Consider the following 42,190-nt stretch of genomic DNA (forward strand, 5'->3'; position numbering starts at 1 on the left):
GGCCGTGTCGAGCTGCTCGCGCAAAATCGCCGCTTCGCGACGCAAGGCCTCCAGCTCGGCAGCATCCTCGCTGGAGAATCCCTGCGGGTTCTCCCCCGAACGCTCTGACTCACTCATGCTGCGCTCCATTCCCCGCACCGAAAGTTGGTGCGGTAACAACTTCAACGCTACCGGCGATTCAGACTTTGTGTGCGGTGTAGGAATTCGACACACCAGCAACACTGTTAGCCTCTGATCAAGAGGCGGGCCGACTGAAAGGACAGCCGTGAACCTGAAATCCCTCGCCACCGGTGTGGCAACCGCTGCCGGAGCGGTCGCCATCGTCGGCGCCGCGGCGGCAGGTGTGACTTCCCTTGCAACCGTGACGAACGCCACAGCTCCGCAGGCCAACCTGCTGTCGTGGGACGTCCCGATGCCGCAGGTGCCCGCACCTGAGCTGGCGGCTCCGCTGACCCAGACCCTCAACGCGCTCGCCACCGGCGGCTCGTTCAGTGGCAACAAGGCCGCATACATCGAGGGCGGCGTCGGCCGCATCGAGGGCATCACCGCCGATCGTGCGTTCACCAATGCGCAGGCCAAGGGCCTGTTCCCGTTGACCTTCAACGTGGTGGACATCGATCTCAACGGCCCGGTGGCCACCGCGAACGTCACCGCCACCGCCGCCAACGGCGTGAGCACCACCCGCCCGGTCACCTTCATCGCCGGCAAGAGCCCTACCGGCTGGCTGGTGCAGAAGGGTTCGGCACTGTCGCTGCTCGCCTCGGCGGGCTGACCCTGATCCGAAACGCAGTCCTGAGCGCCGCCACGATTCTCGTGGCGGCGTTCGGGCTGTTGGGGTGTAGTGACAACACCGCTGCGCCACCCTCATCGCCGCCGCCGCCCGTGACGTCCTCGGCCGTCGCACCGCAGGAGTCGCCTCAGCCCGCGGCGCTACTGGACGTTCTCACCCGGATCTCCGATCCCGCCGTACCGGGTCGCGACAAGCTGAACCTGGTCGAGGGCGCCACCGGCGCCGACGCGACCGCCCTGGACGCCTTCACCACCGCGCTGCGCGACAACCAACTCGCCCCGCTGACCTTTTCGGTGACCGGCATCGTGGCCTCCGACCGTGAGCCGGGCCTGGTGAACGCCGACGTCACGATCACCGCGGCCGACCCGGAGGCGGCACCGTTCTCGTTCCCGATGGAGTTCCGGGGGGTGGACAACACCTGGCAGCTGTCGCGCCGGACCGCAGACATGCTCCTGGCGTACGGACGGTAGGGCCTGGCATGTGGATCGGTTGGCTCGAGTTCGACATCCTGCTCGGCGATGTGCATTCGCTGAAGGAGAAACGCGCGCTGGTGCGCCCCATCGTCGCCGAACTCCGCCGCCGTTTCGCCGTCTCGGCCGCCGAGACGGGCTCCGTCGATCTCCATCGGCGCACGGTGATCGGAATCGCCGCCGTCGCCGGCGATCGTGCTCATGTGGTCGAGGTGCTGGACAACGCCGAACGTCTGGTGGCCGCCCGCCCGGAGATCGAGCTGCTGTCCGTCCGGCGCGGACTGTCGCGCAGCGAAGACCAGTTCTAGCCGCGCTCTACGACGGGCTGCCCCCGAGGCGGCGGCCGACGATCAGACCTGCTGCTTGCGGCGTTTGAGCGGTGTCGGGGTGATGGTGCCCGGAGCCAGCCGCCGTGCGGAGATCAGGAACGCGGTGTGCCCGCGCATGTTGTGCTGCGGTCGCACGGCCAGGCCCACGACGTTCCAGCCGCGTTGCATGGTCTCCCATGACCGCGGCTCGGTCCAGCACTGCTGCTCGCGCAGCGCCTCGACCGTCTTCGACAGCTGGGTGACGGTGGCGACGTAGACCATCAGCACACCGCCGGGTACCAGCGCCTCGGACACGGCGTGGAGCACCTCCCACGGCGACAGCATGTCGAGCACCGCGCGATCCACCTGCGGGCCGGTGTATTCGGCCAGGTCACCGATCACCAGATTCCAGTTGGGCGGACGCTCCCCGAAGAAGGTCTCGACATTACGGATGGCGTGCACGGCGTGGTCGTCGCGCACCTCGTAGGACGTCACCTGGCCGGTCGGGCCGACCGCACGCAACAGCGAGCAGGTCAGCGCGCCGGAGCCCGCGCCCGCCTCGAGCACGTGCGCGCCCGGGAAGATGTCCCCCTCGTGCACGATCTGCGCCGCGTCCTTGGGATAGATGACCTGCGCACCGCGCGGCATCGACAGCACATAGTCGATGAGCAGCGGGCGCAGCACCAGGAACTGATCACCGTTGGTGGACTTGACCACGCTGCCCTCGGGTACGCCGATCACCGAGTCGTGCGGGATCGCGCCGCGGTGGGTGTGGAACTCGGCGCCCGGCGCCAACACCATCGTGTAGTGCCTGCCCTTGGCGTCGGTGAGCTGCACGCGGTCACCTTCGGTGAACGGTCCCGTCAACGACACAGTGCGCCCTCTTCCACAACCACCGAACAACCCTGCCAAATATGTCTGAGCCCGTGCATAAGCTGCCAAGTATGGCCGAGACAGTCCCCGGGGTGCCCGAACGGGTGGCATCTCGACCTGCCCTGTCGCCGTCACGGGCCGCCGACTTCAAGCAGTGCCCCTTGCTGTACCGGTTCCGGGCCATCGACCGGCTGCCCGAGCCGTCGTCACCCGCGCAGTTACGCGGCTCGGTGGTGCACGCCGCCCTCGAACAGCTCTACAGCCTGCCCGCCGCCCAACGCGGTCAGGACACCGCCCTGGGGCTGCTGGCGCCGGCCTGGAACCGGATTGCCGCCGAGGAGCCGGGCCTTGCCGAACAGGTGGCTCCCGAACAGCGGGAGCAGTTGCTCGCCGAGGCGGCCAAGCTGCTGTCGGGCTACTACCGGCTCGAGGACCCCACCGGCTTCGACCCCCAGAGCTGCGAACAGCGCGTGGAAGTGGAGCTCGCCGACGGCACACTGCTGCGGGGTTTCGTCGACCGCATCGACGTCGCGGCCACCGGTGAGGTGCGGGTGGTGGACTACAAGACCGGCAAGGCACCGCCGGAGGCGCGGGCCCTGGCCGAATTCAAGGCGCTGTTCCAGATGAAGTTCTACGCGGTGGCCCTGCTGCGCTCACGGGGAATCCTGCCCACGCGGCTGCGGCTGATCTACCTCGCCGATGGTCAGCTGCTGGATTACGCACCAGACCTCGAGGAACTCGAGCGCTTCGAGAAGACGCTGGTGGCCATCTGGCGGGCCATCCAATCTGCGGGCGCCACAGGCGATTTCCGCACCAATCGAAGCCCCCTGTGCAACTGGTGCGCCCATCAGAGTCTGTGCCCGGAGTTCGGCGGTACCCCACCGCCGTATCCGGGTTGGCCGCAGCATCCGGCAGGCTCAGCAGCGTGACGGATTGTTATTACCGGCGGTTGCCCGGAGATGTGTACGACTCGACGGACCTGACCCGCAGCAACTGGACACCGGAAATCCAGCACGGTTCGCCACCGCTGGCGCTACTCACCAAGCTCATCGAAGAGCAGCTGGACCCGGCGGCGCTGCGTATCGGCCGGCTCAGCTTGGACATCCTCGGCGCCATTCCGGTGGCGCCGCTGCGGGTACGGACGTGGGTGGAGCGGCCGGGACGGCGGATCTCGCTGCTGGCCGCGGAGATGACACCGGTCGACGACACACGCCCGGTCGCCCGGGTCTCGGCGTGGGCCCTGGCGGTCAGCGACACCGCCGACGCGGTCACCGACAGGCATCCTCCGCTGGTCGAGGGTCCGCTGGTGCCGCTGCCCGACGGCTGGTGGAACGCCGCCGGTTATCTCGAGTCCGTCGATTTCCGCCGCCAGCAGGACGATTCGGGCTCGCGGGTGTTCTGGCTGACGCCGAAGGTTTCGTTGGTCGATGACGAGCCCACGACGGCACTGCAGCGGCTGACCATGGTGGTGGACTCCGCCAACGGGGTGGGCTCGGCGCTGGATCCGCGGCAGTACGTGTTTATGAACACCGACACAGTGGTGCACCTGCATCGACTGCCCACCGGGGACGACTTCGCCTTACGGGCTCGAGGATCCATCGGGCCCGACGGAGTCGGGGTCACCACCGCCGAGGTGTACGACCGCGGCGGCTTCCTCGGGACCTCCGCGCAGACCCTGCTGGTGCAGCGCCAGTGAGCGTTCTGCTCGAGCAGTTCGATCTCGTGTGGGCGCTGGCGCAGTTGCATCTCGACGCGCTCGTCGAGGACGACTTCCTGTGGGAGCCGGCTGGCGTGGTGTGGACGGTGCACCGCGGAGGCGACGGTTTGTGGCGCCCCGATTTCTCCGAGGCCGAGCTCGATCCCGTTCCGGTGCCCACCGTCGCCTGGCTCACCTGGCACATCGACTGGTGGTGGACAACGGCGTTGGCGCACGCTTCCGGTGAGGTGGTTCCCGGCCGCGCCGAGGTGTTCTGGGCGGGAACCGGAGTTGCTGCTGTGGCGCGGCTGCGTGAGCTGGCCGCCGCCTGGCGGTCGGTGCTGAGCGACGCCGATCTGAGCCGGTCGGTGCCTTACCCGTGGGATCCGCCGAAGACGCTGGCGCACACCGCGTCCTGGTTGAATGTCGAGCTGACGAAGAATGTCGCCGAACTGGGCCAGTTACGCCTGATCCGGGCCGCGGGCTGAGCTCACCGGGAAGTCGCTGCGCGCCACACCCATTCCGCGAGTTCGGTGCAGTACTGGTCGTCGATCGCTTCGCCGGTGAACAGCACGCGCATGTTGATGGGCGCGAAGAGCATTTCCAGGGCCATCCGCACTTCGATGTCGTCGGACACTTCACCGCGACGGCGAGCCCGCTCGAAGATCTCACTGAGAGCACGGGTCCCGAACGACCAGGCGTCCTGGCGGATCGATGTTCTCGGGTAGTCGAGGTTGGTGATGACATGGGCCCGCAGCAGTCGACGCCCGTGGTCGGTCGCCAGGTAAGCAGCCATCTCGGACGCCAGCTGAGCCAGATCGTCGCGCAGCGCACCGGTATCGGGTAACGAGATGGCCCTGGTGGGTGCGTGCAGGAGAGCTTCCAGAACGACGCTTTCTTCGTCATCCCAGTACCGCCACACCACTTCTCGGGCGATACCGTGCCGGTCCGCCATGGCGGCGAGGTTGAAACGATCGATCCCCCAGCGGCTCAACTCGTCATGTGCCGCAGCGAGTATGCGCTTTCGCTCGCCGTCAGTGTCGTCGTCAGTGTCGTCGTCGATGTCGTCGTCGATGTCGTCGTCATTGCCGTCTGCTGGCATCGGAACCCCCCAGTCCGTCCCCTTCGCCGTCATGGTAACGGCAGTTGGTTGCGACTGGAACCACTTTGCCAGGACTGCTATGCCAGCGGTTTCATCTCCTCCAACATGGTCGGCACCAGCTCGCTGACCGTCGGGTGAATGTGCACGGTGTGGGTCAGCGTGGTGTACGGCGCCTTGGCGGACATGGTGTCGAGGATGCCGTGGATCACCTCGTCACCGCCGACACCCAGAATGGCCGCGCCCAGAATCTCTTTGGTCTCCGCGTCGACGACCACCTTCATGAAGCCCTGCGTCTCGCCCTTTTCCACCGCGCGTCCCACCCGCGTCATGGGACGCTTGCCCACCAGAGCTTTTCGGCCGGACTCGCGCACCTGCGCGACCGTCATCCCGGCCCGGCCCAGCGGCGGGTCGATGTACAGCGCGTAGGTGGGAATGCGGTCGCTGACGCGCCGTGGCTCGTTGTCCAGCAGGTTGGCCGCGACGATCTCGAAATCGTTGTACGAAGTGTGGGTGAAGGCGCCTTTGCCGTTGCAGTCCCCCATCGCCCAGATGTGTTCGACGCTGGTGCGCAGCTGGTCATCGACCACGATGTAACCGTGGCCGTCGGTGTCCACCCCGGCCGCCTCCAGTCCGAGGTCGTCGGTGTTGGGCGTGCGACCGGTCGCCACGAGAAGGTGTGACCCCGTGACCGTGGGGCCGTCGGCACTGGTGTGCACCGAGATGTTCTGGCCGTCCGCGCTGACCCGGATGTCATCGGCACCCAGATGGATTGTGATGCCGTCCTTTTCGAGGATCTCCTTGATGGCGGCGCAGACGTCGTCGTCCTCGCGGGAAGCCAGCCGCCGGCCGCGTTCGATGACGGTGACCTCGGCGCCGAAGCGGCGGTACATCTGCGCGAACTCCAGCCCGATGTAGCTGCCGCCGATGATGACCAGGTGCTCGGGCACCGAATCCAGTTCCAGGACACCGACATTGGTCATGTAGTCCACGTCGTCGAGGCCTGGGATCGCGGGGGCCACCGCGCGGCCGCCGACGTTGAGGAATATCCGGTCGGCGGAGAGCACCTGATCGTCGACCTGCAGGGTGTGCGAGTCGATGAACCGGGCGTGGCCGCGGATCAGCGTGCAGCCCGGCATGCCTTCGAGCCAGCCTTCGACACCCTCACGGTCACCCCGGACAATGCCGTCCTTGCGGGCCTTGACCTTGGTCATGTCGACGGTGACGTCGCCGGTGCCGATCCCGTAATCGGCGCTGCGCCGCGCGATGTGGGCCGCGTGCGCACTGGCGACCAGCGTCTTGGTGGGAATGCAGCCGTAGTTGACACAGGTACCGCCGACGAGCTTGCGCTCGATCACCGCGACGGTCTGACCTGCCGCGGTCAGGCGCCCGGCAAGCGGCGGGCCGGCCTGTCCCGCACCGACCACGATGGCGTCGAAATGTGTTGTCATGGCTCTACAGAACCGATGCCAGCGCCACGATGCCGAAGCCGCCGACGACGGCCACGACGTCTTCGACGAGTGCTGCGGGAAGGTCCTTGCCCGCCTTACCGGCCAGCCAGCCGCGGGCCGCCGCGCCGCCCAGGGTGCCCAGCACGGCGCCGACCACGCCGGCGCCGAGACCACCGAAGGTGTACCCCCACGCGGTACCGATGACGGCACCCGCGAACCCACCACTGATCAGCCGCGCGGCGAACTGCGGCGGCACTTTGCGGCTGGGAGTCTTGGGCAGCTGGTCGGTGATCAGCTCACCCACCAGCAGCAGCGTGAAGACACCGACGGTGATCGGGTGTGCCACCCACTGCGCCCACGTGCCGTCGAGGTTGATCCACCCCAGGAACCCGCCCCAGGCCACCACGGCGGGCGGGGTGAGAGCGCGCAGACCGGCGATGACACCGATCAACAGCGCAACCAGCAGAACGAGAACGTGCGTCATACGACCCTCCCGACCGGTGTCACGACCCCCGGACGCTAACACGGCAAACCGGGCCGCACCGGCCGAAACCGGCGGCAACGCGGCCGGGTGGGCTCAGAAGCGGCAGAACCGGATGTCGGAGGCCAGGATTGCCTTGGCGCCGATGGCCGCGAGTTCGTCCATGATGGCGTTGACGTCGCGGCGCGGGACCAGGGCGCGCACGGCCACCCAGTCCGGATCGGCCAGCGGTGCGATGGTGGGTGACTCCAGACCCGGGGTGACCGCGGTGGCCTGGTCGATCAGCGCACGCGGGCAGTCGTAGTCGAGCATCAGGTACTGCTGGCCGAACACCACCCCCTGCACTCGGGCGGCCAGCTGGTCGCGGGCCCGATCGGATTCGGGTCCCGCCCGCTCGATCAGCACCGCCTCGGAATCACACAGCGGTTCACCGAACGCAACCAGGCCGTGCTGGCGCAGGGTACGTCCCGAACCCACCACATCGGCGATGGCATCCGCGACGCCGAGCTGGATCGAGATCTCCACCGCCCCGTCGAGGCGGATCACGGTCGCCTCGATGCCCTTGTCGGCCAGATCTTTACGGACCAGGTTGGGGTAGGCGGTGGCGATGCGTTTGCCCGCGAGATCGGTCACCGACCACTCGCTGCCCGCCGGAGCGGCGTAACGGAACGTCGAAGACCCGAAACCGAGCGCCAGGCGCTCCTGCACCGGAGCGTCGGACTCGCGGGCCAGGTCACGGCCGGTGATTCCGAAATCCAGCTGCCCGGACCCCACATAGATGGCGATGTCCTTGGGGCGCAGGAAGAAGAACTCGACATTGTTCACCGGGTCGATGACCGTCAGGTCCTTCGGATCGGTGCGCCGCCGGTAACCGGCCTCGGACAGGATCTCGGCGGCCGATTCACTGAGTGCGCCCTTGTTGGGAACCGCCACCCGAAGCATGCCGTTCACAGCTTTCCGTACACGTCGTCGAGCGACAGGCCACGCTTGACCATGAGCACCTGCGCCCAGTAGAACAGCTGGCTGAGCTCTTCGGCCAGCGCATCATCGGGTTCGTGCTCGGCGGCCAGCCACACTTCTCCGGCCTCTTCGAGGATCTTCTTGCCGATGCTGTGCACGCCGGCGTCCAGTGCAGCGACGGTGCCACTACCTGCGGGCCGGGTGCGTGCGCGTTCACCGAGTTCGGCGAACAGTTCCTCGAAGGTCTTCACGGCCTGCGATTCTTTCACGGGGTCGCAGGCCGGCGAAAACGAGTATCAGGTGGCTGCCGGTTTCGTGTCGTGGAGCACCTCGGCGTGCATGTCCTCCAGCGAGACGCCCTTGGTCTCCATGACCCACTTCCAGACGAAGACGCCGGACAGCACCGCGCAGAGGCCGTAGAAGCCGTACGCGAGGCCCAGGTGTTCACGCAGGCCGGGGAAGGTCACGGTGATCAGCCAGTTGGCCGCCCACTGCCCCGCGGCGGCCAGGCCCAGCGCGGCAGCGCGGATGCGGTTGGGGAACATCTCGCCGAGCAGCACCCAGACCACCGGGCCCCACGACATACCGAACGCCACCACGAACAGGTTCGCGGCGATCAACGCGATCACCCCGGAGGCACCGGGCAGGCTCGGAGTGCCGTCCGGGCCCACCGCGGCGTTGGCAAAGATCACCGCCATGGTGATCAGCGTGACCGCCATGCCCGTGGAACCGATCAGCAGCAGCGGCTTGCGGCCGATCTTGTCGATCAGCGCGATCGCGATGAGCGTCGTCAACACATTGATGACGGAGGTGATCACCGTGTAGACGGCGGACTCGTCGGCGCTGAACCCGACGGCCTGCCACAACACGTTGGAGTAATAGAAGATGACGTTGATGCCGACGAACTGCTGGAAGATCGACAGCCCCAGGCCCACCCAGACGATGCCGTAGATGCCGCCGGTGGGTTTGCGCAGATCCTTCCAGGACGGCTTGTCCTCGCGCTCCAGCGTCTCCTGGATGCGGTGGATGGTGATCTCCAGGTTCTTCTGCCCGAGCAATGTGCTCAGCACCCGGCGGGCCTCCGGGATCTTGTGGCTGGCAACCAGATAGCGCGGCGATTCCGGGATGGTGAACGCCAGAGCGCCGTAGAGCACCGCGGGCACCGCCATGGCCAGGAACATCCAGCGCCAGGCGTCGAGTCCCAGCCACAGTGGTTCGTTCGGCCCACCGGCGGCCCACTGCAGCAGCCAGTTGACGGCGAAGGACAAGAAGATGCCGGACACGATGGCCAGCTGTTGTAGTGACCCCAGCCGGCCGCGGATGGACGGCGGCGACGTCTCGGCGATGTACGCCGGCGCGATGACCGAGGCCACGCCGACACCGATACCGCCGACGATCCGGAACACCACCACAGTCCAGACTTCGTGCGCGAAACCGGTACCGAAGGCGCTGATCAAGAACAGCACGGCGGCGATTTTCATCACCGAGATACGGCCGATCTTGTCAGCGAGCCGGCCGGCGGTCATGGCGCCGGCGGCAGCGCCGAGCAGGGCCGAGGCGACAGCGAAGCCGAGTTCGGTGTTGCCGATGCCGAAGTCTTCCTGGATGGAGTCCACCGCGCCGTTGATGACGGCACTGTCATAACCGAACAACAGGCCACCCAGGGCAGCGACAGACGCTATTCGGACAGCGGTCTTGCCCGACGAGAAGTCCGCGTCGGTGATGGCCGACGGAGTGTTGTCTATGGGACCGCCGTGACCAGCCATGACACAACCTTCTTTCCGCAACGCTGCGCAACGTGTGTTACCACACGATGGCACAGTCAAACCGCGAAATTGGGCGTATCGGCCAGCGGAGTTCGGCGCTCAGGCGGTGCGTTCGCCGAGTTGGGTCTCCAGCTGTTCGTGCACGGCGCGTAACCCGCCGACACCCAGGTCTTTCAGCGAACTCACGTGCTTGCGCCGCGGGCTCAGGGGAACCTCGACCTCATTGGGTACCACCAGCACCGGGCATCCCGCCGTCTCGGCGGACAGCGTTCCCGTCACCGAGTCCTCGACCGCCAGGCACTCTCGGGTGTCGAACCCGAGCAGTTCGGCCGCCCGCATGTAGATATCGGGGGCCGGTTTGCCGTGCGGAACTTCGTCGCCACACACCGTGACCGTAAAGAACTGGCGGCCAATGCTGTTCAACGCCTTCTCGGCCAGGTCGCGATAGGTGTTGGTCACCAAGGCCATCGGCACGTCGGCAGCCCGCAGTTCCTCGAGCAGCTCGCGGGCACCGTCGCGCCACGGCAGGCCGGAGGCGAACAGCTCACCGGTGTAGTTGAACAGCCAGTCCATGGATTCCGTCATGGCGGCCGGGTCGGGCTCGAGTCCCAGATCGTCGTAGACGATGCGGATGACGCCCGCTCCGGAACCACCGATGGTCGACTCGCGCACCTCGGGGGTCAGCACCCCGCCCATCCGCTCGTAGAGCGCGTGCATCGAGATGTCCCAGAGCTTTTCGGAGTCGACCAGTGTGCCATCCATGTCCCAGAGCACTGCACGCATGGCCACCATTGTTTCATTGCCGGACCGGTGACGACCGTGGTGTCATCGCCGTTCCGGTGACCGGGGCCACAGGCAACATCGTCACGCGCGTTCGTCGACCATCTGATCACGTTGGGCGCCAACGACATCCGTCCTCCCTCCGGCAACCCGGCCGGGGCCGCGCCTCCGGATTTGTGACAGGTCTCACCGGCAGCCGTGCGAACCGGATCGAGTGTCACTCCAAGGCGGGATCCGGTCGAATTTCCCGCCCTGGTGTGACACTCGATTGCGATCAGTCCTCCGGGTTGTAGCCGAGATTGGGCGCGAGCCAGCGCTCGGCTTCGGTCAGCGTCCAGCCCTTGCGCTTGGCATAGTCGGCCACCTGGTCCTGCGCCAACCGGCCCACCACGAAGTACTGCGACTGCGGATGCGAGAAGTACCAGCCGCTGACGGCAGCACCAGGCCACATCGCCATCGACTCGGTCAGCTCGATACCGGTGCGCTCCTTGACGTCCATCAACTCCCAGAGCGTCGTCTTCTCGGTGTGCTCCGGGCAGGCCGGGTAACCCGGCGCTGGGCGGATTCCCCGGTATTTCTCATCGATCAGCGCCTGGTTGTCCAGCTGCTCGTCGGGCTGATACCCCCAGAACTCCTTGCGGACCCGTTGGTGCATCCGTTCGGCGAACGCCTCGGCCAGCCGGTCGGCGAGCGACTCCAGCAGGATCGCGTTGTAGTCGTCGTTGTCCGCCTTGAACTCGGCGATCTTCTCACCGCTGCCGAGCCCCGTGGTGACGGCGAACGCGCCGACGTAGTCGGCCAGACCCGTGTCCTTGGGCGCGATGAAATCACCCAGTGACCGGTTCGGGATGCCGTCGCGGTGCTCGCCCTGCTGGCGCAGGTTGTGCAGCGTGGTCAGCACCTCGGTGCGGGTCTCGTCGGTGTAGACCTCGACATCGTCGCCGACCGCGTTGGCGGGGAAGAATCCGATCACCCCGTTGGCGGTCAGCCACTTCTCCTTGATCAGGGTGTCGAGCATCTCCTGGGCGTCGTCGTACAGCTTGCGGGCGGCCTCGCCCGAGACCGGGTTGTTGAGGATGTCCGGGAAGCGGCCTTTCATCTCCCAGGCGTTGAAGAACGGCTGCCAGTCGATGAACTCGCGCAGCTCGGCGAGGTCGTAGTCGGAGAACTCCCGCACGCCGAGGCCTTGGGCGGGCACCGGCGGGGTGTAGCCGTCCCACTCGATCGGCGTGCGGTTGGCGCGGGCCTTCTCCAACGTCAGCATCGGCCGCTCGTTCTTCTGGGCGTGCCGTTCGCGCAGGGCCGCGTAATCCTTCTCGGTGGCCTCCAGCAGGGCCGGCCGCTGCTTGTCGTCGAGCAGTGCGGCGGCCACCGGCACCGAACGGGAGGCGTCCTTGACCCAGACCACCGGACCAGACCGACGCGGCGACACCTTCACCGCGGTGTGGGCGCGCGAGGTGGTGGCGCCACCGATCAGCAGCGGGATCTGCAGCCCCTCGCGTTCCATCTCGACGGCGAAGTTGACCATCTCGTCCAGCGACGGGGTGATCAGGCCGGACAGCCCGATGATGTCAGCGTTGTGCTCCTTGGCCGCGTCCAGGATCTTGCTCGCGGGCACCATCACACCGAGGTCGATCACTTCGTAGTTGTTGCACTGCAGGACAACCCCGACGATGTTCTTGCCGATGTCGTGGACGTCGCCCTTGACGGTCGCCATGATGATGGTGCCGTTGGTGTCCTTGGAGTCGGCTGTGCCGTTCTCCGCCTTCTCGGCTTCGATGAACGGCAGCAGGTACGCGACGGCCTTCTTCATCACCCGGGCAGACTTCACGACCTGCGGCAGGAACATCTTGCCCGAACCGAACAGGTCGCCGACGACGTTCATCCCGTCCATCAGCGGGCCCTCGATCACCTCGATCGGGCGGCCGCCGGCGCCCTCGATCTCGGCCCGCAGTTCCTCGGTGTCGTCATCGACGTGCGCGTCGATGCCCTTGACCAGCGCGTGCGTGATCCGTTCGCGGACCGGCAGGCTGCGCCATTCCTGGACAACCGCGTCGTCGGCCTTGTCCTTGCTGTTGAACCGCTCCGCGATCTCCAGGAGCCGCTCGGCGGCGTCCTCGCGACGGTTCAGGACGACGTCCTCGATGCGGTCGCGCAGCTCGGGGTCGATCGAGTCGTACGGCACCAGCGCACCCGCGTTGACGATGCCCATGTCCAGGCCGGCCTTGATGGCGTGGAACAGGAACACCGCGTGCATGGCCTCGCGGACCGGGTTGTTGCCGCGGAACGAGAACGACACGTTCGAGATGCCACCGGAGATGTGCACTCCCGGCAGGTTCTCCTTGATCCAGGCGCACGCCTCGATGAAGTCGATCCCGTACGTCGCGTGCTCCTCGATGCCGGTGGCCAGCGCGAAGCAGTTCGGGTCGAAGATGATGTCCTCGGGCGGGAAGCCGACCTCTTCGGTCAGGATCCGATAGGCCCGCCCGCAGATCTCCTTGCGGCGCTCCAGGTTGTCGGCCTGGCCCTGCTCGTCGAAGGCCATCACCACGACGGCGGCGCCGTACTTGCGGCACAGCCGGGCCTCGCGGATGAACTTCTCCTCGCCCTCCTTCATGGAGATCGAGTTGACGATCGGCTTGCCCTGCACGTTCTTCAGGCCCGCCTCGATGACCTCCCATTTGGAGGAGTCGATCATCACCGGGACACGGCTGATGTCCGGTTCGGCCGCGATCAGCTTGGTGAACCGGTCCATCGCGGCGACGCCGTCGATCATGCCTTCGTCCATGTTGATGTCGATGACCTGCGCACCGACCTCCACCTGCTGCAACGCGACCGACAGCGCGGTGTCGTAGTCCTCGGCCTTGATCAGGTTGCGGAACCGGGCGGAGCCGGTGATGTTGGTGCGCTCACCGATGTTGACGAACAGCGAGTCGTCGGTGATGTTGAGCGGCTCCAGACCGGAGAGCCGGGTGGCCACGGGGATCTCCGGCAGCTCGCGAGGCGGTTTGCCGTCGACGACCTTGGCGATCTCGGCGATGTGCGGCGGCGCCGTGCCGCAGCACCCGCCGACCAGGTTCACCAGGCCGGCCTCGGCGAACTCGGCGATATAGCCGGCCTGAGCCTCCGGGGACTCGTCGTACTCGCCGAAGGCGTTGGGCAGCCCGGCGTTCGGGTAGCAGGAGACGAATGTGTCGGCGATCCGCGCCACTTCGGCGATGTAAGGCCTCATCTCCGGCGCGCCCAGGGCGCAGTTGAGGCCCACGGCGAGCGGCCTGGCATGCCTGATCGCGTTCCAGAATGCCTCGGTGACCTGACCGGACAGCGTCCGGCCGGACGCGTCGGTGATGGTGCCCGAGATGATCAGCGGCCAGCGGCGGCCGCGCTGCTCGAACAGCGTCTCGATGGCGAACACCGCCGCCTTGGCGTTCAGCGAGTCGAAGATCGTCTCGATGATGAGCAGGTCGGCACCACCGTCGACCAGGCCGTTGGCCGCTTCCAGGTAGGCGGCGACCAGCTGGTCGTAGGAGACGTTGCGGGCTCCGGGGTCGTTGACGTCCGGTGAGATCGACGCGGTCCGTGTCGTCGGTCCGATGGCGCCGGCGACGTAGCGGGGTTTGTCCGGGGTGCTGAATTCGTCGGCCGCCGCCCGTGCCAGGGCGGCGCCGGCGTAGTTCAGCTCGTAGGCCAGCTCGTGCATGTCGTAATCCGACAGCGAGACCGCATTCGCGTTGAACGTGTTGGTCTCGAGGATGTCCGCGCCCGCTTCGAGGTACTCGCGGTGGATTCCCTCGATGATCTGCGGCTGCGTCAGGTTGAGCAGGTCGTTGTTGCCCTGCAGGGCGGTCGGCCACTCGGTGAACCGCTCGCCGCGGTAGCCGGCCTCATCCGGGCGGTCCCGCTGGATCGCCGTGCCCATCGCGCCGTCGATCACCATGATTCGCTCGCGCAGCGCGGCCGTCAGCTCCACCGTGCAGTCCGGGCGGATGTTCGGCACAAAGGTGTCTGACACAGAGGTGTCCGACTTGACGGCGTTCACGTGCGCACTCCTTCCGTAGCGGAAGGCGTCCTTGACTCTGCCGAGCGTGGCGGATACCAGGGGGGACCTGGAACCGTTGCAACGCCTCTCGACCTCGATGAGTCTACGACGTCACCCGTTCGACGTCTGGACGCCCAGCTCATCGCTGCGATGGACCCCGGCGGCGACGTCGTCGCCACCCTGGTTAACCAGATTGCAGCTGAACGTATTTCGCCGCACCGTCACCCACACGCTGGGACAACATGTCCAGCAGGTCGGTGCCGTAGCGGATCTTGTCAGATGCAGGCACCCGCTCAGAATAATCGCTCGATGGTGCACACCTGCGTCGCGCCTGGTGGCCCTTCCGTGCGTCGCAGGCCTTACGCTGAATTGGTGACACCCGCGGATCCGCGCAGAACCGATCTGCCCAAACTGCACAACACCATCGTGGTGGCTGCCTTCGAGGGCTGGAATGACGCTGGCGACGCGGCCAGTGACGCGCTGGAACACCTGGACGCCATCTGGGAAGCGGAGACCATCGTCGAGATCGACGACGAGTCGTACTACGACTACCAGGTGAATCGGCCGGTGATCCGGCAGATCGACGGCGTCACGCGCGAACTCGCCTGGCCGTCCATGCGGATTTCGCACTGCCGCCCGCCCGGCAGCGACCGCGACATCGTGCTGATGCACGGTGTGGAGCCGAACATGCGCTGGCGGACGTTCTGTGCCGAACTGCTGGCCATCGCCGACAAGCTGAATGTCGACACCGTCGTCATCCTGGGCGCGTTACTGGCCGACACGCCGCACACGCGCCCGGTTCCGGTCTCGGGCGCGGCGTACTCCCCCGAATCAGCGAAGTTCTTCGGTCTCGAGGAGACCCGCTACGAAGGGCCGACCGGAATCGCCGGCGTCTTCCAGGACGCGTGCGTGACGGCGGGGATCCCGGCGGTGACGTTCTGGGCGGCGGTGCCGCACTACGTGTCCCAACCACCCAACCCGAAGGCCACCGTCGCGCTGCTGCGCCGCGTCGAGGACGTGCTGGACATCGAGGTGCCCCTGGCAGACTTGCCGACGCAGGCTGAGGAGTGGGAAGAGGCGGTCACGGAGATGACCGCCGAGGACGAAGAGATCGCCGAGTACGTCGCCTCCCTCGAGCAGCGCGGCGACGCCGAGGTGGACATGAACGAAGTGATCGGCAAGATCGACGGTGACGCGCTGGCCGCGGAGTTCGAGCGCTACCTGCGCAGACGCGGGCCCGGCTTCCGGGGCTAGCTCACCTTTTCCGGCTTGGGCGCCTGCCAGGTGCCGTTGAGCGCGTCCGGTTTGGGCCAGTACAACCGCAGCACGAGTCGGAACGGCCCCTCCGGCGCAGGCAGCCAATTGGCCTCCCGCTCCCGGCCGGGCGATTCGTGCTGCAGGTACAGCGTGTATCCACCGTCGGGGTCGGCGACCAGACTGGGCAGCGTCTGCGAGTTCACCAGGAACCGCTGGATCGGGTTGTCCACCAGCAGGCTCTGCGGCAGTTGGTACATGGTCAGCGACCAGAACGCGTTGACCGGCGGCAGCTGATTGGGGGCGAATCGGTAGGTGTAGCGGTCGGCACCGGTCAGGGGCGCGCCGGTGGCGTCGACGTCGGTGGTCGGGTAGATCGCCTCGTCCTTGGAATTGCCGTAGATGCCGAAGGCGGCCCCGGCCATCCGGTAGAGGTAGTTGTCCCCGATCTGCTCCGGGCTGCCGAACAGGTCGGCCGAACTCAGCTTGCCGGTCTCGACCTGCTCCTTTTGCAGAGTCTGCAGCTCCGACCAGGCGTCGGCCATGCCGCCCTCGACAGCCGCGCGCAATTCCGGTGTCAGCTTGTCGGCGGCGAAGTCGCCGTCCGGTCCGATGCCGAGGCTGGCGAACCGGCTGAGCATGTCCTCCTCGCCGGGTCGCCCCGAGGCGAACTGCATCGCGAAATCCAGGATCTCGAAGAACTGCGGTGAGGTCTTCTGCTGTTCGGGACTCAGCGGGGGCACGAAGTCGATGGGCGGCGCCGGTGTGGGCGGCGGCTGGTCCAGGTAGGCCGACAGCGGCTCGACCAGATAGCCGGCTTGGATCTTCTCCACCTCGGCGAGATCCGACGGCCCGAACAGCTGGGTGCGGTAGATGACGCCGGCCAGCTCGGTGTCGGAGCGGATCACCTCGTTGATGCCTTCGGGGGTGTCGCCCTGCCAGTTGGGGCCGGCCAGCAGGTACTTGCCGCCGCCGTTGCCGGTGGTGCGGCTGCCGACATAGGCGATGTTGTAGGTGTAGCCGTCGATGAACTGCAGCGAGTAGTAGCGGTCCTGGGCGATCGGCGGCACGGTCAGCACCAGGGGTTCCGTGCGCAGGTCGGCGCCGAGCATCGAGTACGGCGTGTCGGAGTTGGGGGTCTGGATCGCCTTGTCCTCGGGGGTGAAGACGCGGGCCGTGCTGTGGATCTGGTTCCAGACGCCCTTGTACTCGGGGTCCTGCTCGTCGACGAAGTAGGAGTACTGGATGCGGTAGTTGTCGACGATCGGGAACCCGTAGATGTACGCCTCTTTGGCGATCGCGCGGGCGTCGCTGGGGCTGATCGATGTCGGCGGCGGTGGCGACGGCGGCGCTGTGGAGGTCCGGTCGGTGGTGCTTTCGGTGGCGCAGCCCGCGAGCAGCAGTACGACGGCGCAGAGCGCGAGCCAGATCCTCATTCAAGCAGCGTGGCACGCGAACGAGCGCGCGTTCTTGTACGGCGTCCCCGGCGTGTCGCCGTACAGACGCGCGCGCTCGCGCTTGGGGGGTGGTGGGTGTTCAGCGGGGTGTTCAGAGTTTGATGCCGAGCAGGGCGTCGACGGCGGTGGCGACCAGCCGTGGCGCCTCCGCGTCGTGCCCGCCGTACTGCAGCGCGTCGGTGCTCCAACCATCGAGGGCGGCAAGCGCTTTCGGGGTGTCGAGATCGTCGGCGAGGTAGCGGCGCACGCGGGCGATCACGTCCGAGGCGTCCGGCCCTGCGGGCAGTGCGGTGGCCTCACGCCACCGGGCCAGCCTGGCCTGCGCCTCGGCGAGCACCTCGGGGCTCCAGAACCGGTCCTCCCGGTAGTGACCGGCGAACAGGCCCAGGCGAATGGCCCCGGGATCCACCCCGTCGGCGCGCAACCGGGACACCAGCACCAGATTGCCGCGGCTCTTGGACATCTTGTGTCCGTCCCAGCCGATCATGCCGGCATGCACGTAGTGCCGGGCGAAGCGCCGCTCCCCCGTCACCGATTCGGCGTGCGCGGCCGAGAACTCGTGATGCGGGAACATCAGGTCGCTGCCACCGCCCTGGACGTCGAGGCCGGAACCTATGCGGCTCAACGCGATTGCCGCGCACTCGATGTGCCAGCCCGGCCGGCCCGGCCCGAACGGCGACGGCCACGCCGGCTCACCGGCGCGTTCGGCGCGCCACATCAGCGCATCCAGCGGATCGGCCTTGCCCGGGCGGTCGGGGTCACCACCACGTTCGGTGAACAACGTCAGCATGGTGTCGCGGTCATACCCCGACTCGTAGCCGAATTGCTCGGTGGCATCGGCGTGGAAGTACACGTCGGGGTAGGTCGGGTCGTCGACCACATAGGCCGCACCCGAGGCCAGCATCTTCTCCACGAGCTCGATGACCTCGGCGATGGCCTCGGTGGCCGCGATGTAGTCCCGGGGCGGCAGGACCCGCAGCGCGGCCATATCGTCTCGGAACAACTGGGTTTCGCGGTCGCCGAGCTCGCGCCAGCCGATCCCGTCCCGGTCCGCCCGCTCGAACAGCGGGTCGTCGATGTCGGTGATGTTCTGCACGTAGTGCACCCCGTGGCCGGCGTCGAGCCACAACCGGTGCACCAGATCGAAGGTCAGGTAGGTCGCGGCGTGACCGAGATGGGTGGCGTCATAAGGGGTGATGCCGCACACGTACATCGTTGCCGTCTCGCCGGGCGACACCGGGCGCACCTGCCGGTCGGCGGTGTCGAAAAGCCGTAGACCCGGACCCCGTCCAGGCAGTTCCGGAACCTCGCCGGCCGACCACGATCGCATAGCTCGACTCTAGGGGGTCGTCAGCCGGCCAACCGCATGGCACCCAGCAGCACGTCGGCGAGCTCGGGGCGGCAGAACAACAGATCGGGCAGGTACGGGTCGGGGCGGTTGTACAACATGGGTGACCCGTCGATGCGCGAGGCGTGCAGACCGGCCGCCAGCACCACGCCCGCGGGCGCGGCGGAATCCCATTCCCACTGGCCACCAGCGTGGATGTAGGCGTCGACGTCGCCGCGCACCACCGCCATCGCCTTGGCGCCGGCCGAACCGATCTGCACCATCTCGAAGTCCACCTGTTCGGCGATCCGGTACAGCACCCTCGGTGGACGACTGGCACTCGCGGTGATTCGAATGGGCCCGGAATGCGCCCGCGGCCCAGCGGCCACCGTGTCGGTGCGGTACACCTCGCCACGCGCGGGCAACGACACCGCCGCATCGGTGATCCGGCCGTCGGGGCCGCCGGTGCGCTGCCACAACGCCACGTGCACCGCCCAGTCCGCGCGGCCGGGCAGCGAATACTCCCGGGTGCCGTCGACGGGGTCGATGATCCACACCCGGTCGGCGCTCAAGCGGCGGCCGATATCGTCGTGAGCTTCCTCACTGAGCACCGCATCACCTGGCCGTTCGGCGCGCAACCGGCGCAGCAGCAGCTTGTTGGCGCGGCTGTCCCCTTCGTCGCCGAGCGACCACGGATAGTCGAAACCCACCTCGTCGCGCAGCGCCAGCAGGAGTTTGCCCGCGTCCTCGGCCAGATCGGCCGCCAGCGCTGCGTCGGTCTGAGGTGTCACCGTCCCAGTATCCGGGGCCTGGCGGCCGAAGGTCTGAGCGGGGCGGTCAGCGCAGGTAGATTGCGTGCTGACACGACGGTCGGCGTCGGGCCACTCAGCAGAACAGCGAGATCAGATGGTCGGGTTCGGATCGGGACCGTATCGAGTGTGGATTCCCGCGGCGGCGGTTGTAGCGGCCCTCGGGTCGCTGACCGGCTGCAGCACCGAGCCCGAGCCGCGTTCGCTGGTGGGCACCAGCTGGGAACTGGTGCAGATCGAGTCGATGAACGACGCCCAGGGCGTCACCCCGGTTCCCGACCAAGCAACATTCACGGTGGCCTTCGGCGAGGACGGCCGCGCGGCGTTCCAGCTCGACTGCAATTCCGGCAGCGGCACCTTCGAGGCGGCGCCCACCGGGGACGGCACCACCGGCTCGCTGACATTCGGCCCGATCGCGACAACGCTGATGGGCTGCCCCGCCCCGTCCCTGGACCAGGAGGTGTCCGCGGCCCTGCCGCATGTGCGTGGCTACATCTTCAAGGGTGAGCAATTGCACATGTCCCTGATGCTGGACGGGGGCATCCTCAGCTGGCGGCCGGTCTAGAACGCCGGCCAGGGAATGGGCCTGCGCCGGTCCGGGGTGGGCATGACCGGGTTGTCGAGCATCTCGCTGGCCCGCACTGCCAGTGCCACCACTTCCATCGGCGTGATGTGCTCGGCCAACTGCTCACCGAGGTCGCCGTCGAGCGCGTCGACCAGCCGCGACACCGACTCGCACGTGTCGTCCTCGATGGGCTTGCCTGCCCAGCCCCACAACACGGTGCGCAGCTTGTCGTCGACGTGCAGGCACAGCCCGTGGTCGACGCCGTAGACGCGGCCGTCGACGCCGTGCAGGATGTGCCCGCCCTTGCGGTCGGCGTTGTTGACCAGGACGTCGAACACCGCGACCAGTCGCAGCCGGGCGTCGTCGGCGTGGATCAGCAGCACCTCGTCGCCCGCGTAGTCCTGAGCGCGTAACACCGGCAGGTAACCGGGGGGCAGGTGCTCGACCGGGCACAGGTCCACCAGATCGAGGGTGGTGGGAGCCTCGGCGGCATCGGCGTCGCCGGGCTGGTCCACCCACAGCTGACACATTCCCGGGCCGGCCGGCCCCTCGCGAATGATGGTGTGCGGCACGATGTTCCAGCCCAAGAACGCGGACACCAGATAGGTGGCGCGCTCCCGGCCGGCCAGGGTGCCGTCCGGGAAATCCCAGAGCGGCTGCTCACCGGCGACGGGCTTGTACACACAATGGACGGCGGTGTCGCCGTCGAGGGAGGCTTCGCACAGGAAGGTGGCGTTGCTGGCGGAACGGATACGTCCCAGCACCGTCAGCTCACCCTGTTCGAGTAAACCTTCGGCGTCAGGGTGTGGGGTCATCGTCTGACCCGAACAGCTCCGCACGGCGGTATCCGTTGGTGCGCACGCAGATATGCCCCTCGGGATCCAGCGGTTCCTCGCACAGGGGGCAGGGCGGCCGTCCCGCGGAGATCACCCGGTTGGACCGGTTGGCGAACTGTCGCGCCGACTCGGGCGTGAGAAACACCCGCACCGCATCGGGGCCGTCCTCGGCATCGTCGAGCACCACGGAGGCATCGAACTCGGTGTCGGTGACCGCGAGCAGCTCGACCACCACGGTCTGCGCTTCGGAGTCCCAGCCCAGCCCCATGGTGCCGACCCGGAATTCCGCGTCGACGGGGGTGACAAGGGGGCTGAGGTCCTCCACAGCGGAGGTCTCAGGAGGAAGCGGAGTGCCGAACCGCCGGTTCACTTCGACCAGCAGCGCGCCGATGCGCTCAGCGAGCACCGCAACCTGCTGCTTCTCCAGCATGACGGACACGACCCGCGAGTCGTGCACGGCCTGCAGGTAGAACGTGCGGTTTCCGGGCTGCCCGACAGTCCCGGCGACGAAGCGGTCGGGTGTTCGGAAGACGTGAATTGCGCGCGCCATGACTCCTCCAAAATACCGGGTGAACGACGTCGGCAGTAATCGGGCGAAGCTCCCCTCACGGAGTTCAGTCGGTGGATCCGCCGACAACTGCGTCGGAGGAGTCGGTTTCGGTCTTCTCGGGCGGCGGGGCCGTGAGCACCGACGCCAGTCCGGCGCCGGTGTGGTTGACGTGAATCACGAACGGCCGCAGCGGGGTGTACCGGATGACGCTCATCGACGCCGGGTCGGCGGTGATGCGCTGGAAGCTGTCCAGGTGAGTGCCCAACGCATCGGCCAACACACTCTTGATGACGTCGCCGTGGGTGCAGGCCACCCACAGGGTGTCACCACCGTGTTCCTCGGCGAGCCGCTTGTCGTGTTCACGCACCGCGGCCACGGCGCGAGCCTGCACCTGCGCCAGGCCTTCGCCGTCGGGAAACACTGCCGCACTGGGCTGTTGCTGCACCACCGCCCACAGGGGTTCCTTGACCAGCTCGCCGATCTTGCGGCCGGTCCACGCGCCGTAGTCCACTTCGGCGAGCCGATCCTCGACCACCGGCTCCAGACCCAGTTTGGCGGCCAGCGGCTCAAGCGTTCGCTCACAGCGCAACAGCGGACTTCGCACCAGCGCCTTGATCGGCAGGTCGCCCACCCGCTCCACCACACCGCTGGCTTGTTCGCGGCCTTTGTCGTCGAGGTCGACGCCGGCGGATCGGCCCGCCAGCGTGTGCGCGGTGTTCGACGTGGAACGCCCGTGGCGCAACAAGATCACCGTCATGTGGCTGCCACCACACCGGTGCCGAGCAGGATCAGCACCACCGCACCGAGCACCACGCGGTACCCGACGAACCAGTACATCCCGTGCTTGACCAAGAACTTGAGGAACCAGGCGATGGCCGCGTAGCCCACGACGAAGGCGATCAGGATCGACACCAGCAGCTGGGCGCCGCTGGCGCTCATACCGCTGGTGACCGGCGCGAACGCGTCGGGCAGCGAGAACAGGCCGGAGGCCAGCACCGCGGGGATCGCCAGATAGAAGCCGAATCGGGCGGCCAGCTCACGCTCCATGCCGAGGAACAGCCCGGCGCTGATGGTCGCGCCGGAACGCGACACGCCGGGCACCAGCGCCAGGCACTGCGCGAAGCCGACGATAACGGCGTCGCGCCAGGTGAGTTGCTCCACCTTGCGAGTCTGCCTGCCCACGTATTCGGCGGCCGCGATGACGAACGCGAAGACGATGAGTGCTCCTGCGACGAGCCAGAGATTGCGCGCGCCGCTGCGGATCTGGTCTTTGAACAACAGGCCCAGCACACAGATCGGGATGGTGCCGATGATCACCCACCAGCCCAGCCAGTAGTCGGCGTTGCGGCGGGCTGCGTCACGCAGACCGGCAAACCAGGCCACCAGGATGCGGCCGATGTCCTTGGCGAAATAGACGAGCACCGCGGCTTCGGTGCCCAGCTGCGTCACGGCCGTGAACGACGCTCCGGCGTCGTCGTCGAAGAACACCCGCGACACGATGGCCAGGTGTCCCGATGAGGACACCGGAAGGAACTCGGTGAGTCCCTGAACGATGGCCAGAACGATTACCTGCAGCCACGACATCGCCGAAACTGCACTGTCCAACGCTTGGGCTCCTCCCCGTCGGCTACCTCACGCCGAACTGCTGCACCGACCGTACCGTGGGCAGCGTCTGGGCGCCGAGCCGTGTCAGCGTGGAACCGGTTGCGCGGCGGACACCGCATCGCGCACGGCGGCAGCAATGCTGCGCTCATCGGTGACATCGATGTCCACCAGCCCCCTGCTGGCGGTCGCCACCACGTCCTCGGCGTGCGGCACCGGGCCGGACAGCCGGGGGCGGTACACCTCGACGACGAGCATCTGCCGCTCTACGTGGAACGAGAAACTGCGGCCGTCGCCGACTTCACCGAACCCACTGGCATGGATCCCCGGGGTGATGTCTTCGAAGAAGAAACCACCTCTGACGTCTCTCTCGGGGGCCAAAGTCATGGATTGACCATACCGTCAATACGCAACTGTGCGTAGCGTTTCCTAGAATTACTCGTCCAGGAGAAGTTCATCAGCACGCGCGAGAGTTACCCGTAGGCCATTTCATTGAAACGTATTAGAACCCTGTCTGTCGCTTTACGGCTAGCGATGCTGACGATGTTCGCTTTTGCGACCGTGTCGTGTTCGTCGAACCCCGTCGACACTGCGCCACCGACAATCGAGCCGGCCCGTCCGGCCGCCTCTCCCCCCGCCGCCGTACCGCCGGCCGGCACCGTCCGGCCCCTGCCGGGCCTGCCCACGGCGGCCGTCTTCGACAGCGGCGTCTCCGCTCTGGTGGTGCTGACCTCGACTGACGCGGCCAGTGCGCTGACCGTGCTGGGGGCGTCGTCTCGCACCGTGGCACTGCCGGCGCGCGCAACCGCCCTGACCACCGATGACGACGGCACGGCATACGTGTCCACCCGCGGCGGTTATCTGCGTGTCGATCTGGCAACCGGTACCTCGGAACGCGTCGACGTGAGCGACTCGCCCGAGGTGGACTTCACCGCCATCGCGCTGCGGCAGAACGGCGGGGTGGTGCTGGGCAGCGCCGACGGCGCGGTCTTCTTGCTGGCGCCCGACGGCGCACCCACCGTGGAGCACCGTGTGGAGATCTTCGCCCGGGTGGACTCGCTGGCCACCGTCGGTGACACCACGGTGGTGCTCGACCGCGGGCAGACCTCGGTGACCAGTGTCGACACCGAAGGCCGGGCGCAGCAGGCGCTGCGGGCCGGCGACGGCGCCACCACCATCGCCGCGGACCCGGAGGGCCGGCTGCTGGTGACCGACACCCGCGGTGACGAGTTGCTGGTCTTCGGGGTGGACCCGCTGATCATGCGCCAGCGGTACCCGGTGCCGGCCGCCCCGTACGGCCTGACCGGATCTTCGGACCTGGCTTGGGTGTCACAGACCGCGACGAACCTCGTCGTTGGATACGATCTGGCGACTGGAATACCTGTGGAGAAGGTGCGTTACCCAACTGTGCAGCAACCCGACTTCTTGGCTTTCGACGACACCACCGGCACCCTGTTCGTGGTGTCGGGCTCGGGTGCCGGGGTCCAGGCGATCGAATCTGCGGCAGGTGCGCCGTGACGGCCGCGCGGCGCGGCCGGATGCCGATCGGCTGGGATGTGGACCTGTCCGACGACTACGAGTGGGTGCCGCTGCGGCTGCCACCGGACGTCACCCGGCTCACCGCGTCCACCCGGTTGTCCATCGAAGCCGAATACCGCGGCTGGGAACTGACCAAAGTCCGGCTGTACACCGACGGCACCCGACGAGTGTTGTTGCGGCGCAAGAAGTCCCGCGTGCAGAACCCCAACGCCGACGATCTGCCGGAGCTGTAGTGCTGTACGGCGCGCTGCGCCGGGCGATGTTCGTACTGCCGCCCGAGCGCATTCACACGATCGCCTTCGCCGCGCTGCGCGGCGCCACCGCCCCGGCCCCGGTGCGACGGCGACTGCAGCGCGCGCTGTCGCCGGCCGACCCGGTGCTGGCCAGCACCGTCTTCGGGGTGCACTTCCCCGGGCCGCTGGGGCTGGCCGCCGGTTTCGACAAAGACGGCCACGGCCTGAACACCTGGGGGGCGCTGGGTTTCGGGTACGCCGAGATCGGCACCGTCACCGCCCACCCGCAGCCGGGTAATCCGAAACCGCGGCTGTTCCGCCTGCCCGATGACCGTGGCCTGCTCAACCGCATGGGCTTCAACAACCATGGCGCGGCGGCATTGGCGGCCCAGCTGGTGCGACACCGCTCCGAGGTGCCGATCGGGGTCAACATCGGCAAGACCAAAGCCACTCCCGCCGAGGCCGCTGAAAGCGATTACCGCACCAGCGCACGGCTTTTGGCACCGCTGACCGACTATCTGGTGGTCAACGTCAGCTCACCGAACACCCCGGGCCTGCGTGATCTGCAAGCCGTGACATCGCTACGGCCGATTCTGGCCGGAGTGCTGCAGGAGGCAGGCGACACACCGGTGCTGGTCAAGATCGCGCCGGATCTGGCCGACAGCGATGTCGACGAGGTGGCCGACCTGGCAGTCGAACTGGGCCTGGCCGGGATCGTGGCCACCAACACCACCATCTCGCGCGACGGCCTGCTCACCGCCGGAGTGCCGGAGCTCGGCGCCGGTGGCGTGTCGGGGGCGCCGGTGGCGCGCCGCTCACTGGAGGTGCTCCGGCGCCTCTACGGCCGGGTGGGCGGACAGCTGGTGCTGATCAGCGTGGGCGGCATCGAGACCGCGGATGACGCCTGGGAACGCATCGTGTCGGGCGCCTCGCTGCTGCAGGGCTACACGGGCTTCATCTACGGCGGCGGCTTGTGGGCCAAACACATTCACGACGGCCTGGCATCCCGCCTGCGTGCCGGCGGTTTCGCCGCGCTGTCCGACGCGGTGGGCTCGGCCACGCGGTAATGCGCGGGCCCCCGGTGACCCCGAACACCACCGGGCCATGGTTATGGTGGCTAACCATGGATGTCTCGCTTCTCGCCTTCGAATGGACGGACACCAGTAGGCATTGGCTCATCGAGGTTCCCATCAGAATCGTCGCCTACCTGGTGGTCGCCCTCGTCATCCGGCTCATCCTGCACCGCATGATCGACCGCGCGACCACCGCACGGGCTCGCAGGGAACGCGACGAGAGTGCGGACAAGTCGTCGAGAACGCCTCCCCTGGTGCGCTATCTGCGGGACCGCGTACCGTCCTCGGCCACGAGTGAGCAGGTACTGCTGCGCCGCCAGCAGCGGGCCCAGACCATCGGCTCGGTGCTGAAGTCCACCGTCTCGATCGTCCTGCTGGTCTGGGTGGTGCTGGCTCTGCTCAACGTGGTGGGGGTGAACATCGCCCCGTTCATCGCCTCGGCCGGCGTGGTGGGACTCGCCATCGGCTTTGGCGCCCAGAACCTGGTCCGCGATTTTGTCACCGGCGTGTTCATGCTCCTGGAAGACCAGTACGGCGTCGGCGACACCGTGGATCTCGGTGACGCGGTGGGCGAAGTGGAGAGCGTGGGTCTGCGGGTGACCACACTCCGCGATATCGACGGCACGCTCTGGTACGTCCGCAACGGCGAGATCGCCCGCGTGGGCAACATGAGCCAGGAGTACGCCGTCGCGCGTATCGAGGTCCCCGTGGCGTTGACCGCCGACGTCGAGCGCGCCGAACAGGTCGCCATCGCGGCGGCCGAAGAAGCCGTGGCCGACCCGTCGATGGCCACCAAGGTGATCGGCGAACCCCAGATGCTGGGCGTGCAGGAGCTCTCACCCGACCTGATCAAATTGCGAATGACGGTGAAGGTCCGGCCGAATGCGCAGTGGTCGGTACAACGAGGACTCCGGCGCGCCATCCTGCGCGCCTACGACGAGCACGGAATCGACCTGCCGTATCCGACGGGCCGCGCCGCCGCCGTCGGCGAGTAGCCACAGCGCGGTCGACGATCAGAGCGCCTTCACCCAGAACGGCCAGCGTGGGTCGGACATCTTCATCCGCGCCCGCATCAGTTTCCACAGGCCGTACTTGTGGTAGTCGAAATCCCAGGTGGTGTTGAGCTGCTGGTTGACCACGGCCCACAGACCCCACTTGGTGTCGGCCAGCGCGCAGCAGACCTGCACCCGCGCACAGGTGGCGAAATCGGTGCGGCCGTAGAAGTCTTCGACGAGCTCGAGCATCTGCTCCTCGCCGTAGAACATCTCCACGATCAGCAGCGCCAGTTCGTAGGCGCGTTCGTTGTTGGAAGCGAACTCGTAGTCCACCATGCGCATCGGCTTGCCGTCGGCCACCAGGAAGTTGCCCGGCATCGGATCATTGTGGCAGGCAACCAGATCGAGGCCGGAGGCCAGTAACGCCGATTTGGCCTGCTGGTACTCCCCCAGGATCAGGCCGGCATCGACGGGCAGTCGCACCCCGATCTCCTGCGCCTGGCTCAGGTGCTCCTCGATCATGTCGAACATGGTCTTGGTGCCGCTGAGCAGTCCCCCGTCGTGGAGGGTGCGGTAGATGCCGATGATCTCTCGCGGCACCTCGGGGCGCTTGAAATCGCCGTTGGTGCAGGCCCGGTAGCCCTCCAGGAACTCGATCACCTCGACACCCGTGGCGGGATCGAAGTGCACCATTTCCGCCCCGATCCCGCGTTCACCGGCCCGGCGGGCCGCCTCGTTGGCCAGGCTGCGGTCGATGAAGGCGTCACTGCCGTCGCCGGGGATCTTGAGGAAGTACCGGGTGTCCAGACCCTCGACGGTGATGCGCCAGTTGCTGTTCTGCAGGCCACCCAGAACCGGTGCGTAGGACACCGTGCGGCCCCGCCACCGTTCGATCTGGACGAGCACGTCTTCGACGCGGCGTTCGGCGGCGGTGCGCGCAGACCCGATCGCCTTGTCACCGGCGCTGCCCGGACGATCGTCGGTCACGGTCACAGGCTCTCCAATCGATCGTGAAAGTGCACGTCGGCCAACCCGGCGCGGGCGCGCAGGAACTGCCAGTCCGACAGCTTGGAGTACTCCAGCGTTCCCGGCCGGGCCGCGTCGGAGTAGGCGCCGATCAGACCCCATCGCACGCAGTCGGCGATCCCGTACACCCGGGCCCGGTCGAACAGGCTCTGATCGAAGGAGCCCCAGGCCATCTCGAACGCAACCCGGGCCTGGGAGTCGAACGGCCGCACCTCGGCCAGGAGCACGCCGATGTCCTGCAGCGGATCCATCACCGCTGCCACATCCCAGTCCACCAGCAACGTCCGGCCGTCCTCGACCAGCAAGACGTTCGACACGTTGCCGTCACCGTGCGCGGGCACGGTATCGAAACCCGTTGCCAGGATCCGTTTCTCGGCCATGTCGACCATCCGCAACATCCAGTCGAAATCTCTCGGGAGCTGCACGTCGTTGGCGGTGATCAGTGCGGTCAGGGTCCGAATGTCGTCGAACACCGTTGCGGTGCGGGTGATCTCGGTGAGCTGACGCACCTGCGCACGAACGTCGATGAGTTTCTGCAGTGCCTCGTCGTCGTCGAATTTGTCCAGGGTGGCGGTGGCGGCGGTGTCGACGAAGTTCTCCATCACCAGCACGCCGGCGTCGGCATCGGCCGCCAACACCGTGGGCGCGACCCCGAGCTCCCCGGCCGCCCTGGCAGCGGCAAAAGCATGCGGCACGTCGACATACGCGCCGGCATGGCCGATCATCTTCTTGACGAAAAGCGTTGTCTCGCTGCCCCGGACATCGAGGCATTCGGAGTCCGCACCCCACCAGCTGGGGCTGGCCATCGAGGGTGTGGGGTCCGCGGTCACCTCGTCATCCAGCGGCAGCCCGAGCCGGCTCAACTGGGCGGTGATGCTCATGACGGAACTCCTTCGGCGGCGAGTTGTGGCCAGCTGAGGTCGAAACCGCGGGCTCCCTCGAGCCATTTCGTCAAGCGCAGCACATCGCGGTCGGCGAAGCGCGGACCGATCACCTGGATTCCGACCGGCATACCGTCGACGAAACCGAAACAGACCGAGGAGGCCGGGGCGCCCGTCTGGTTGAACCACGCGGTGAAACCGCAGTGTGCCAGCGGCGCCGACTCGTCGGCACCACATTCCCCGGCGCCGAAACCGACCATCGGGATCACCGGGGCGATCACGAAGTCGAACGCGGCGCAGGCGGTACGCATGGTTTCGGCGGAGCGGGCGACGGCCTCGCTGTCGCGGGTGAAGTCGGCCGCGGAATAGCCCGCTGCCGGCGCGCACCACTGCCGGATCACCGGATGCACGTCGTCGCGGCGTTGCGCGGGGATGGCCTGCAGTTCGGCGACGGCGCGGACCTGGAACACCCGGTCCAGCGCCGGATAAGGATCGGTGGCAAACACCGGGGCCATCGGCGTGACCATCGCGCCGCCACCGGTCAAAGCGGCGGCGGCAGCACTGACCACCGCGGCCACGTCCGCGTCGGCAGCGAAACCCGGTGACAGTTCGGTGAGCACACCGATGCGTAGCCCGTTCGGCGACAGCGGTTCTCGTAGCGCTGAGCCCTCCTCGGGGGCCAGGCTCCAGATATCGCGCGCGTCGGGCCGGCTGAGGATCTCGTAGAGGGCGAGCACGTCGTCGACGGTGCGGGCCATCGGTCCGGCCGAGCGCATGGTGGACGGCGCCAGGTGCGGGATGCGGCCCTGGGTGGGTTTGAGCGCCACCACGCCGCAGTGTCCGGCCGGCAGTCGCACCGAGCCGGCGATATCGGAACCCACGGACCCGAAGGCGATTCCGGCGGCCAGGCTGGCACCGGCCCCGGAACTGGAGCCGCCGGTGCTGCGGACCAGATTCCACGGGTTGCGGGTGATGCCGTACAGCGAGCTGACCCCGGCGGCCATCATGCCGAAGTCTGGCATCGTCGTCTTGCCGATGATCACCGCGCCGGCCTCTTTGAGCCGGGCGGCCGGCGGGGCGTCGACGCTGGAAGGCGCAAGGTCGCGGTTGGCGGCGCAGCCGTGCCGCCACGGCATCCCCGTGGCGTGGACGCTGTCTTTGATGGTGACCGGCACGCCGTCCAGCGCGCCGAGCGGTGCATGATCTGCCCAGCGCTTCGTCGAGTCTTCGGCCGCGGCACGGGCACCCGCGGCATCGAGATGGGCCAGCGCGTTGATGGCGGGGTTGCGCTCGTCGACACGGTTCAGGGTGTGCTCGAGCACCGCCGCCGGGGTGGCCTCGCCGGTACGGTAAGCCGTCGTGAGAGCGGTGATGTCGCCGTCGAGCAGGTGATTCACGCGTGCGCCGCCTCGTCGAGGGCACCGGTCAGCATCCGCGCCGTGGTGGCGGTCAACACCGTCACCCCCGCCAGCATCTGTGCGTCGGTGGTGAATTCGTGTTCGTTGTGCGAGATCCCGTCGACACTGGGTACGAACAGCATCACCGTCGGCACCACATCGGTCAGGTTCACCGAATCGTGCCCGGCCATCGTGGGCAGCGTCCGCCAGCGCAGCCCGAGGTCCTCGGCCACCGCACCCGCCAGTGCCACACCGGATTCCGGATAGGCCTTGGACTGCCGCAGCGTGGCAGATTCGACGCTGACCGTCACCTCGCCGATCGCGGCGAAGGCCGCCATCAGGCCGGCGTGCGCCTTCTCCAGCACGTCGATGTCCAGGGCGCGCATATCGGCGGCCAGTCGCACGCGGGACGGCACCACCACCGGCGAGTTGGGCTCGACGGTGAACTGCCCGACCGAACCCAGAAGCGCACCGTCGCCGAATTCGGCGTTGAACTCGTCGGCCACCTCCCGCACTGCCAGCACCACTTTGGCGGCGCCCACCAGGGCGTCCCGCCGGTACCGCATGTGGGTGGCCCCGGTGTGGGACTGCTCCCCGTCGACGGTGATGACGTACTTGTAGGCGGCCCAGTTACGGGTGACGAGGCCGATGTCGAACCCCTCGTCGACGAGGGTCCGGCCCTGTTCGATGTGGATCTCGGCGAACGCCTGCGCCCGGGGTGCGGTGTCGGATCCGTGAAACCCGATGTCCTGCAGGGCTTCCCGCACCGTGATGCCGTCCGGTGCGGCGGTGTCGAGTACCGCCTCGGCGTCGAACTTGCCGATGTAGACGCCGCTGCCCATCAGGCTGGGCGAGAATCTGGAGCCCTCCTCGTTGAACCAGTTGACCGCCGCGATGTTGAGCCGCGTGCCCACCGGCGGATCGGCCTGCAAACGGGCCGCCGCGTACGCCGCCGCCAGCACACCGTAGGCCCCGTCGAAACGCCCGGACGTGGGTTGGCTGTCCAGGTGCGACCCGATGAGCACGTAGTCGGCGTCCGAGGTGAACTCCGCACAGCCGTACATGTTGCCCACCGCATCCACCAGGCATGTCAGCCCGTGCGTGTCGAACCAGGCGCGCAACCATTCGCGGGCCAGGCCGTCGGCGGCGGTGGCCGCCTCCCGGTGGACCCCACCTGCGGGGGTGGCCCCGATTGCCGACAGTTCGGCGAAATCGCGCAGGAATGCCTCATCGCTGAGATCGCTCACGCGCTGCCCTCCACGGCGGCGGTGCGGACCTTGTCTTCGAGAGATTCGTCAGGTGCGGGGTCGGCGTCCTTGACCGCGGTCCTGGCCACGTCGAACATGGCTGCCACCCGCGCCTTCTCCTCGTCATCGGATTTGATGAACCACGCCGCGGCCAGGAACACCACCAGGTTCACTCCGATGCCGACGATGCCGCCGGTGAGGCTGCCGAGTGCCCGGATGTCGTCGGGGTAGATCCACGTCAGCACCATGGCGACCAGGAAGCCCGAGACCATGCCCGCGATGGCGCCCTGCTTGTTGCCACCCTTCCAGAAGATGCCCAGGAACAGCGGCACCGCCAGCTGCACGATGCCCTGGTAGGAGATCTGGGCCAGCAGCTGCAGCCGCTCCATGTTGAAGGTCACGTACGCCACCACACCAGCGGCGGCCATGAAACCCATCATCGAGGTCTTGGCGACGTAGGTCAGTTGCTTGTCCGACAGCGGACGCTTGGCGGTGTTGACCAGATCGTTGGCAATCTGCAGGCCGCAGACCTGCACACTGCCGTCGATGTGTCCCATGGAGGCGGCGAACACGATCGTCACGCCCAGACCGAGCAGCCAGGTGCCACCGTAGTCGCTCATGATGGTGAACCAGCCCATCTGCGGGGCCTCGACCACATCGGGCATCACGGTGGCGGCGATACCCACCAACATCAACAACGTGTAGAACACACCCGAGATCAGCACCGTGCACAAAGTCCCGGACTTGACCGACCGCACGCTGGAGGCGGTGTAGATCCGCTGGAAGCTGGTGGGCCAGCACAGTGACCCGATGACACCGGTGAAGATCAGGGCGAAGATGTAGAGCGGCCCGTAGGCGCCCCCGTCACCCGGCAGTGCCAGGTATTCGTCAGCCACGTCACCCAGAGCAGCGAAGCTGATGGGGCCGCCGGCGACACCGGAGAGCAGCACCAGGCACACGATCGCGGAGAAGACATACGCCACGGTGCCCTGGAACGCGTCGGTCATGATCAGTCCGCGCATCCCCATCCGCACGGTCCAGTACTGGCGAATGATGATCACCGCCAGACCGACGATCAAACAGGTGGTGACGCCCCACGCGCCCGCGCTGGCGAGTTCGAACACCGAACCCAGCGCCTGCATGCCGAGCACCACCCACGGGAACAGGGACACGATGCCGATGAGGCTGGAGATCACTCGCACCGCAGGCGAATTGAAGCGTTTACCCAGCAGATCGGGCTGCGAACGCAAGTCGTACTTCTTGCCCCAGCGCCAGGCCCTGGTGGCCATGAAGTACATCATGGCGACCCCCAGCGAGGAATAGGCCAGCCCGTACAGGCCGAAAACACCTGCGCCGGCGGCCAGTCCGAAGAACGCGATGAAGGTCGAACCGGGCCACCAGGAGTTGACATAGCTCATCGCCACATACCAGGGCCCGTAGCTGCGGCCGCCGACGGCGTACTCGTCGAAGCTGGGCGCGGTCTTCTGCTGGGTGACGTAGAGGATTCCGACGACGATGGCGTAGAAGACCGCCAGCATGCTGAGCATGATCCACATATCAGCCTCCGAGGCTTTCGTTTCCAGGTTCGGTCGAGTCGCGTTCGGTGGAGTCGTCGTCGAGCTCGCCGCGAATGTCTTCGACGACGTAGAACGCCGTCAGGGTGAGGCCCAGAACCAGGGCGTTGATGATCCAGTACATGATGGCGAACGGGACGCCGAGGACGCTGGCACGAATTCCGCTGCCCCACAGATACAGTGGCGGGAACAGCGCGAACAGCAATGCCACTGCGTAGAGCGTGCCGAAGAAACCGACGATGGTCCGGCGTGGCAATCCTTTGATGAAGCTGGTCATACCCGAACTCCTTGTTCGAAAGCCGGTGCCACCCAGGGCAACAGCTGGTTGTGAATTCGCCCGTTGCTGGCCACCCCGTGACCGGCGTCGAAGACGTCGCGGCCGTCGAGACTGGTGAAGCGGCCGCCGGCCTCGGCGAGGATCACCGGCATGGGCGCCAGGTCGAAGGCGCGGGCGGTGTAGTCGACCACCGCGTCGGCGTGGCCGCAGGCCACCATCGCATAGCCGAAGGCGTCTCCCCACGTGCGCAAGACCACATTCTGGCTGTGCAGGTCGGAGATCACCGAAGGATCCCAGTCCTCCAGCCAGGTGGCCATCACGTAGGCCCCGTCGAGGCTGGGGCGGTCGGACACGCTGACACGCGTACCGTTGCGCCAGCAACCCTTGCCTTTCTCGGCGTGGACCTGGATGCCGGCGCTGGGCAGGTTGATGATCCCGAAGACGATCTCGTCGCCCTCCTGCAGCGCGATCAGGTTGGCGTACAGCGGCACCCCCCGGACAAACGACTTGGTGCCGTCGATCGGGTCGATGATCCAACGAAATCCGCTGCTGCCGCGGGTCTCCGGGAACTCCTCGCCGGTGAAGGAGTCCTCGGCGAACTCCGCGCTGACGGCCTCGCGAAGCCGCAACTCGATCTTCCGGTCGGCCTCGGTCACCGGCGATCCGTCGTCCTTGAGATCGACGTCGAGGTCCTGGGCCTCGAAGTAGCGGCGCGAGATCTCCCCGGCCTCGGCAGCCATGCGGAAGCCGAGTTGAATGCGGCGCTGACGCTGTTCGGTCACCCCATGACTGTCGGGTTAGACCATTTCTGGTTCGGTGAGGCGGGCGTTAAGCGCGTGTAAACAGCGGCTGTGAGCGGTTCCGTGGGTGTGCGGCCGACGCCCGGCGCCGATAGCGTGCAGTCATGCTCGCGGTCATGCACGCACACCAGGCGCTGCAGCGGCTGGCCGACGAACTGGCCGGCCGCGGCGAGGCGCGGATGCCTGCCGAGCGGGTGCTGGCCGAACGGCTGGGCACCTCACGCACCACGGTGCGCAAGGCGCTGGAAGCGCTGGAGCAGGACGGGACGATCCGCCGGGTGAAAGGCCGCGCCGGCGGCGCCTACCTGACCGCGGTGGCCGCCCCGGAGGCCTCGGTGCAGGCGTCGCAGCCGTATTGCCGCAGCCGCGGTGTGCTGCGCAGCCTGAACACCGTCAAGGGCATTCCGGAGATCTTGGCGGAGCAGGGTTTTCGTGACGGCACGACGGTGATCCGGGCGGGGTTGGTGCTGCCGCCCCCGAAGGTGGCCGGCGCCCTGCAGTTGACGGCCGAGCAGTCGGTGGTGTCGCTGCTGCGGCTGCGGCACGCCGACGGCGAAACCCTGTCGTTGGAACAGATGTACCTGCGGCCTGAGCTGGCCGCGGTGCTCCGTACCGAGATGACGTCGATGTACCGGACGCTGTGGAACCGGCTGGGCGTGCGGATCGCCGTCGTCGACGAAAGGATCGAGATCGCGTCGCTGTCGGCGGCCGAGGGGGCGCTGTTGGGACAGCCCACCGGCACGCCGGTGCTGCAGCTCGAGCGCGTCGGCTATGACCAGAACAACCGCGCCGTCGAGTACTCCGTCGACCTGTTCCGCGCCGACCGGACGCGGCTGCTGGTGCGATCGGAGTCCCCGCTGTCCGACGGTATGGAAGTGACGGCCGGACGCGTGGAGCGCCTGGCCTGACGTACCCGCGTCAGTTCTGTTCGTAGGTCCCGTGAATCAAGGCGCGGGCGATCGCGTTACCGAAGAGGTTGAAGCCCAGGAACGCCGGTGTCGCGTCCTCGGTGACATCGAGCTTCTCCACCTGCAGCGCGTGCACGGCCACGATGTAGCGGTGCGGGCCGTGCCCGGCCGGCGGGGCGGCGCCGACGAAACGGTGCAGGCCGGCATCGTTGCGCAGGGTGATCGCATCACCGGGCAGTGAACTGCCGTCGCCCACACCCGCGGGCAGTTCGGTGACGGTGCCCGGCAGGTTGGCCACCGCCCAGTGCCAGAAGCCCGAGCCGGTGGGGGCGTCTGGGTCGTAGACGGTGACGGCGAAGCTGCGGGTCTCTTCGGGGTAGCCCGACCAGCTCAGCTGCGGCGACTGATCTTCACCACCGGCGCCCATGAGTCCGCTGACCTGAGCGTTGCCCCAGGGCTGCCCGTCGGTGAAGGAGTCCGAGGTCAGTGTGAAGCTCGGCAGCTTGGGCAGGAACTCGTAGGGGTTGTACGGAAAAGCCATGAAACACAGATCCTTTCAATCAGCAGTTCTTCAGGAAATGCTCGAGTACCTCGACTCCGAACGTCAGCGCGTCGACGGGTACCCGCTCGTCGACGCCGTGGAACAGAGCGGTGAAATCCAACTCCGGCGGCAGCCGCAGCGGGATGAAACCGAAACAGCGGATCCCCAGGCGCGCGAAGTGTTTCGCATCGGTGCCGGCCGAGAGCATGTACGGCACAGTGCGCGCGTCGGGGTCGACGGCCAGCAGCGCGGCGTTCATGGCGTCCACCAGATCACCATCGAAACTGGTCTCGTACGAGGGCAACTCGGTGATCCACTCGCGGGTGACGTCGGGGCCGATGATCTCGTCGACCTCACGCTCGAACGCGGCCTGGCGACCGGGCAGCACGCGGCAGTCCAGCACCGCCTCGGCCGTCGCCGGGATCACATTGGCTTTGTAACCCGCCTTGAGCATGGTCGGGTTGGCGGTGTCACGCAGGGTGGCATTGATGATCCGCGAAATCGAGCCCAGTTTGGCGATGGTGCCGTCGATGTCGGGTGAGTCGGGGTCGAAGGAATACCCGGTCTCCTCGGCCACCGCGGTGAGGAACTCCTTGACGGCCGGGCTGAGCACCAGCGGGAACTGGTGACGGCCCAGTTTGGCCACCGCTTCGGCCAGAATGGTCACGGCGTTGTCGGTGTGGATCATCGAGCCGTGACCGGCGCGGGCGCGCGCGGTCAGCTTCATCCACAGCATGCCTTTTTCGGCCGTCTCGATCAGGTAGAGCCGACGCTCTCCCCCGCCTTGGGTCGGCACCGTCAGGGAGTAACCGCCGACCTCACCGATGGCCTCGGTGATGCCCTCGAACAGGTCCGGCCTGTTCTCGATCAGCCACTTGCAGCCGTACTTGCCGCCGGCCTCCTCGTCGGCGACGAACGCGAACACCAGATCGCGCGGCGGGACGATGCCCTCGCGTTTGAAGTGCCGGGCCACCGCGAGCATCATCCCGACCATGTTCTTCATGTCGATCGCGCCGCGGCCCCACACGTAGCCGTCTTCGACGGCCCCGGAGAACGGGTGGACGCTCCAGTCGGCGGCCTCGGCCGGCACCACGTCGAGGTGACCGTGCACCAGCAGCGCTCCGCGGCTCCGGTCAGCGCCTTCCAGCCGGGCGAACAGATTGCCGCGGCCGGGCGCGCCCGATTCGATGTATTCGGTGCGGTAGCCGACCTCTTCGAGCTGCTGCGCCACCCAGCGGGCACATTCCTCTTCGCCCTTGGTGGTGGCGAGCTCACCGGTGTTGGACGTGTCGAACCGGATCAGCGAGCTGACGAGCTCGACGACCTCATGCGCAGGAGTGACCACACTTCCCTTTCTGAAAACGACGTGCCCTTTTCCTACCACCCTCGCCCGTGCAGGGCCGGTGACAACCTGGTTTGGGATCAACCGGCTCGATCCGATAGCCTTAGTCGCCCGCCACGCGTAATAGCCGAAGCGGGTAGTCACGAAACAAGGTCCGAGTGGCGGAATGGCAGACGCGCTAGCTTGAGGTGCTAGTGCCCTATTAACGGGCGTGGGGGTTCAAGTCCCCCCTCGGACACTCACTACCCAGTCGACCCGCCGTGGCGCGCCAGCGCGGGGTGAGGGGCCAACGCGCCACGGTCGAGTCGGTGTGCACCAACACCAGTAATCGTCTTGAGTGTGCCTTCGGCGGCAGAATTCGTCGCAATCGACCCACAGCATCTTGCGAGCATTCCGGCATCACAACCGCAACCAACGCGCCTTGCAAGGCGTACCATTTCCGCGCACTGAATTGCCGACCAAGAAACGGTTTGAGATTCTTTCGCTGCACCACAGATAGTGGTTGTTGAACGCGCCCACCTGCAGCAACGGGAGGCCGGATAGCCGAAAGCCCCGCCGTAGCTCGACTGGTAATCGGCACCAATTCCGCCTCCGAATCGGCCGCAAAAATTGCGTTGGACAACCCGGGAAGTGTTCTCCATCACACACCGAAAGTCTAGGCAAACCGTCAGGGAAATCCATTGTTCGGGCTCGTACTTTTGGTTTTCATGACTGATACAACGCATTTCTCGATCCACGAACTACGCACTCCTCATACCCGTGGTGCACCGCGAGTCGCCGGCACCGCGGTGGCCTTCACACAACACCGGTACGACCAAGCTCGAGTTGCGGCAGAGCTCACCACGATGGGTGGACCCGAGTTCATGCGCTTCGCCGCCACGAGTGGCGTCGACTCCCGCAGCTTGGCGCTGCCGTTGCAGCGGTATCCCCGCCTGTCGGGTTTCACCGAAGCGAACACCGCCTATCTCGAGGTAGCCGTCGAATTGGGTGAACAGGCAGTACGTTCCGCACTGGACGCTGCGCACATCGCCCCCACCGAGGTCGATGCCATCGTGTTGGTGTCGAGCACCGGAGTGGCCGTACCGACCATCGACGCACGCCTGGCGACTCGGCTCGGTCTACGACCGGATGTCAAACGCATCCCGCTGTTCGGGCTCGGCTGCGTCGGCGGCGCGGCCGGGATGGCGCGCGTCCACGACTACCTCCGGGGTTACCCCGGCCAGGTCGCGCTGCTGGTGTCCGTCGAACTGTGTTCGCTCACCCTGCAGCGGGAGGACACCTCGGTGCCCGCACTCATCGGTGTATGCCTGTTCGGTGACGGCGCGGCGGCGGTGGTGTGCACCGGCGCCGACCGGGTGCCCTCCCATCCCGGCGTGCATCGGGATCCCAGGATTCTCGCCACCAGGAGCAGGTTGTTCCCCGATACGGTCGACGTGATGGGGTGGAATGTCAGTGCGTCGGGATTCCAGCTGGTGATGTCGCGCGACGTCCCGAGAATGGCCGAGGACCACCTGCGGGCGGCGATCGACGACTTCCTCGCCGATCACGGGCTGTCCACGGCGGACATCGACACCTGGATCTGCCACCCAGGGGGCCCGAAAGTGATCGACGCGATCGTCGGCGCGATCGGTCTTCCGGCGCAGGCACTTTCACACAGCACCGCCTCGATGCGCGAGAACGGCAACATCTCGTCGGCGTCGGTACTCGATGTCCTGCGACGCACCATCGCTGACCCGCCACCTGTGGGCTCGCTCGCCGTGATGCTCGCGATGGGGCCCGGGTTCAGCTTCGAACTACTGCTGCTGAGCTGGTGAGGCTCGGCTGATGTACTACCTGTTCATCCTCGCCGTCGGAGTGGAACGGCTGCTCGAGCTGGTGGTCTCACGGCGCAACACCCGGTGGTCGATGGCCCACGGAGGCCGTGAATTCGGCCGTGGCCACTATCCCGTGATGGTGACCATGCACACCCTTCTGCTGGTCGCCTGTGTCGCCGAAGTCTGGGGCTGGCGACGTCCGTTCATCCCGTGGCTCGGCTGGCCCATGGTGGCTGTCGTGGTGATCAGCACCGCCGTACGCTGGTGGTGCGCAACGACCCTGGGCAGACACTGGAACCCCCGCCTCATCGTGATACCGAATGCACCACTGGTTCAGCGGGGTCCATACCGTTGGGTGCATCATCCCAACTACACGGCTGTCACCGCTGAGGTGGCCGCGCTGCCGCTGATCCACTCGGCGTGGGTGACCGCGATCATCTTCAGCCTGGCCAACGCGCTGGTGTTGACGGTCCGGATCCGCGCCGAGAACAGCGCCTTGGGGTACGCTCCACCCAACCGGTCAGCCCCGAGACACCAACTGGGCCAACCGCTCTGAAGCGCCACTGCCGGGTGCGGGCAGGTATGCCACGATCTGGATCTCCGGCGCGTCGGCGGGCGTCAGCTGATGGTGCTCGAGGATCAGCTCTCCGACGCTCGCGTGGAAGAACCGGCGTTCGCGGGAGGCGAACCGTTCGACGCTGCTGGCCTGCCAACCCGTGCGGAAATGCTCGCTGCCGGCCAGCAACCGCTCGATGAGCTGGGTGTAGGACGGCTCCCCCACCCGCGGGCCGGCCTCGGCGCGGAATTCCGCGAGGAACCGTCTGCTGTCGGTTTCCCAGTCCGGCAACAACTCCCGGATAGCTGGGTCCATGAACACCAGCAGCAGCAGGTTGCGGTCGGCGGCCGCGGTGGTCTCGATATTCGGGTACAGCGCGGCGTAGGCCCGATTCCACGCGCCGATGGTCCACGTGGGCCCGATGGCGAAGGCCGGGTAGCCGGCCAGGGCGTCCAGGAACCGCTGAATGTGGGGCGGTGTCGGACCGGCGTCCCCGGTGACGTCCGGCTCGGCGGTGTACCCGCCGAGTGCCAGCACGTAGTCGCGTTCGGCGGGCGACAACCGCAGCGCGCGGGCCACCGAGTCGAGCACCTGCTTGGACGGGTTGATGTCGCGGCCCTGTTCGAGCCAGGTGTACCACGTCACGCTGACGCCGGACAGCACGGCGACCTCTTCGCGGCGCAGGCCGCTGGTCCGCAACCGGGGCACGGCCGGAAAACCCAGTTCGGCACGCGGCGCCGCCTCCCGGCGGGCCCGCAGGAACTCACCGAGCGCCAGACGCTGCCTGGTGCGTTTGTCCATATGTTGATCGTAGTAGTACCAGTACTAGTATCAGCGCCGACTTCCCACGTAGGCGCCCTGAATGCCAGGGTGTGTGCTATGGCTGAACTCAGGTCCCGCACGGTCACTCACGGTCGCAACATGGCGGGGGCGCGCTCGTTGCTGCGTGCTGCCGGGGTGGCCGGCTCCGATATCGGTAAACCGATTGTCGCGGTGGCCAACAGCTTCACCGAGTTCGTGCCGGGTCACACCCACCTGCAGCCCGTCGGCCGGATCGTGTCCGAGGCCATCTCGGCCGCCGGCGGCGTGCCGCGCGAGTTCAACACCATCGCCGTCGACGACGGCATCGCGATGGGCCACGGCGGCATGCTGTATTCGCTGCCGTCGCGCGAGCTGATCGCCGACTCCGTGGAGTACATGGTGAACGCACACTGCGCCGACGCACTGGTGTGTATCTCCAACTGCGACAAGATCACTCCTGGCATGCTGATGGCCGCGCTGCGCCTCAACATCCCCACCGTGTTCGTCTCCGGCGGCCCGATGGAAGGCGGCACCGCCGTCCTGGTCGACGGGACCGTCCGCACCCGGCTGAACCTGGTGACCGCCATCGCCGACGCGGTGAACACCGATGTCTCCGATGACGACATTGCCCGCATCGAGGAAGCCGCCTGCCCCACCTGCGGTTCGTGCTCGGGCATGTTCACCGCGAACTCCATGAACTGCCTCACCGAGGCTTTGGGACTGGCGCTGCCCGGCAACGGTTCGGTGCTGGCCACCCACACCGCTCGTCGCGCGCTCTACGAGAAGGCCGGCAGCACTGTGATGGACATCGTGCGCAAGTACTACGACGAGGACGACGCCAGCGTGCTGCCGCGGGCCATTGCCACCCGCGACGCGTTCGACAACGCCATGGCCCTCGATATCGCCATGGGCGGGTCCACCAACACCGTGCTGCATCTGCTGGCCGCCGCGCGCGAGGCCGAACTGGACTACACCCTCGAGGACATCGAGAAGCGCAGTCAGATGGTCCCGTGCCTGTGCAAGGTGGCCCCCAACGGCCACTACCTGATGGAGGACGTGCACCGCGCCGGCGGCATCCCCGCGATCCTCGGCGAGCTGTGGCGCGGCGGGCACCTGCACGAGACAGTGCACACCGTGCACGCGGGATCCATGGCGGAGTGGTTGCGCGAGTGGGACATTCGTGGCGGCTCCCCCTCGGCCGAGGCTGTTGAACTGTTCCATGCCGCACCGGGGTGCGTGCGTTCGGCCTCGGCGTTCTCGCAGTCCGAGCGCTGGGAGAGCCTGGACACCGACGCCGAGAACGGCTGCATCCGCGACCTGCAGAACGCTTACTCCGCCGACGGCGGCCTGGCGGTGCTGCGCGGCAACCTGTCGGTGGACGGCTGCATCGTCAAGACAGCCGGCGTCGACGAATCCATCTGGAAGTTCTCGGGTCCCGCGGTGGTGCTGGAATCCCAGGAGGACGCGGTGGACGCCATCCTGAACAAGCGCGTGCAGCCCGGTGACGTGGTGGTGATCCGCTACGAAGGCCCCAAGGGCGGCCCCGGTATGCAGGAGATGCTCTACCCGACTTCGTATCTGAAGGGCCGTGGGCTCGGTGCGCAGTGCGCGCTGATCACTGACGGGCGGTTCTCCGGCGGCACCTCGGGCCTGTCGATCGGCCACGTCTCCCCCGAGGCGGCCGCCGGTGGTGTCATCGCCTTGGTCGAAAACGGTGACCTGATCACCATCGACATCCCGCACCGCAGCATCCAGGTCGATGTCCCCGATGAGGAACTGGACCGTCGCCGCCAGGTTCTGGAGGCCTCTGGCGGGTACAAGCCGAAAGACCGGCAGCGTGTGGTGTCGCCAGCACTGAAAGCTTATGCGGCACTGGCTTTGTCAGCGGACAAGGGTGCGGCTCGGGATATCGACTCGCTCTGAGTACGCGGAACCATCGTGACGTAAGGGAACACGCTTGCCCTGCGTCAAGACCCGCGCGTCGGGGCTGTGGATGAAGTGCTGACTGTGGATAAGTAGGCGTTGGCGCTGGTGGATTGCCTTGTGGCGCATGTCTTGTCGGTGGGCGTGGGT

General features: G+C 67.2%; 44 protein-coding genes and 1 tRNA gene (1 of these 45 running past the window's edge). 17 read left to right on the forward strand and 28 right to left on the reverse strand.

The window, feature by feature from the left end; genetic code table 11:
* Positions 1 to 117 carry the 5' portion of a proteasome ATPase gene (gene arc, locus AC3A6P_RS26080; RefSeq protein ID WP_487694921.1) on the reverse strand. Its footprint begins 1,710 nt before the window's first position, so only the first 117 of its 1,827 coding nucleotides appear in the window; the start codon lies at positions 115 to 117; its stop codon lies off the left edge, out of view.
* 148 nt (positions 118 to 265) lie between these two features.
* Between arc and AC3A6P_RS26085 the strand changes: the two genes are divergently transcribed.
* From AC3A6P_RS26085 to AC3A6P_RS26095, 3 genes are read left to right on the forward strand one after another with little or no spacing between them, the layout of a single operon-like run.
* Positions 266 to 772, forward strand: coding sequence for an MTB12 family secreted protein (locus AC3A6P_RS26085; RefSeq protein WP_487694922.1), 507 nt, complete (start codon positions 266 to 268; stop codon positions 770 to 772).
* A gap of 20 nt (positions 773 to 792) precedes the next feature.
* Positions 793 to 1,260: a lipoprotein LppK gene (gene lppK, locus AC3A6P_RS26090; RefSeq protein WP_487694988.1), complete on the forward strand. Its 468-nt coding sequence runs from the start codon at positions 793 to 795 to the stop codon at positions 1,258 to 1,260.
* An 8-nt stretch (positions 1,261 to 1,268) separates the two neighbouring features.
* On the forward strand, positions 1,269 to 1,568 hold the full coding sequence (locus AC3A6P_RS26095; protein WP_487694923.1) for a DUF503 domain-containing protein: 300 nt from the start codon (positions 1,269 to 1,271) through the stop codon (positions 1,566 to 1,568).
* A gap of 42 nt (positions 1,569 to 1,610) precedes the next feature.
* Here the strand turns inward: AC3A6P_RS26095 and AC3A6P_RS26100 are convergent, their stop codons facing one another.
* Complete coding sequence (locus AC3A6P_RS26100; RefSeq protein WP_487694925.1) at positions 1,611 to 2,441, reverse strand: tRNA (adenine-N1)-methyltransferase; 831 nt, start codon at positions 2,439 to 2,441, stop codon at positions 1,611 to 1,613.
* 71 nt (positions 2,442 to 2,512) lie between these two features.
* Between AC3A6P_RS26100 and AC3A6P_RS26105 the strand changes: the two genes are divergently transcribed.
* Genes AC3A6P_RS26105 through AC3A6P_RS26115 form a run of 3 tightly spaced genes read left to right on the forward strand, consistent with a single transcriptional unit; the run spans position 2,513 to position 4,625 of the window.
* Positions 2,513 to 3,370, forward strand: coding sequence for a RecB family exonuclease (locus AC3A6P_RS26105; protein WP_487694926.1), 858 nt, complete (start codon positions 2,513 to 2,515; stop codon positions 3,368 to 3,370).
* A complete protein-coding gene (locus tag AC3A6P_RS26110; RefSeq protein ID WP_487694927.1) occupies positions 3,367 to 4,137 on the forward strand; it encodes a thioesterase family protein in 771 nt (256 codons plus the stop codon). The genes AC3A6P_RS26105 and AC3A6P_RS26110 overlap by 4 nt, the downstream gene beginning before the upstream one ends.
* Entirely contained in the window at positions 4,134 to 4,625 is a 492-nt protein-coding gene (locus AC3A6P_RS26115; protein ID WP_487694929.1) for a DinB family protein, read from the forward strand. Before AC3A6P_RS26110 ends, AC3A6P_RS26115 begins: the two co-directional genes overlap by 4 nt.
* Before the next feature lie 2 nt (positions 4,626 to 4,627).
* Here the strand turns inward: AC3A6P_RS26115 and AC3A6P_RS26120 are convergent, their stop codons facing one another.
* The 8 genes from AC3A6P_RS26120 to metH form a co-directional block, all read right to left on the reverse strand.
* Positions 4,628 to 5,239, reverse strand: a complete 612-nt coding sequence (locus AC3A6P_RS26120) for a TetR-like C-terminal domain-containing protein (protein ID WP_487694930.1) — start codon at positions 5,237 to 5,239, stop codon at positions 4,628 to 4,630.
* 77 nt (positions 5,240 to 5,316) lie between these two features.
* Complete coding sequence (locus AC3A6P_RS26125) at positions 5,317 to 6,687, reverse strand: FAD-containing oxidoreductase (RefSeq protein ID WP_487694931.1); 1,371 nt, start codon at positions 6,685 to 6,687, stop codon at positions 5,317 to 5,319.
* Between the two features lie 4 nt (positions 6,688 to 6,691).
* Positions 6,692 to 7,171 carry a DUF4126 domain-containing protein gene (locus AC3A6P_RS26130; protein WP_487694932.1) on the reverse strand — a complete coding sequence of 160 codons (480 nt, stop codon included), beginning with the start codon at positions 7,169 to 7,171 and terminating at the stop codon, positions 6,692 to 6,694.
* A gap of 93 nt (positions 7,172 to 7,264) precedes the next feature.
* Complete coding sequence (hisG, locus tag AC3A6P_RS26135; RefSeq protein ID WP_487694989.1) at positions 7,265 to 8,110, reverse strand: ATP phosphoribosyltransferase; 846 nt, start codon at positions 8,108 to 8,110, stop codon at positions 7,265 to 7,267.
* 5 nt (positions 8,111 to 8,115) lie between these two features.
* Positions 8,116 to 8,397, reverse strand: coding sequence for a phosphoribosyl-ATP diphosphatase (locus tag AC3A6P_RS26140; protein ID WP_487694934.1), 282 nt, complete (start codon positions 8,395 to 8,397; stop codon positions 8,116 to 8,118).
* Between the two features lie 27 nt (positions 8,398 to 8,424).
* Positions 8,425 to 9,894, reverse strand: coding sequence for a sugar porter family MFS transporter (locus AC3A6P_RS26145; RefSeq protein ID WP_487694936.1), 1,470 nt, complete (start codon positions 9,892 to 9,894; stop codon positions 8,425 to 8,427).
* 99 nt (positions 9,895 to 9,993) lie between these two features.
* Positions 9,994 to 10,677 carry an HAD family hydrolase gene (locus AC3A6P_RS26150; protein ID WP_487694937.1) on the reverse strand — a complete coding sequence of 228 codons (684 nt, stop codon included), beginning with the start codon at positions 10,675 to 10,677 and terminating at the stop codon, positions 9,994 to 9,996.
* Positions 10,678 to 10,948: 271 nt separating this feature from the next.
* A complete protein-coding gene (gene metH, locus AC3A6P_RS26155; protein WP_487694938.1) occupies positions 10,949 to 14,713 on the reverse strand; it encodes a methionine synthase in 3,765 nt (1,254 codons plus the stop codon).
* A 309-nt stretch (positions 14,714 to 15,022) separates the two neighbouring features.
* Between metH and AC3A6P_RS26160 the strand changes: the two genes are divergently transcribed.
* The gene (locus tag AC3A6P_RS26160; protein WP_487694940.1) at positions 15,023 to 15,967 is read left to right on the forward strand and encodes a PAC2 family protein; all 945 of its coding nucleotides are present in this window, start codon (positions 15,023 to 15,025) and stop codon (positions 15,965 to 15,967) included.
* Here the strand turns inward: AC3A6P_RS26160 and AC3A6P_RS26165 are convergent.
* From AC3A6P_RS26165 to AC3A6P_RS26175, 3 genes are all read right to left on the reverse strand, one after another.
* Positions 15,964 to 17,403: a DUF1254 domain-containing protein gene (locus AC3A6P_RS26165; RefSeq protein WP_487694941.1), complete on the reverse strand. Its 1,440-nt coding sequence runs from the start codon at positions 17,401 to 17,403 to the stop codon at positions 15,964 to 15,966. The two genes, AC3A6P_RS26160 and AC3A6P_RS26165, sit on opposite strands and share 4 nt — an antisense overlap.
* Positions 17,404 to 17,515: 112 nt before the next feature.
* Positions 17,516 to 18,754, reverse strand: a complete 1,239-nt coding sequence (gene mshC, locus AC3A6P_RS26170; RefSeq protein ID WP_487694942.1) for a cysteine--1-D-myo-inosityl 2-amino-2-deoxy-alpha-D-glucopyranoside ligase — start codon at positions 18,752 to 18,754, stop codon at positions 17,516 to 17,518.
* 20 nt (positions 18,755 to 18,774) lie between these two features.
* Complete coding sequence (locus tag AC3A6P_RS26175; RefSeq protein WP_487694944.1) at positions 18,775 to 19,542, reverse strand: 3'(2'),5'-bisphosphate nucleotidase CysQ; 768 nt, start codon at positions 19,540 to 19,542, stop codon at positions 18,775 to 18,777.
* A gap of 115 nt (positions 19,543 to 19,657) precedes the next feature.
* Between AC3A6P_RS26175 and AC3A6P_RS26180 the strand changes: the two genes are divergently transcribed.
* The gene (locus AC3A6P_RS26180) at positions 19,658 to 20,125 is read left to right on the forward strand and encodes an META domain-containing protein (RefSeq protein ID WP_487694945.1); all 468 of its coding nucleotides are present in this window, start codon (positions 19,658 to 19,660) and stop codon (positions 20,123 to 20,125) included.
* Here the strand turns inward: AC3A6P_RS26180 and AC3A6P_RS26185 are convergent.
* The 5 genes from AC3A6P_RS26185 to AC3A6P_RS26205 all read right to left on the reverse strand — a co-directional run bounded on the left by AC3A6P_RS26185 (position 20,122) and on the right by AC3A6P_RS26205 (position 23,500).
* Positions 20,122 to 20,940: an SCO1664 family protein gene (locus tag AC3A6P_RS26185; RefSeq protein ID WP_487694946.1), complete on the reverse strand. Its 819-nt coding sequence runs from the start codon at positions 20,938 to 20,940 to the stop codon at positions 20,122 to 20,124. The two genes, AC3A6P_RS26180 and AC3A6P_RS26185, sit on opposite strands and share 4 nt — an antisense overlap.
* A complete protein-coding gene (locus AC3A6P_RS26190) occupies positions 20,924 to 21,511 on the reverse strand; it encodes a DUF3090 domain-containing protein (protein ID WP_487694947.1) in 588 nt (195 codons plus the stop codon). The genes AC3A6P_RS26185 and AC3A6P_RS26190 overlap by 17 nt, the downstream gene beginning before the upstream one ends.
* 64 nt (positions 21,512 to 21,575) lie before the next feature.
* Positions 21,576 to 22,268 (reverse strand): histidine phosphatase family protein, encoded by a 693-nt coding sequence (locus tag AC3A6P_RS26195; RefSeq protein ID WP_487694949.1) that lies wholly within the window; start codon positions 22,266 to 22,268, stop codon positions 21,576 to 21,578.
* Positions 22,265 to 23,095 (reverse strand): undecaprenyl-diphosphate phosphatase, encoded by an 831-nt coding sequence (locus AC3A6P_RS26200; RefSeq protein WP_487694990.1) that lies wholly within the window; start codon positions 23,093 to 23,095, stop codon positions 22,265 to 22,267. The genes AC3A6P_RS26195 and AC3A6P_RS26200 overlap by 4 nt, the downstream gene beginning before the upstream one ends.
* Positions 23,096 to 23,200: 105 nt before the next feature.
* Positions 23,201 to 23,500: a hypothetical protein gene (locus AC3A6P_RS26205; protein ID WP_487694950.1), complete on the reverse strand. Its 300-nt coding sequence runs from the start codon at positions 23,498 to 23,500 to the stop codon at positions 23,201 to 23,203.
* Between the two features lie 156 nt (positions 23,501 to 23,656).
* On the opposite strand from AC3A6P_RS26205, the gene AC3A6P_RS26210 reads away from it, so the two are divergent.
* From AC3A6P_RS26210 to AC3A6P_RS26225, 4 genes are read left to right on the forward strand one after another with little or no spacing between them, the layout of a single operon-like run.
* Positions 23,657 to 24,631, forward strand: coding sequence for a YncE family protein (locus tag AC3A6P_RS26210; protein WP_487694951.1), 975 nt, complete (start codon positions 23,657 to 23,659; stop codon positions 24,629 to 24,631).
* Positions 24,628 to 24,885, forward strand: a complete 258-nt coding sequence (locus AC3A6P_RS26215; RefSeq protein ID WP_487694953.1) for a DUF5703 family protein — start codon at positions 24,628 to 24,630, stop codon at positions 24,883 to 24,885. The genes AC3A6P_RS26210 and AC3A6P_RS26215 overlap by 4 nt, the downstream gene beginning before the upstream one ends.
* A gap of 2 nt (positions 24,886 to 24,887) precedes the next feature.
* Positions 24,888 to 25,952 carry a quinone-dependent dihydroorotate dehydrogenase gene (locus AC3A6P_RS26220; protein WP_487694991.1) on the forward strand — a complete coding sequence of 355 codons (1,065 nt, stop codon included), beginning with the start codon at positions 24,888 to 24,890 and terminating at the stop codon, positions 25,950 to 25,952.
* 56 nt (positions 25,953 to 26,008) lie between these two features.
* The gene (locus AC3A6P_RS26225) at positions 26,009 to 26,953 is read left to right on the forward strand and encodes a mechanosensitive ion channel family protein (RefSeq protein WP_487694954.1); all 945 of its coding nucleotides are present in this window, start codon (positions 26,009 to 26,011) and stop codon (positions 26,951 to 26,953) included.
* Positions 26,954 to 26,971: 18 nt separating this feature from the next.
* On the opposite strand, the gene AC3A6P_RS26230 is transcribed toward AC3A6P_RS26225, so the two are convergent.
* The 7 genes from AC3A6P_RS26230 to AC3A6P_RS26260 are packed head-to-tail and all read right to left on the reverse strand — an operon-like array spanning position 26,972 to position 34,137.
* A complete protein-coding gene (locus AC3A6P_RS26230; RefSeq protein ID WP_487694956.1) occupies positions 26,972 to 27,940 on the reverse strand; it encodes a phosphotransferase in 969 nt (322 codons plus the stop codon).
* A gap of 2 nt (positions 27,941 to 27,942) precedes the next feature.
* A complete protein-coding gene (locus AC3A6P_RS26235; protein WP_487694957.1) occupies positions 27,943 to 28,860 on the reverse strand; it encodes a phosphotransferase in 918 nt (305 codons plus the stop codon).
* Complete coding sequence (locus AC3A6P_RS26240; protein ID WP_487694959.1) at positions 28,857 to 30,257, reverse strand: amidase; 1,401 nt, start codon at positions 30,255 to 30,257, stop codon at positions 28,857 to 28,859. The genes AC3A6P_RS26235 and AC3A6P_RS26240 overlap by 4 nt, the downstream gene beginning before the upstream one ends.
* Positions 30,254 to 31,504, reverse strand: coding sequence for a M20 family metallo-hydrolase (locus AC3A6P_RS26245; protein ID WP_487694960.1), 1,251 nt, complete (start codon positions 31,502 to 31,504; stop codon positions 30,254 to 30,256). Before AC3A6P_RS26245 ends, AC3A6P_RS26240 begins: the two co-directional genes overlap by 4 nt.
* Positions 31,501 to 33,060, reverse strand: a complete 1,560-nt coding sequence (locus AC3A6P_RS26250) for a sodium:solute symporter family protein (protein ID WP_487694961.1) — start codon at positions 33,058 to 33,060, stop codon at positions 31,501 to 31,503. The genes AC3A6P_RS26245 and AC3A6P_RS26250 overlap by 4 nt, the downstream gene beginning before the upstream one ends.
* 1 nt (position 33,061) lies before the next feature.
* Entirely contained in the window at positions 33,062 to 33,355 is a 294-nt protein-coding gene (locus tag AC3A6P_RS26255; protein WP_487694962.1) for a hypothetical protein, read from the reverse strand.
* The gene (locus AC3A6P_RS26260) at positions 33,352 to 34,137 is read right to left on the reverse strand and encodes an inositol monophosphatase family protein (protein ID WP_487694963.1); all 786 of its coding nucleotides are present in this window, start codon (positions 34,135 to 34,137) and stop codon (positions 33,352 to 33,354) included. The genes AC3A6P_RS26255 and AC3A6P_RS26260 overlap by 4 nt, the downstream gene beginning before the upstream one ends.
* 122 nt (positions 34,138 to 34,259) lie before the next feature.
* Here AC3A6P_RS26260 and AC3A6P_RS26265 point away from each other — a divergent pair, with 122 nt between their 5' ends.
* Positions 34,260 to 35,063, forward strand: coding sequence for a GntR family transcriptional regulator (locus tag AC3A6P_RS26265; protein ID WP_487694965.1), 804 nt, complete (start codon positions 34,260 to 34,262; stop codon positions 35,061 to 35,063).
* Positions 35,064 to 35,073: 10 nt separating this feature from the next.
* Here AC3A6P_RS26265 and AC3A6P_RS26270 read toward each other — a convergent pair whose 3' ends face one another.
* Together AC3A6P_RS26270 and AC3A6P_RS26275 are read right to left on the reverse strand one after the other, a co-directional pair.
* A complete protein-coding gene (locus tag AC3A6P_RS26270) occupies positions 35,074 to 35,604 on the reverse strand; it encodes a YbhB/YbcL family Raf kinase inhibitor-like protein (protein WP_487694967.1) in 531 nt (176 codons plus the stop codon).
* Positions 35,605 to 35,623: 19 nt separating this feature from the next.
* Positions 35,624 to 36,949, reverse strand: coding sequence for a M20/M25/M40 family metallo-hydrolase (locus tag AC3A6P_RS26275; RefSeq protein ID WP_487694968.1), 1,326 nt, complete (start codon positions 36,947 to 36,949; stop codon positions 35,624 to 35,626).
* 149 nt (positions 36,950 to 37,098) lie between these two features.
* Here AC3A6P_RS26275 and AC3A6P_RS26280 point away from each other — a divergent pair.
* The 3 genes from AC3A6P_RS26280 (at position 37,099) to AC3A6P_RS26290 (ending at position 39,316) form a co-directional block, all read left to right on the forward strand.
* A tRNA-Leu gene (locus AC3A6P_RS26280) sits at positions 37,099 to 37,184 on the forward strand.
* A gap of 469 nt (positions 37,185 to 37,653) precedes the next feature.
* On the forward strand, positions 37,654 to 38,760 hold the full coding sequence (locus AC3A6P_RS26285) for a type III polyketide synthase (RefSeq protein WP_487694969.1): 1,107 nt from the start codon (positions 37,654 to 37,656) through the stop codon (positions 38,758 to 38,760).
* Positions 38,761 to 38,770: 10 nt separating this feature from the next.
* Complete coding sequence (locus AC3A6P_RS26290) at positions 38,771 to 39,316, forward strand: isoprenylcysteine carboxyl methyltransferase family protein (RefSeq protein WP_487694971.1); 546 nt, start codon at positions 38,771 to 38,773, stop codon at positions 39,314 to 39,316.
* Here the strand turns inward: AC3A6P_RS26290 and AC3A6P_RS26295 are convergent.
* A complete protein-coding gene (locus AC3A6P_RS26295; RefSeq protein ID WP_487694972.1) occupies positions 39,281 to 40,117 on the reverse strand; it encodes a helix-turn-helix transcriptional regulator in 837 nt (278 codons plus the stop codon). The genes AC3A6P_RS26290 and AC3A6P_RS26295 overlap by 36 nt on opposite strands.
* 78 nt (positions 40,118 to 40,195) lie before the next feature.
* Here AC3A6P_RS26295 and ilvD point away from each other — a divergent pair, with 78 nt between their 5' ends.
* Positions 40,196 to 42,040, forward strand: coding sequence for a dihydroxy-acid dehydratase (ilvD, locus tag AC3A6P_RS26300; RefSeq protein ID WP_487694973.1), 1,845 nt, complete (start codon positions 40,196 to 40,198; stop codon positions 42,038 to 42,040).
* Positions 42,041 to 42,190: the final 150 nt, after the last annotated feature.

This window comes from Mycobacterium sp. Soil_C_30 (genome assembly GCF_057656995.1).

Bases quoted from the DNA above. Each gene is read 5' to 3' on its own strand.
- AC3A6P_RS26095 (WP_487694923.1), top strand. From the start codon at position 1,269: ATGTGGATCGGTTGGCTCGAGTTCGACATCCTGCTCGGCGATGTGCAT.
- AC3A6P_RS26105 (WP_487694926.1), top strand. From the start codon at position 2,513: ATGGCCGAGACAGTCCCCGGGGTGCCCGAACGGGTGGCATCTCGACCT.
- AC3A6P_RS26120 (WP_487694930.1), bottom strand. From the start codon at position 5,239: ATGCCAGCAGACGGCAATGACGACGACATCGACGACGACATCGACGAC.
- AC3A6P_RS26125 (WP_487694931.1), bottom strand. From the start codon at position 6,687: ATGACAACACATTTCGACGCCATCGTGGTCGGTGCGGGACAGGCCGGC.
- AC3A6P_RS26130 (WP_487694932.1), bottom strand. From the start codon at position 7,171: ATGACGCACGTTCTCGTTCTGCTGGTTGCGCTGTTGATCGGTGTCATC.
- hisG (WP_487694989.1), bottom strand. From the start codon at position 8,110: ATGCTTCGGGTGGCGGTTCCCAACAAGGGCGCACTCAGTGAATCGGCC.
- AC3A6P_RS26145 (WP_487694936.1), bottom strand. From the start codon at position 9,894: ATGGCTGGTCACGGCGGTCCCATAGACAACACTCCGTCGGCCATCACC.
- AC3A6P_RS26150 (WP_487694937.1), bottom strand. From the start codon at position 10,677: ATGCGTGCAGTGCTCTGGGACATGGATGGCACACTGGTCGACTCCGAA.
- AC3A6P_RS26160 (WP_487694940.1), top strand. From the start codon at position 15,023: ATGGTGCACACCTGCGTCGCGCCTGGTGGCCCTTCCGTGCGTCGCAGG.
- AC3A6P_RS26165 (WP_487694941.1), bottom strand. From the start codon at position 17,403: ATGAGGATCTGGCTCGCGCTCTGCGCCGTCGTACTGCTGCTCGCGGGC.
- mshC (WP_487694942.1), bottom strand. From the start codon at position 18,754: ATGCGATCGTGGTCGGCCGGCGAGGTTCCGGAACTGCCTGGACGGGGT.
- AC3A6P_RS26180 (WP_487694945.1), top strand. From the start codon at position 19,658: ATGGTCGGGTTCGGATCGGGACCGTATCGAGTGTGGATTCCCGCGGCG.
- AC3A6P_RS26185 (WP_487694946.1), bottom strand. From the start codon at position 20,940: ATGACCCCACACCCTGACGCCGAAGGTTTACTCGAACAGGGTGAGCTG.
- AC3A6P_RS26190 (WP_487694947.1), bottom strand. From the start codon at position 21,511: ATGGCGCGCGCAATTCACGTCTTCCGAACACCCGACCGCTTCGTCGCC.
- AC3A6P_RS26195 (WP_487694949.1), bottom strand. From the start codon at position 22,268: ATGACGGTGATCTTGTTGCGCCACGGGCGTTCCACGTCGAACACCGCG.
- AC3A6P_RS26200 (WP_487694990.1), bottom strand. From the start codon at position 23,095: ATGTCGTGGCTGCAGGTAATCGTTCTGGCCATCGTTCAGGGACTCACC.
- AC3A6P_RS26205 (WP_487694950.1), bottom strand. From the start codon at position 23,500: ATGACTTTGGCCCCCGAGAGAGACGTCAGAGGTGGTTTCTTCTTCGAA.
- AC3A6P_RS26210 (WP_487694951.1), top strand. From the start codon at position 23,657: ATGTTCGCTTTTGCGACCGTGTCGTGTTCGTCGAACCCCGTCGACACT.
- AC3A6P_RS26225 (WP_487694954.1), top strand. From the start codon at position 26,009: ATGGATGTCTCGCTTCTCGCCTTCGAATGGACGGACACCAGTAGGCAT.
- AC3A6P_RS26235 (WP_487694957.1), bottom strand. From the start codon at position 28,860: ATGAGCATCACCGCCCAGTTGAGCCGGCTCGGGCTGCCGCTGGATGAC.
- AC3A6P_RS26250 (WP_487694961.1), bottom strand. From the start codon at position 33,060: ATGTGGATCATGCTCAGCATGCTGGCGGTCTTCTACGCCATCGTCGTC.
- AC3A6P_RS26255 (WP_487694962.1), bottom strand. From the start codon at position 33,355: ATGACCAGCTTCATCAAAGGATTGCCACGCCGGACCATCGTCGGTTTC.
- AC3A6P_RS26265 (WP_487694965.1), top strand. From the start codon at position 34,260: ATGCTCGCGGTCATGCACGCACACCAGGCGCTGCAGCGGCTGGCCGAC.
- AC3A6P_RS26270 (WP_487694967.1), bottom strand. From the start codon at position 35,604: ATGGCTTTTCCGTACAACCCCTACGAGTTCCTGCCCAAGCTGCCGAGC.
- AC3A6P_RS26285 (WP_487694969.1), top strand. From the start codon at position 37,654: ATGACTGATACAACGCATTTCTCGATCCACGAACTACGCACTCCTCAT.
- AC3A6P_RS26290 (WP_487694971.1), top strand. From the start codon at position 38,771: ATGTACTACCTGTTCATCCTCGCCGTCGGAGTGGAACGGCTGCTCGAG.
- AC3A6P_RS26295 (WP_487694972.1), bottom strand. From the start codon at position 40,117: ATGGACAAACGCACCAGGCAGCGTCTGGCGCTCGGTGAGTTCCTGCGG.
- ilvD (WP_487694973.1), top strand. From the start codon at position 40,196: ATGGCTGAACTCAGGTCCCGCACGGTCACTCACGGTCGCAACATGGCG.